General features: G+C 59.4%; 48 protein-coding genes and 4 pseudogenes (1 of these 52 running past the window's edge). 28 read left to right on the plus strand and 24 right to left on the minus strand.

All coding sequences use genetic code 11. The features are described from left to right. Positions 1-148: 148 nt before the first annotated feature. The 5 genes and pseudogenes from IVA87_RS35370 to IVA87_RS14285 form a co-directional block, all read left to right on the plus strand. A pseudogene (locus tag IVA87_RS35370) lies at positions 149-355 on the plus strand (transposase); the annotation flags it as partial. Between the two features lie 57 nt (positions 356-412). Further along, a complete protein-coding gene (locus tag IVA87_RS35375) occupies positions 413-559 on the plus strand; it encodes a hypothetical protein (RefSeq protein ID WP_247333993.1) in 147 nt (48 codons plus the stop codon). Continuing rightward, a complete protein-coding gene (tnpB, locus tag IVA87_RS14275) occupies positions 556-903 on the plus strand; it encodes an IS66 family insertion sequence element accessory protein TnpB (RefSeq protein WP_247333956.1) in 348 nt (115 codons plus the stop codon). Before IVA87_RS35375 ends, tnpB (IVA87_RS14275) begins: the two co-directional genes overlap by 4 nt. A 73-nt stretch (positions 904-976) precedes the next feature. Continuing rightward, positions 977-2,548 carry an IS66 family transposase gene (locus IVA87_RS14280; RefSeq protein WP_247333990.1) on the plus strand — a complete coding sequence of 524 codons (1,572 nt, stop codon included), beginning with the start codon at positions 977-979 and terminating at the stop codon, positions 2,546-2,548. Between the two features lie 223 nt (positions 2,549-2,771). Further along, positions 2,772-3,023 carry a hypothetical protein gene (locus IVA87_RS14285; protein ID WP_247333958.1) on the plus strand — a complete coding sequence of 84 codons (252 nt, stop codon included), beginning with the start codon at positions 2,772-2,774 and terminating at the stop codon, positions 3,021-3,023. 564 nt (positions 3,024-3,587) lie between these two features. On the opposite strand, the gene IVA87_RS14290 is transcribed toward IVA87_RS14285, so the two are convergent. Beyond that, complete coding sequence (locus IVA87_RS14290; RefSeq protein WP_247333959.1) at positions 3,588-3,935, minus strand: hypothetical protein; 348 nt, start codon at positions 3,933-3,935, stop codon at positions 3,588-3,590. Positions 3,936-4,359: 424 nt separating this feature from the next. On the opposite strand from IVA87_RS14290, the pseudogene IVA87_RS14295 reads away from it, so the two are divergent. From IVA87_RS14295 to IVA87_RS14315, 5 genes and pseudogenes are all read left to right on the plus strand, one after another. Further along, positions 4,360-4,485 (plus strand): annotated as a pseudogene (locus IVA87_RS14295) (transposase domain-containing protein); the annotation flags it as partial. A gap of 135 nt (positions 4,486-4,620) precedes the next feature. After that, positions 4,621-5,022, plus strand: coding sequence for a transposase (locus tag IVA87_RS14300; protein WP_028340772.1), 402 nt, complete (start codon positions 4,621-4,623; stop codon positions 5,020-5,022). Next, entirely contained in the window at positions 5,019-5,366 is a 348-nt protein-coding gene (tnpB, locus tag IVA87_RS14305) for an IS66 family insertion sequence element accessory protein TnpB (protein WP_247333960.1), read from the plus strand. The genes IVA87_RS14300 and tnpB (IVA87_RS14305) overlap by 4 nt, the downstream gene beginning before the upstream one ends. Positions 5,367-5,413: 47 nt before the next feature. After that, positions 5,414-6,257, plus strand: a pseudogene (locus IVA87_RS14310) (transposase); the annotation flags it as partial. A 4-nt stretch (positions 6,258-6,261) separates the two neighbouring features. Continuing rightward, positions 6,262-6,432 (plus strand): annotated as a pseudogene (locus IVA87_RS14315) (GDP-mannose 4,6-dehydratase); the annotation flags it as partial. Positions 6,433-6,647: 215 nt separating this feature from the next. On the opposite strand, the gene IVA87_RS14320 reads toward IVA87_RS14315, so the two are convergent. Together IVA87_RS14320 and IVA87_RS14325 are read right to left on the minus strand one after the other, a co-directional pair. Beyond that, the gene (locus IVA87_RS14320) at positions 6,648-7,589 is read right to left on the minus strand and encodes a GDP-L-fucose synthase (protein ID WP_276576810.1); all 942 of its coding nucleotides are present in this window, start codon (positions 7,587-7,589) and stop codon (positions 6,648-6,650) included. A gap of 805 nt (positions 7,590-8,394) precedes the next feature. After that, positions 8,395-11,379 (minus strand): Ig-like domain-containing protein, encoded by a 2,985-nt coding sequence (locus tag IVA87_RS14325; protein ID WP_247333961.1) that lies wholly within the window; start codon positions 11,377-11,379, stop codon positions 8,395-8,397. A 737-nt stretch (positions 11,380-12,116) separates the two neighbouring features. On the opposite strand from IVA87_RS14325, the gene IVA87_RS14330 reads away from it, so the two are divergent. Both IVA87_RS14330 and IVA87_RS14335 read left to right on the plus strand, forming a co-directional pair. After that, positions 12,117-13,502, plus strand: coding sequence for an O-antigen ligase family protein (locus IVA87_RS14330; RefSeq protein WP_247333962.1), 1,386 nt, complete (start codon positions 12,117-12,119; stop codon positions 13,500-13,502). A gap of 301 nt (positions 13,503-13,803) precedes the next feature. Continuing rightward, the gene (locus IVA87_RS14335; protein ID WP_247333963.1) at positions 13,804-15,165 is read left to right on the plus strand and encodes a cellulase family glycosylhydrolase; all 1,362 of its coding nucleotides are present in this window, start codon (positions 13,804-13,806) and stop codon (positions 15,163-15,165) included. A gap of 82 nt (positions 15,166-15,247) precedes the next feature. On the opposite strand, the gene IVA87_RS14340 is transcribed toward IVA87_RS14335, so the two are convergent. The 5 genes from IVA87_RS14340 to IVA87_RS14360 form a co-directional block, all read right to left on the minus strand. Continuing rightward, positions 15,248-16,789, minus strand: a complete 1,542-nt coding sequence (locus tag IVA87_RS14340; RefSeq protein WP_247333964.1) for a hypothetical protein — start codon at positions 16,787-16,789, stop codon at positions 15,248-15,250. A gap of 533 nt (positions 16,790-17,322) precedes the next feature. Next, positions 17,323-18,318: a glycosyltransferase gene (locus IVA87_RS14345; RefSeq protein WP_247333965.1), complete on the minus strand. Its 996-nt coding sequence runs from the start codon at positions 18,316-18,318 to the stop codon at positions 17,323-17,325. Then, complete coding sequence (locus IVA87_RS14350; protein WP_247333966.1) at positions 18,315-19,475, minus strand: glycosyltransferase family 4 protein; 1,161 nt, start codon at positions 19,473-19,475, stop codon at positions 18,315-18,317. The genes IVA87_RS14345 and IVA87_RS14350 overlap by 4 nt, the downstream gene beginning before the upstream one ends. A gap of 96 nt (positions 19,476-19,571) precedes the next feature. Next, the gene (locus tag IVA87_RS14355; protein ID WP_247333967.1) at positions 19,572-20,366 is read right to left on the minus strand and encodes a WecB/TagA/CpsF family glycosyltransferase; all 795 of its coding nucleotides are present in this window, start codon (positions 20,364-20,366) and stop codon (positions 19,572-19,574) included. 838 nt (positions 20,367-21,204) lie between these two features. Further along, positions 21,205-22,134 carry an ABC transporter substrate-binding protein gene (locus tag IVA87_RS14360; protein ID WP_247333969.1) on the minus strand — a complete coding sequence of 310 codons (930 nt, stop codon included), beginning with the start codon at positions 22,132-22,134 and terminating at the stop codon, positions 21,205-21,207. Between the two features lie 318 nt (positions 22,135-22,452). On the opposite strand from IVA87_RS14360, the gene IVA87_RS14365 reads away from it, so the two are divergent. Beyond that, a complete protein-coding gene (locus IVA87_RS14365; protein ID WP_247333971.1) occupies positions 22,453-23,958 on the plus strand; it encodes an undecaprenyl-phosphate glucose phosphotransferase in 1,506 nt (501 codons plus the stop codon). Between the two features lie 116 nt (positions 23,959-24,074). Here the strand turns inward: IVA87_RS14365 and IVA87_RS14370 are convergent, their stop codons facing one another. The 6 genes from IVA87_RS14370 to IVA87_RS14395 all read right to left on the minus strand — a co-directional run bounded on the left by IVA87_RS14370 (position 24,075) and on the right by IVA87_RS14395 (position 31,603). Continuing rightward, positions 24,075-24,800: a hypothetical protein gene (locus IVA87_RS14370; protein WP_247333973.1), complete on the minus strand. Its 726-nt coding sequence runs from the start codon at positions 24,798-24,800 to the stop codon at positions 24,075-24,077. A 28-nt stretch (positions 24,801-24,828) separates the two neighbouring features. Further along, positions 24,829-27,078 (minus strand): polysaccharide biosynthesis tyrosine autokinase, encoded by a 2,250-nt coding sequence (locus IVA87_RS14375; RefSeq protein WP_247333974.1) that lies wholly within the window; start codon positions 27,076-27,078, stop codon positions 24,829-24,831. A gap of 282 nt (positions 27,079-27,360) precedes the next feature. Then, the gene (locus IVA87_RS14380) at positions 27,361-27,987 is read right to left on the minus strand and encodes a hypothetical protein (protein ID WP_247333975.1); all 627 of its coding nucleotides are present in this window, start codon (positions 27,985-27,987) and stop codon (positions 27,361-27,363) included. Positions 27,988-28,158: 171 nt separating this feature from the next. Then, on the minus strand, positions 28,159-29,568 hold the full coding sequence (locus IVA87_RS14385) for an O-antigen ligase family protein (RefSeq protein ID WP_247333976.1): 1,410 nt from the start codon (positions 29,566-29,568) through the stop codon (positions 28,159-28,161). 81 nt (positions 29,569-29,649) lie between these two features. After that, complete coding sequence (locus tag IVA87_RS14390; protein WP_247333977.1) at positions 29,650-30,231, minus strand: hypothetical protein; 582 nt, start codon at positions 30,229-30,231, stop codon at positions 29,650-29,652. A gap of 169 nt (positions 30,232-30,400) precedes the next feature. Beyond that, on the minus strand, positions 30,401-31,603 hold the full coding sequence (locus IVA87_RS14395) for a polysaccharide biosynthesis/export family protein (protein WP_247305304.1): 1,203 nt from the start codon (positions 31,601-31,603) through the stop codon (positions 30,401-30,403). A gap of 689 nt (positions 31,604-32,292) precedes the next feature. Between IVA87_RS14395 and IVA87_RS14400 the strand changes: the two genes are divergently transcribed. Together IVA87_RS14400 and IVA87_RS14405 are read left to right on the plus strand one after the other, a co-directional pair. Then, positions 32,293-32,571: a hypothetical protein gene (locus tag IVA87_RS14400; protein WP_247305302.1), complete on the plus strand. Its 279-nt coding sequence runs from the start codon at positions 32,293-32,295 to the stop codon at positions 32,569-32,571. Between the two features lie 231 nt (positions 32,572-32,802). Further along, positions 32,803-33,984, plus strand: a complete 1,182-nt coding sequence (locus IVA87_RS14405) for a hypothetical protein (RefSeq protein ID WP_247305298.1) — start codon at positions 32,803-32,805, stop codon at positions 33,982-33,984. An 11-nt stretch (positions 33,985-33,995) separates the two neighbouring features. Here IVA87_RS14405 and IVA87_RS14410 read toward each other — a convergent pair whose 3' ends face one another. Next, entirely contained in the window at positions 33,996-34,622 is a 627-nt protein-coding gene (locus tag IVA87_RS14410) for a transglutaminase-like cysteine peptidase (RefSeq protein WP_247305295.1), read from the minus strand. Positions 34,623-34,816: 194 nt separating this feature from the next. Here IVA87_RS14410 and IVA87_RS14415 point away from each other — a divergent pair, with 194 nt between their 5' ends. Both IVA87_RS14415 and IVA87_RS14420 read left to right on the plus strand, forming a co-directional pair. Next, positions 34,817-35,554, plus strand: coding sequence for a metallophosphoesterase family protein (locus IVA87_RS14415; RefSeq protein WP_247305293.1), 738 nt, complete (start codon positions 34,817-34,819; stop codon positions 35,552-35,554). Positions 35,555-35,682: 128 nt separating this feature from the next. Next, complete coding sequence (locus tag IVA87_RS14420) at positions 35,683-36,276, plus strand: hypothetical protein (protein WP_247305290.1); 594 nt, start codon at positions 35,683-35,685, stop codon at positions 36,274-36,276. A gap of 52 nt (positions 36,277-36,328) precedes the next feature. Here the strand turns inward: IVA87_RS14420 and IVA87_RS14425 are convergent, their stop codons facing one another. Next, positions 36,329-36,658 (minus strand): hypothetical protein, encoded by a 330-nt coding sequence (locus IVA87_RS14425; RefSeq protein WP_247305288.1) that lies wholly within the window; start codon positions 36,656-36,658, stop codon positions 36,329-36,331. A 778-nt stretch (positions 36,659-37,436) separates the two neighbouring features. Next, complete coding sequence (locus IVA87_RS14430; protein ID WP_247333978.1) at positions 37,437-37,673, minus strand: hypothetical protein; 237 nt, start codon at positions 37,671-37,673, stop codon at positions 37,437-37,439. A 625-nt stretch (positions 37,674-38,298) separates the two neighbouring features. On the opposite strand from IVA87_RS14430, the gene IVA87_RS14435 reads away from it, so the two are divergent. After that, complete coding sequence (locus IVA87_RS14435; protein WP_247305285.1) at positions 38,299-39,387, plus strand: hypothetical protein; 1,089 nt, start codon at positions 38,299-38,301, stop codon at positions 39,385-39,387. Between the two features lie 10 nt (positions 39,388-39,397). Here IVA87_RS14435 and IVA87_RS14440 read toward each other — a convergent pair whose 3' ends face one another. The 3 genes from IVA87_RS14440 to IVA87_RS14450 all read right to left on the minus strand — a co-directional run bounded on the left by IVA87_RS14440 (position 39,398) and on the right by IVA87_RS14450 (position 40,574). Then, positions 39,398-39,676 (minus strand): hypothetical protein, encoded by a 279-nt coding sequence (locus tag IVA87_RS14440; RefSeq protein ID WP_247305282.1) that lies wholly within the window; start codon positions 39,674-39,676, stop codon positions 39,398-39,400. 303 nt (positions 39,677-39,979) lie between these two features. Next, positions 39,980-40,396 (minus strand): hypothetical protein, encoded by a 417-nt coding sequence (locus IVA87_RS14445; RefSeq protein WP_247305279.1) that lies wholly within the window; start codon positions 40,394-40,396, stop codon positions 39,980-39,982. A gap of 40 nt (positions 40,397-40,436) precedes the next feature. Then, entirely contained in the window at positions 40,437-40,574 is a 138-nt protein-coding gene (locus IVA87_RS14450) for a hypothetical protein (RefSeq protein ID WP_247305274.1), read from the minus strand. Between the two features lie 1,177 nt (positions 40,575-41,751). Here IVA87_RS14450 and IVA87_RS14455 point away from each other — a divergent pair. The 3 genes from IVA87_RS14455 (at position 41,752) to IVA87_RS14465 (ending at position 44,871) form a co-directional block, all read left to right on the plus strand. Continuing rightward, positions 41,752-41,925: a hypothetical protein gene (locus IVA87_RS14455; RefSeq protein ID WP_247305272.1), complete on the plus strand. Its 174-nt coding sequence runs from the start codon at positions 41,752-41,754 to the stop codon at positions 41,923-41,925. A 915-nt stretch (positions 41,926-42,840) separates the two neighbouring features. Then, entirely contained in the window at positions 42,841-44,433 is a 1,593-nt protein-coding gene (locus IVA87_RS14460) for an EAL domain-containing protein (protein ID WP_247305269.1), read from the plus strand. A gap of 72 nt (positions 44,434-44,505) precedes the next feature. Further along, on the plus strand, positions 44,506-44,871 hold the full coding sequence (locus IVA87_RS14465) for a VanZ family protein (RefSeq protein ID WP_247305267.1): 366 nt from the start codon (positions 44,506-44,508) through the stop codon (positions 44,869-44,871). A gap of 51 nt (positions 44,872-44,922) precedes the next feature. Here the strand turns inward: IVA87_RS14465 and IVA87_RS14470 are convergent, their stop codons facing one another. The 3 genes from IVA87_RS14470 to IVA87_RS14480 all read right to left on the minus strand — a co-directional run bounded on the left by IVA87_RS14470 (position 44,923) and on the right by IVA87_RS14480 (position 46,395). Further along, positions 44,923-45,369, minus strand: a complete 447-nt coding sequence (locus IVA87_RS14470) for a CHRD domain-containing protein (RefSeq protein ID WP_247305265.1) — start codon at positions 45,367-45,369, stop codon at positions 44,923-44,925. 134 nt (positions 45,370-45,503) lie between these two features. Further along, positions 45,504-45,788, minus strand: a complete 285-nt coding sequence (locus IVA87_RS14475; RefSeq protein ID WP_249817593.1) for a hypothetical protein — start codon at positions 45,786-45,788, stop codon at positions 45,504-45,506. A gap of 163 nt (positions 45,789-45,951) precedes the next feature. Next, positions 45,952-46,395, minus strand: a complete 444-nt coding sequence (locus IVA87_RS14480) for a hypothetical protein (RefSeq protein WP_247305262.1) — start codon at positions 46,393-46,395, stop codon at positions 45,952-45,954. 332 nt (positions 46,396-46,727) lie between these two features. On the opposite strand from IVA87_RS14480, the gene IVA87_RS14485 reads away from it, so the two are divergent. From IVA87_RS14485 to IVA87_RS14505, 5 genes are all read left to right on the plus strand, one after another. After that, entirely contained in the window at positions 46,728-47,396 is a 669-nt protein-coding gene (locus IVA87_RS14485) for a hypothetical protein (RefSeq protein ID WP_247305260.1), read from the plus strand. A 20-nt stretch (positions 47,397-47,416) separates the two neighbouring features. Then, positions 47,417-49,567: an adenylate/guanylate cyclase domain-containing protein gene (locus tag IVA87_RS14490; RefSeq protein WP_247305259.1), complete on the plus strand. Its 2,151-nt coding sequence runs from the start codon at positions 47,417-47,419 to the stop codon at positions 49,565-49,567. Positions 49,568-49,911: 344 nt separating this feature from the next. After that, the gene (locus tag IVA87_RS14495; protein WP_247305257.1) at positions 49,912-50,517 is read left to right on the plus strand and encodes an NYN domain-containing protein; all 606 of its coding nucleotides are present in this window, start codon (positions 49,912-49,914) and stop codon (positions 50,515-50,517) included. 278 nt (positions 50,518-50,795) lie between these two features. Beyond that, positions 50,796-52,100, plus strand: a complete 1,305-nt coding sequence (gene pncB, locus IVA87_RS14500) for a nicotinate phosphoribosyltransferase (protein ID WP_247305255.1) — start codon at positions 50,796-50,798, stop codon at positions 52,098-52,100. 244 nt (positions 52,101-52,344) lie between these two features. Further along, entirely contained in the window at positions 52,345-53,652 is a 1,308-nt protein-coding gene (locus IVA87_RS14505; protein WP_247333979.1) for a GGDEF domain-containing protein, read from the plus strand. Between the two features lie 14 nt (positions 53,653-53,666). Here the strand turns inward: IVA87_RS14505 and IVA87_RS14510 are convergent, their stop codons facing one another. Continuing rightward, a complete protein-coding gene (locus tag IVA87_RS14510) occupies positions 53,667-54,287 on the minus strand; it encodes a TetR/AcrR family transcriptional regulator (protein WP_247305250.1) in 621 nt (206 codons plus the stop codon). 51 nt (positions 54,288-54,338) lie between these two features. Here IVA87_RS14510 and IVA87_RS14515 point away from each other — a divergent pair, with 51 nt between their 5' ends. Together IVA87_RS14515 and IVA87_RS14520 are read left to right on the plus strand one after the other, a co-directional pair. Further along, on the plus strand, positions 54,339-54,605 hold the full coding sequence (locus IVA87_RS14515) for a hypothetical protein (protein ID WP_247305248.1): 267 nt from the start codon (positions 54,339-54,341) through the stop codon (positions 54,603-54,605). A gap of 357 nt (positions 54,606-54,962) precedes the next feature. Next, positions 54,963-57,671 carry the 5' portion of an acyl-[ACP]--phospholipid O-acyltransferase gene (locus tag IVA87_RS14520; RefSeq protein ID WP_247333981.1) on the plus strand. 696 nt of this gene lie beyond the right edge of the window, so the window shows 2,709 of its 3,405 coding nt (coding positions 1-2,709); the start codon lies at positions 54,963-54,965; the stop codon falls past the right edge of the window.

Below are 57,671 nucleotides of genomic sequence, written 5' to 3' on the forward strand. Positions count from 1 at the left end.
TGCGAATCGGTGCCAGACAAGGAATCACGGTCGATTCCTGCGATGCAATAGTTGGTGCGCTCCCTCAGCCCCCTCGGCTAAATGTGGGTAATTGAAAGCCGGTGAGGGCCGCCTTGCCGAATGAGGCGTATTGTTGAGAACTGTCCTTATGGACAGTGATAGGCGCAGTGCCCAAGTCGAACGGCTTGAGGTGGTGGACACGGGCCGGCGGCGACGCTGGTCCGAGGATGAGAAGCTCAAGATTGTCCTGGAGAGTTTACAGGCGCCTCGCCAGGTCGCTGCAACCGCGCGGCGGTACGGCGTTTCGCGCTCATTGCTGCTGAGATGGCGACGGTCGTTTCGGCCTGAGCCGAAGGATGCCGCCGATCAACCTGGCTTCGTACCGGCGGTAGTGGTCGCGGAACCAGGGCCGATGCCTTGTCCAGTCGCGCCGTCCAGCAGCGGCGGGTCGATCGAGATCGAGTTTGCGGCCGGGGCTCGGATGCGGATCACGGGCACGGTCGATGCGGCGACGCTGAAGGCCGCGGTGGCGGCACTGGCAGATGGACGGCCGCGGTGATCCCCATTGCGTCGGGCGTGCGGGTGTGGATTGCGACCGGCCACACCGATATGCGTCGCGGCATGAACTCGCTGGCCTTGCTGGTGCAGGAAGCGTTCACGCGAGACCCGCACGGCGGCGATCTCTACGTGTTCCGTGGCAAGAGTGGCAAGCTGATCAAGATCCTTTGGCACGATGGACTGGGCATGTCGCTTTATGCCAAGCGGCTGGAGCGCGGCCGCTTCTTGTGGCCGTCGTCGGCTGATGGCGTGGTGACAATCACCCCAGCCCAGCTTGGCTACTTGCTGGAGGGCATCGACTGGCGGATGCCACAACAGACCTGGCGACCGCAGGCGGCAGGCTGATCGCTGGGATTTGAATCGGTGGCACGATCAGCGGTCCGGACAGAGACCGCGCTTTGTGATTCTCTGGTCGGCGATGGGCGCCGATGATTCTCTCCCCGACGATGTGACCACGCCGCAGGCGATGCTGCGCGCCGAGCGAGCGGCCCGGTTGGCCGCGGAAGCCGAGGCCCAGGCGGGGACCTTGCTGATCGAGAAGCTCAAGCTCACGATCAAGAAGCTCCGGCACGAGCAGTTCGGACAGTCCTCCGAGCGAGGCGCATTGCTGGACCAGCTCGAGCTACAGCTCGCCGACCTGGAGGAGAATGCGGCTCAAGCTGAGACCGCGGCGCAGATGGCAGCCGAGAAGATAGCGGTGCCATCGTTCGAGCGCCGCAAGCCAGCCCGTCGGCCGCTGCCGGAGCATTTGCTGCGGGAGCGCATCGTCTATCCGGTGCCGACCACCTGCCCATGCTGCGGCGACAGCCGATTGCGCAAGATTGGCGAGGACCTAACGGAGACGCTGGAGCTCGTTCCGCGCCAGTGGAAGGTGATCCAGCACGTGCGTGAGAAGCTCGTCTGCCGGGCCTGCGAAGCGATCACCCAACCGCCGGCTCCTTCGCATCCGATTGCGCGCGGGCGTGCAGGGTCCAAGCTGCTGGCCCATGTCCTGTTCGCCAAGTACGGCCTGCACCTGCCGCTTCATCGTCAGAGCGATGTCTACCAGCGTGAAGGCATCGACCTCGACGTATCGACGCTCGCGGACTGGGTAGGTGCCTGCGCGGCAACACTGATGCCTCTGGTCGATGCGATCCGGAGCCACGTCTTCGCGGCCGAGCGCATCCACGCGGATGACACCACGGTGCCGGTCCTGGCCAAAGGCAAGACCCGGACTGGCCGGCTCTGGACCTATGTGCGCGACGACCGTCCGTTTGCCGGCCCAGATCCGCCGGCGGCCGTGTTCTTCTACTCGCCCGACCGTGGCGGTGCGCATCCGGAGCAGCATCTGGCGGGCTATGCCGGACTGATGCAGGCCGACGCCTACGCCGGCTTCGGCAGGCTCTACGAGGCCAATCGCAAGGGCGGCCCGATCATCGAGGCCGCGTGCTGGGCGCACGGCAGGCGCAAGTTCTTTGATCTCGCGCGGCTCAGCAAGGCGCCGATCGCGGCCGAGGCGGTCAAGCGCGTCGATGTCCTGTTCGCCATCGAACGCGAGATCAACGGTCTTACCGCGCATGAGCGTTTGCGTGTGCGCCAGGACCGTAGCCGCCCCCTGATCGTCGAGCTGGAGGCGTGGTTGCGCGAGCAGCGCGCCAAGCTATCCAGGAACAACGACACGACAAAAGCGATCAATTACTGCCTCAGCCGGTGGGATGCATTTAGCCGCTTCATTGATGACGGACGGCTTTGCATGTCGAACAATGCTGCTGAGCGTGAGCTACGAGCGGTCGCCGTGGGGCGAAAAAATTGGACCTTCGCCGGGTCCGATGAGGGCGGCCGGCGCGCGGCCGCCATCTACAGCCTCATCGCCACCGCCAAGCTTAATGACGTCGACCCGCAGGCTTGGCTCGCCGACGTGCTGGCGCGCCTACCGGATCATCCCGCCAAGCGCATCCACGAACTCATGCCCTGGAATTGGCGACGTCAGAACGTCGCTCAGGCCGCATAAGCGCGGTCAGCCATCCGTTCAAGATGACCTAACCAGGGCCGTCACCGGACGCGTACTCACCAATCCCTATACCGGTACGGCAACGAACGACTCTGGTGGACCAATCTACAAATTTCGCCCTTGCCGATCGCAAAGGATCTTTGGGACGCCAGCCCTGTCCATCTGACGAACGGAGCAAACACGCTGCATCGACATCATGCCCGCTACCGGAGGCGCGAAGTCAATGAACGGACCGGTCAACCTACCTCAAGCTCAGTCGGCGAGCGCTTTGCCGTCTCAACTCGAGGCGCTCTGTCCTCCTCTGCAACTTCTGCCCGGAGAGGACATTGATCACTATCACGCACTTCAGGGCGCAATCTTCGGCGAGCTCGCCCCTCAATCAGCGATCGAATGGCTGCTCGTCATCGACATCGCCGAACTCTTTTGGGAGATGCAACGCTATTTGGTACTGCGGCATAGGCTCTTGAACAACTAGCGCCAGAACGCCATCGAGACGACGCTTCGTCGCGGCGACGTGGCGGGCATCGCGCCAGACTTCCCGGATGTCGCCGAAATCTACACGTTCAATAACGCCCGGATCGGCAACTGGACGCTTCTGCTACCCTCGATATCGAAGCGCGCCTTCGATCGTATGGCCTCGATTAACATGCGACCAGCATGGGGGTGTATGTTCAGGCGCGCGAGATTCTCTCGCTGTTTGAATCACTCTTGAGCGGAGCACAATTCCAATTCCCTCAGGGGTTCCGGTTCACAGGCGATCGCGCTTCTCGGCCGCGTCACACATTCGACGGAAATGCCACTTATGGCGAAATGGGGCGCAGGTAGCAGGTCCGATGAAAATCTTCGTTGTCGCGATCGGTGTCTTGGTCACAGTATTTGTTGTGTGTGTGTTCGCAAGCAACATCTGGATCGAGTTGACGCAAAAGACGCGGCGGCAGAAGCGAATCGAGCAGAGTAGATCTAAGTGCGGCAATGCTGGTCAAAGCTGACTGGTCGTCTCCCTAACGGGTTATCTGCTGTCCAGTCTCCTGCGATCCCTTCAACGTACCGAGCCCGTCGCCTCGTTGTTTTGACCGATGCAGCCTCGGCAAATCGCTAGCTTCGAGGTTAGCTGTAGGTCGTTCTCGGCTTCAATCTCGTCGTGCACGACCCACCACGCATCGGAATAAGGACGAAGCGTCGCGAGTGTCTTTTCGCGTTCAACGTTAGGATCTGCACGTCTTGCGAGAGCCGTGTTCTGGCGAGCCTGTCCTTTCACCAGGAAGCGATTGGGATCGTGACCGAATCCATCCCAAGCAACCGAAGTCATCGGTGTGGAAGGCGGGCTGGCGCAGCCGCTTAGGATAAGCCCTGCGATCGCAAATGTTGTCGCAAGTTGCTTGTTCACCGTTTCGCGCCGACTAAAAGCGGCACGACCAACGAGGTTCCGCGACCGGAACTCTAGAAGAGGATAGTTAGCGGTTTGTTAACGCGGCGTCCAGGAGCGCCACTCCGCCTCAGGCTGCGGAAGTTCCTTCTTCCACTGCTCACCCGGCTCAGCCGCTCCCTCAGTAGGAGGATTTCCAAATAGTCCTTCTCGAACTCTGGATGGCTGCGTAGGGCTTCAATTTGTTGGTCATGCAGTTTGAGCAACGCGACAATGTGAGTGCTTTCCAGCAAAAGGTTTTGGAAATTAGCCCGCGCTAATGGCCCGAGCTTTTCCGCTCCAGAACGGGAACGATGTTGCCGTGTGTGGCGCAGAAACGCAACCCCAAATCGGCATACCTTTGCCGCGGCGGTGCGTTGGCTTCATAACGAGAGCGCCATTCAAAGACGTCGATCCGCTCACCTATCTTACTGACGTCCTGACCAGGATCGTCAACGGGCATACAAACCGCGACATCGACCAGCTGCTGCCCTGGGCCTACCGCGCTCAAGCCCTCAAGGCCGTGGCCTGAGAACGACGCTTATGATGCTGCAGTAGGACAAGCCGGACGATTTCGTGAGTACGCATCCGACGGGGGCCGTCTTGCATGACGGATGGTAATTCGCGAAACGTGTGACCTTAAGTCTAGCTATAAGGTCATCAGGCGATGCGGGTCGAGGTTTTGGGCGGGCTGGAGCGGCGGCGGCGCTGGTCGCAGGACGACAAGGCACGGATTGTCGAGGAGACGTTGGCGCCGGGCGCGAAGGTGACTGAGGTTGCGCGTCGCAACGGAGTAGCGGCCAGCCTGGTGTTTACCTGGCGTCGACAAGCGCGGACATCGGAACAAGTTGTACCATCTTTTACGCCGGTGCAGATCGCCGCGGTAGCGGCCTCGGCTGAGGAAACTCCGAAGCTTTTGCCTACGGTTGATGGCCGAGTTCGCTCCGTGGCAGCCGCGCGTACTGGATTGATAGAGATCGATCTCGGCAACCGACGGTGCATCCGGGTGGATGCGCACGTCGATCCGGAGGCGCTGGCGCGGGTCCTCGATGTGCTTGGACGCCGATGATTGCTATACCGGGGAATGTGCGAGTGTGGCTCGCGACAGGCTACACGGATATGCGCAGAGGCTTTCGGTCGCTGGCACTCCAAGTGCAGGAGGTGCTGCACAAAGACCCGCTCAGCGGTCATCTGTTCGTCTTCCGCGGTCGCCGCAGCGATCTTGTGAAGGCGATCTGGCACGATGGCCAGGGAGCCTGCTTGTTCACAAAAAGACTTGAGAGAGGAAAGTTCATCTGGCCATCGGTTGCCGGTGAATCGGTAACGATCTCGCCGGCGCAGTTGAGCTATCTGCTGTCCGGGATCGATTGGCGTAACCCTCAAAAAACCCATCGGCCGACGCGGGTCGGATAGCCGCTTTTACGGTTTGAATCTGCTGCTTGATCTGATTCAATGGCTTCATGATATCGAAGCCGGACGATCTTCCATCGGACCTTGCGAGTGCCCTGGCGGCGCTGCAGGCCGAGCGTGCGGCGCGGCGCGGGCCGAGGCGGTGGCTGCCAGTGCGCAGGCGGAGCTGTCGGACAACGAGGCGCTGATCGCGCATCTCGAGCTGCGGATCGAGAAGCTCAAACGCGAACTGTACGGGCAGCGCTCCGAGCACTCGGCACGGCTGCTCGAGCAGCTGGAATTGGAGCTCGAAGAACTCGTCACTACGGCGAGCGAGGATGAGCTTGCCGCGCAGGCCGCCGCGGCGAAGACGCAGAACGTCCGCCCTTTCATGCGCAAGCGGCCGGTGCGCAAGCCATGGCCGGACGACATCGAACGCGAGCGCGTTGTCATTGAGGTTCCAACGATCTGCGCCTGCTGCGGCGGATTGCGGCTGGCGAAGATCGGTGAGGATGTGACCAAGACGCTGGAGGAGATCCCGCGTCGCTTCAAGCTGATCGAGACGGTACGCGAGAAGTTCACCTGCCGCGATTGCGAGAAGATCAGCCAGCCGCCCGCGCCGTTCCACGCCACGCCGCGCGGCTTCATCGGCCCACAATTGCTGGCGACGATCCTGTTCGACAAGATCGGCATGCATATCCCGCTCAACCACCAGAGTGCGCGCTTCAAGGCCGAGGGGATCGACTGCCGTTGTCGACGCTGGCCGACCAGGTCGGCCACGGGACCTTCGCCGTCATGCCGCTCTTCCACTTGATCGAACGCCATGTGGTCGCGGCCGAGCGCCTTCATGGCGATGACACCACCATCCGTATCCTGGCCAAGGGCAAGTGCACGACCGGGCGGATCTGGACTTATGGGAGTCGCGACGCTTCTCGGTGATCCGTCAAAGGCCAAGCAGAAGCTCGGCTGGGAGCCCAAGACGTCGTTCGAAAGCCTCGTTCGAGAAATGATGAAGGAAGACCTCGAATCTGCCAAGCGGGACGAGATCATCAAGAAACACGGATTCCGCTACTTTGCCAGGCACGAATAGTCCGAGCCTCTCCAATGCATGGAGATGAATAAGGCGAGCATGTTAGTGCGCTCCGCGAGAGCTCCATCAACAACAATGATAAGAGCTCGAGCGAACTTGCTTGTCGGGCCAATATCCACTGCGGAATTCACGTGAGGTAACCCTCCGACTCCGGCCACCCCATGCGACATGGACGAAGCCTACGGCCGCTTCTGCAATTGAGCTTTCGGTAGGAGTTACCCCGCCGACAAATACGCCTGATAGGCGAGTTCAATCCCATCCTTAAGTGAAGTCCGAGCACGCCAGCCAAGCTTCTCCAGTCGGGTAACATCGAGCAACTTACGCGGCGTACCGTCAGGGCGCGAGTGATCGAACGTCACCTCTCCGCGATATCCGACGATGGCGGCAACGATGCGCGCGAATTCGGCGATTGTGATGTCCTTACCCACGCCAATATTGACAAGCTCGGGACCTGAAAAAGTCTTCACCAGGTGCACGCAGGCATCTGCCACGTCATCTACATAAAGGAATTCGCGGCGCGGCGAGCCCGTGCCCCAGATAGTGACGTTGGTTGCACCCGTTGACTTCGCTTCGTGGAAGCGGCGAATCAAGGCAGCAACGACGTGACTATATTCCAGATGATAGTTGTCGCCCGGACCATAAAGGTTTGTCGGCATTACACTGATAAAGTCAGAACCGTACTGGCTGCGATAAGCTTCCACCATCTTAATCCCAGCGATCTTCGCAATTGCATAAGGCTCGTTGGTTGGCTCAAGAGGCCCCGTCAGTACCGAATCTTCACGCAAGGGTTGCACAGCGAGTTTTGGATATATGCAGGACGAACCCAGGAACATCAATTTTTCCGCGCCATTAAGATGCGCCGCGTGGATTACGTTAGCCGCGATAGCAATGTTATCGTAGATGTACTCAGCGCGCAGAGTATCGTTGGCGATGATGCCACCTACCTTAGCTGCGGCAAGAAAGATCACCTGCGGCCGTACCTGAGCGAACCAGCGGAACACCATGGATTGGTCGCGTAAATCGACCTCGCTACGATCCACCGTAACGAGACGAACATCCTCCCGCGCAAGTCGGCGCGTCAATGCCGCTCCCACCATGCCGTTATGGCCAGCGACGTAGACGCTCTTACCCTTCAGTTCAAATGGAGCAGCGGCCATCGTGACCTCCCAAGTTCGCCGTGAGATCCCTGGCCTCGTTTCCCCTGCAAACTGGTCTTCGAACGAATGTTCCACATGGGACGTGGTTGGCATGGAACAGTGAGATCAGGTATTCAGCAAGATCGGCGCCGTCCTGTCCCGCTAGGCGCGAGATTAAAGCGACCTGCTTTTGCATGCCATTCCTTATCCAAACAATAGCGACTGCAGCATGAAATATCGAGCTGAGTGCGCCGCGCCGAGCTAAGATATACCCCTTTTTGGGTACGTCGGATGCTTAGGTCAACCCCGGACCGCTGAAAAGGTAAACTCGAACCGTATCTGTCCTAGAATCCGTTCCCGCTATTCGTCGTCCAGACCTGTCAATTGCCAGTGATATGCACAGACAGCTCATCCATGCGGCTTGTGTTCTCCCAGCGTGCGATCGAAGAACCGGCGAAGTTTGGCTTGGCCGCGCGTTAGTTGGAGGGCAGCCCCCGAAGCCATCGACAAGATCATCCATGCATGCCGGCACAAATTAGGGAGCTTCCTGTTACATAGCCGGCAATCGACGAGGCGGCCCGCAAGGCTCAACCATTTCCATTCGCTTACAACCAAACACCGCGTCTACAGCAATTTTGCTCTTTCAATGAGATCATCTAACTCGCCATAGCCAAGGTGCCAAGACGACGTTCACGAGAAATATCCGGCCGGATGGATTCAAGGGCAAAAAACCGGCGACCTGAGTTGTCAGCCAGGTTCTGGTTTAAGCTGGCAGTTTGTCGACGTGCATCTCGTTTCGATCATTCACGCCATTCAAACGCTCGTCCTAAACCAGGTGAAAGTCGTAGCGGTGTAAGTCCGCGAGTTGCATTCCCTCGAGAATGATGGAGCCCTCGTGCGCTGTGATAACCACGTGTTCGCCGCTTTGCACAGAGTTCGCCATTATTGCGCTGAAATCACCAAAAGTTGATTGGTCGATTTGGATGACATCATGGCTAGCACCAAGAGCTTGGAAGTTTCTGATCACGTTGTTTCCAAACTCGCCGTGAAAGACAAAGAAATCATTCTCCGCAGTGCCACTCATCACAGTGAGATGCGATTGTCCGGCGGCCGATCTAATCGGCGTCTGATGCCAATTTCCATCAAAAGATGTAGCCGCATCTGGCGTCGACACCACTGCACCCGTCATTTTCCAGTTTGTATCGAAATGCATGAAAGTAGTGGCACTTCCATCAACAGTAGCAATTTGTGCCCCGGTCATGACCCATTTGTCGTCGAAATAGACGGTCTGCCTCGTAGAGCCATTGATCGTCGATATTTCCGCTCCAATTTGCTGCCACGCGGCGTTGAACTGAATAGTCGTGGCACTATTCGCATTCACTGTAGTCAGCTCCGCGCCAACGACGTGCCAGTCGGCATCCAAATATACGGTTTGAGATTGATTGCCACTCACAGTAGTGACATCGGCTTTTGTTCGGTCCCAAGCATCGCCGAAATACGTTGTTGTGGTACTTGCTCCATCAGAGGTCCAAACCTCAGCGCCGATCATGGATCCCTTCGAATCTAGACGTTTGGCGGTATTTCCCTCGAAAGTAACAAGTTCAGTCGACATCGCTTCGACACGACCGACCGAAGTGGCTGAACCGGACCAAGTTGAGTTGACCGTCAAGTCGAACTCCGCAGACATAGCGCTGTGGTTGCCGGCGGCATCAATCGCTTTGCCGGTAAACGCGTGAACCCCGTCGGCCAGGGTACCAGTAGCAAAACTCCAGGCACCGTTCGCATTCGCGATCGAAGTCCCGATTTGTTTTGCCCCGTCGAACACCTGGACTGTGGCTCCGGCCGCCGCCATTCCCGTCAGCGTGACGTGGTTGGCATTGGTGATACCGTCGCCCGCCACTCCGCTGTTTGGCGAGAACGACGCCACCGTCGGAGCGGAGGGCGCCACCGTGTCCACCGTCACGGTTAGCGCCGTGGACGCTGCGCTGACGTTGCCCGCCGCGTCCACCGCCTTGCTCGTGAAAGCATGGTTGCCATCAACCAGCGTGCTGGTAGCAAAACTCCAGGCGCCCTTCGCATTCGCCGTCGAAGTCCCGATTTGATTCGCCCCGTCGAACACCTGGACTGTGGCTCCGGCCGCCGCCGTTCCCTTCAGCGTGACGTGGTTGACATTGGTGATACCGTCACCCGCTACTCCGCTATCCGCGGAGAACGAGGCCACCGTCGGAGCTGAGGGCGCCACGGTGTCCACCGTCACGGTGAGCGCCTTGGACGCTGCACTGACGTTGCCTGCCGCGTCCACCGCCTTGCTCGTGAAGGCATGATTGCCATCAGCCAGCGTGCTGGTGACAAAACTCCAGGCGCCGTTCGCATTCGCGGTCGAAGTCCCGATTTGCTTTGCGCCATCGAACACCTGGACCGTGGCTCCGGCCGCCGCCGTACCCGTTAGCGTGACGTGGTTGACATTGGTAATGCCATCGCCCGCCACTCCGCTGTCTGGCGAGAACGAAGCCACCGTTGGAGCCGAGGGCGCCACGGTATCCACGGTCACGGTCAACGCCGCGGACGCCGCGCTGACGTTGCCCGCCGCGTTCACCGCTTTGCTCGTGAAAGCATGGCTGCCATCGGCCAGCGTGCCGGTGGCGAAACTCCAATCGCCGTTCGCATTCGCGATCGAAGTCCCCATCTGCTTCGCCCCGTCGAACACCTGGACTGTGGCGCCGGCGGCCGCCGTTCCTGTCAGCGTGACGTGGTTGACATTGGTGATGCCATCGCCCGCCACTGCACTGTCCGGCGAGAATGAGGCCACCGTCGGAGCCGAATGCGCGAAAATGGCTTCCATCGTCGCCGCCCCCCATCCCTCCTTCGGATTAATGCTCATGGGGTCTGCGACCGGCCACCACGGATTTTTCCCAGAGGGGTCTGCGTAGACGTAGTTCCACACAGTGCTGGATACGCCGGCAGCCTGCAACTGAGTGAGGGCGTTGTTTAGGAGTGCAGTCCAGTTTGAATCATTACTCGGAACGCCGAGCTCCCCCACAAATCCCTGGTAGTTATTTGCTGCCAGCCAATCCAAAAACGGTTGAAGTTTTTCTGCCCCTAAACTCGAGGTCGCCCCTTGCTGCGCGTATGATTGCGCATATTGCCCACTCCCGTTGGCATCGAAATACTGATGCGCCTCGTAGATTATCTTGTTGGCAGGATCACTGATGCGGAGGTTTGCGTTGTAGACCAGCCAGTTCTCCGCACTCGCCCATTGGTAACCCTCAACATAAATGGGCGTCTTCATGTCTGCTGCCCGGATAGCATCGACTGCCGCTTGGGCCGCTTCGGGCCAGATCGTCGAGCTCCCCATGTTGTAGGGCTCGTTCATGATATCGTAGCCGGCCAGGCCGGCATGTCCGCTTAATTGGCCAGCCAACAAGCTCCAGAAATCGGCAAATGCTGACACCGGAACCGCGGACGATCCGATCACCGAAGCCCCTGCATCGTTAGGAGCAACAATGCCGTAGTTCGCAGCGGCATCTGCTGCATAGTTAAGGTTGTATTTACCATAATTGTGAAGGTCGATAATGACCTTGATGTCGCGAGCCGCAGCTTCGCTCAAGACGGTCTCCAGGCCTGACAGGTAAGTGGGATCGAGGGGACCGTTCAATGTGGGCTGCATCCTCTCCCAGCTAATCGGCAAACGAATGAGCGAGACGCCTTGGCTCGCAAGATAATCGAGATCCCCAGCCCCCACGAAGGGCATCCATGAGTACTCCGCGCCGCTAACATTCACGCCGACGGTCGCTGCTGAGGTAGTCGTCATATTCATCCCCCGAGAATCTGCACTAAACAAAGCGGCCTAGAAACGTCGGGACTGATAGCTCACCGCACCATAAGAACTGACATTCGGAAGTGCTCGGATTTTAATGAGTTCGCTAACCTATCGAACGGCGCAGCCTGAATGCTCCGCCCCGGGGGCCGCGCGCGAGTGCAGCGCGATCGTCGAACGATCCGGCAAGCCGCCATGAACGTCTGCAGTTTCCGCAAAGACCTACGTTCGCCTGGAGAGCAGAGGCAAAGTCATTAAAGGACATATCGATTCCGAAGGGCTGACGCAAAAGCGGCTTCCGTCTCGACGATGGGCGCGCCAAGCACGGACTAACCGTCATTCACTAACTCCCCCGCCAAACTCGCACATCAACGGTGCGTCGATCGTGCACTCTCCGACCAAGTCCGTCGATCTATCGTTGCTCCACCTGCGCAATACAGATTCTTCGTGGCTTAAATCGCTGCCGGGAAAAACCTTAGCGGGTTAAGCGTATCCCGATCGTTGCCCCCCGGTGCGCCCCCGGGCACACAGATTTCCGTGGCCGATTGGAGTCCAATGGGCTATCAACAAGCACTGTTGGCAATGCCGCCTCAATATAGTGTCCTGCTCATCCCGACGACTACGCTTCTCACCCCCCATTACTTAGGTAGGTGCCTCAGCTGGGCAGGCAGTGTCTGCTTTCAATCGTTCGGTGCCAATGCGCTGGTCCAGGCAATTTGGAGTGACAATACTTGCAGCAATCTCGGCACAAGCAGGAACTATTTTTCGGTGCCAGCGGACCGTTCAGAGGTTCATTTTCCCTGAGGTTCGCGAACGCTCCCGAGATTGGGCGCGCTGCTTTCTTTTTGGCCGGCTTCGTCGTTCTTACGGGCGCATTTACCCTACAAATTGCAGGCGTCGATCCCAGCCTTCCCAGACCATTCAGCGACGGTTCGACGCTGTCGCAGATCATCACGGCGACTATCTACCTCGTGTCGTTAATGCTATTCGCGCGGACTCCGCAACCCTTCGTCACCGTTGTTCGTGCATGGCCGGTCTTTCTGCTCCCAACAATGGCGTTCATGTCCGCCCTATGGGCCCCAGATGCGGAGCTGACCATTAGGCGTTCGTTCGCACTTCTTGGAACAATTCTCTTTGCTTTAGCTCTTGGCTCATCATACACGCTGAAGGACGCGATAAGGCTTGCCCTAAGAGCACTTATCCTTGTGATGCTACTGAGCATCATGTGGGCTACTGCGTTTCCAGAAACTGGCGTACATCAGGCCTCCGACGCACTTGAGCCCATTCATGCCGGGCGGTGGCGCGGGGTGTTCTCGCACAAGAACAGCCTCGGAGCAGTTGCCGGATTTACCCTCGGCATGTTGGCTCTCTACGGGCGACTAGTCACCAAGTCTCCATTCCTTCGCGCGGCAGCCGTTGGTGCCGCAACAATATGCCTTACGTTCGCCGGGTCGGGCACCGGATTTGTCACTGCTCTCAATCTGATCCTAATTGGCATATTAGTGCAGTTGGTTATTAGAGCGCCACTGGACTTAAGATTAGCCGTGCTTCTGCTGTTCACAGCGATTGTCACGCTTTTCTTTTCTTTTGCAGATAGCGCCGTAACGCTGGCCCTGGAAGCGTTAGGAAAATCTCCAGACCTTACAGGGCGGACTCTTTATTGGAGCTACGTTCTCTCGTTCATGGGCCAGCATTGGCTTCTGGGTTATGGTTACTTCTCCGGCTTTTTGTCGATTGGGGCAACAATCGCATCTATCACAAGCTTGGATCTAGGAAGCACCCACAATGGTTACCTCGACATCGTAGTTTCGTTTGGACTTGTGGGGCTGGTGGTCCTTATTTTCTATTTAGCCTGGCTTATTTTCCAAGGAACGCGATTATTGTTGGCGTCGAACGCCCCCAGTCTGGAAAGCACCTTCCCCATATGTGTTGTGTTCCACGCCATCCAGCTCAATGTGGTAGAAAGTGGATTCCTCGCCGCAAACTCGCTCTGGCCTCTTCTGATGGCTTTGGCCGCCACCATGTTGGTTCGAGTGAACAACTCTACTTCAGGCAACGCCCCTCAGTACGGCCGACGTCGCAGCCCCAATCCGGTTCGTGTAAAGGCTGAGGCCTAAGCAGGATAAGCCGCTAAAGAACCCACCCAACACGTTGGCTAATTGTCGGAGCTCCACTGCTCGGCACAGCCGATCATCCCATCGATCGAATCACACTCTCGACGACAACCTTTGACACGTATTTCGTGATGGTAGCTGCTGCTGAAAAAACACTAGCATTTAAGTTTTATAAGCAAGTAGAACTTGGAGACCACGACACAACTACCCAAATGCTACAAGCGACTCTGAATCACCTATTAAGGATGTATGGTCGCATACTCTTGCGTCAGTTGTTGAACACGCTCGGCTTACGGCTTCAGAAATGCCCCCCAACGACACTTCTAAGCGGCTTTCCTCAACTACCGTTGTCGGAGTTGGTATCTACCTCTGGATTTCCGGAACGCTGGCAGCGGCAGGACTACAAAACGAATTCCTAGCCTTCTCCGACAGCGGAAGAACTCTTGTCTGCCTGAACGCTTTTCAGCCCTTTGGCTACGGAAAGTCAATTGGCCCGCCTGGATCAGCGGCCTACTCCGTTAGTCCGTTCGAAAATGGCGGCTCTGACACGCAAGTATTGCCGAACTCAAGATTGGAGTTAGCGAAGTCACTGGGCTTCGACTGTCTGCGGATGGTTGTGGACGTCGGAGCGTTAATGTCCGCGGGGACCGAGCTTCAGCTTGATGCACTCGTTGAGCAAATACGAAACGGCATCTCACGAAGGATAAGAAGTGGGTTACGGGTAATAGTCGACGTACATCCATTTCCTCTTGGTACTCATCCAGTCCCCGGCCATGCGGACGTTGATCTGATTGATGGGCCAGATGGCCCGCACTTTCAACGCTTGATCTATGTTGTCCGCAGACTAGCACAGGCAGTGCACGATCATTTTTCGGCCGCTGAAGTTGCGGTTGAGCTCTTCAACGAACCTCCTTCTCCTGAGTCTTTCCGTACCCGACGGCCATGGAATGAGCAGATCGAATACTATTGGAGGCAGATCCGCGTCGTTTTACCAAACCACACTTTGATCGTCGCCGGCACGGGATTCGCTGGGCTGGACGGACTGGTCAGTGGCGACTCCTCGGCCGGAGTTGTCAATCTAAGGCCCGAACATTTTGACGCCAACACGGGCTTTGCAATTCACCCATACGACTCCCCAACGTTCACGCACCAAGGCTACCCTGGCTTTTTTTCCCATATTCGCGCACTACCCTTTCCGGCCGGTGACGAGCCAGCGATGAGACGCGCTAAAGAGACGTTTCGAAACACTGTCATCGATGATCCAAACCTCTCGCTGTTGGAAAAGTTCAATCTGGTGTTCAGCTTCCTTTATCGAGGTTCCAACAGCATCAGTTTCGATAAATATTCAACCGCCTTTGGAAATGCGGAACTGCTATCGAAGCGACTCAACGTGGTGACAGCTTGGGCAGATAAACATCATCTATCTCGAAGGCAGATAATGAATACAGAGTTTGGCGTGAATCATGATCAGGATGGGTGCTCCGGCAAGGCATCTGCCATCAGCGCCTTCAATTTCATTCGAGCAATACGCGACATATCTGACGCGAGCAAACTGGGCTTGATAACCATCCATCAACTGCAAGGCGACTGCTTCGGGATAGCCTCATCCAGACCGCCGTACGACTTTGATCCCGACATTATCGAAGCGCTGCGCCTTAAAAAATAGACGCCCAGACCATCGCCACAGGCTCGCCGATCAATTCTTGTTCGCGCAGCTTGATTATTCTATCGACTGAACGGCGGCATCTTTACCTCGCCAAACGAGCTATGGACCCAATCAGGACTCGCAGGGACGACGGAACGGCGAGCGCAAGGCATTCCAACTCCTCCTTGCGAAATGGGCGAGCGACAAAGAGTGAGCTGAAAAAAACAAGCAAACCGCCCATTGCCAAGGCAATTTGAAACTCTGGAAACGCGTCGCGAACCAGCAGAGCTATCATAATCACCACGCTCGCAGATAGAAAGACTTGCAGTGAACGAACCGGATCGATTGCCCGCCAGCCCACCGAACGTCGGTTGTAATGCATAACAATCGCAATACGCACTATACTCTCCAGAATAGGAATCAACAGAATTGCGACCATCCCCCAATTTTCAACTGTGAAATAGAGGGAAGCGGTGCCCAAAATGGATACGGGCCAAAGGACAAGAAACACAACATGCGTGAGCTGAAGACTCGCGACAAGCTCGCCGACGCGGTAGATCGTTTGGAGCAAAAGCACGAACATGATCGCGGGAAACAAATAATAGTATTGCCCGTACTCAGGTCGTGAGATGATTGCTATGAGTTGCTCTCCAGCAAGTGCTGTTACGATTGAGAATGACGCGAAGCATATCAACTCGAACTTGAAGATTATAGACACCAACCCGGACATGAGATTGGGAGAAGTTGCAAACCTTGCGAATATCGGTTCAAGGCTTGGCAGAACCATCGGGCCTGGAAATGACCGCTGAATCGACACACACAGAGCTTGCGCGAAGGCAAAAGCAGAGAACGCGACTACATCAAGCCCTCCCTTTGCGAGTATTCTTATAACGAATGGGCTTGTCATCAACCAACCAAGGTTCGATGCATAGACTGAAAGCGCGAAAATGGGAGCGCCCCGCACCGCAAGATGAGAAGGCTTTTTGTCCCGCTCGATCACGAGATGAGAAATCTGCGATCTGAGCCAAACCATTCTCGCTAATACGAAGACCAACGCCAAAGACGTGGTGATGGCCGATACAACAATAATCGTCACACCAGAGATCTTGTATTCGAAGCCGACCAAGCAAAGAACTGATGCACTTCGGGCGATGACATCGAGTGTTCCTGCGACTGCTGTCGTGGCGTGCAGGACCCAACTCTGCGCAAGCATTTCAAGGTCAGTCATAACAGCATAGCCAATGTACCAAATGCAAAAGCTATACAGCGTAAGAGCACTTTCGTCCGGCAGCACACGGCCACCTCCGTATGCGGCCATCAAACAAACTAGTGAGACCACTACAGCTATTGAGGCCACTCTCGCTATTGCCGCCTTCCAAAGTAGGCTTCTCAGGCTCTCGAAATTTCCATCGGCCGAATATGCCGGAACGTACCGCAGCAGGGTGCGATCGATGCCAAACGAAAAAACCCGCTCCATCGTCAATAGCAATGCGAGGAAGAACGCGTAAGTTGCGTAGTCGCTTGGGCTCAAGGTCTTGACGACCAAGATCTGAAACGCGAAGCCCAGCACCAGGTTAGTGAACTTGAATGAGTAGTGGATCTGAAGTGCGCGACGGAAGTTTGGTACCGGGCGGGCAATATTCACGATGGCTTTTCCGAAGCTGATCGACGACGCTGGGCGCCACGCGAGCGCCATAATTGTCGGAAGAGGGATGAACTCACGATAGTCTTCTGGTCGCTGTCGTAAGGGAGAGAGCCCGGACCTTTGTACCGTCGGGAATCCGCACGTCCCCAATTACTGTCGCGTAGCAGCCGAATTCAACATCATCTCCTACCGACGGCACAGTATTGGAGTCCTCGCCTGCATTGCCGAGTGTGACGCCGTGCCGAAGGATACAACGCGAACCAATTTTTACATCCGGGTGAATGCAAATGCAAAAGGGGTGGAATATCCGCAATCCCCACCCAATTTCGGTTCGCGCCAAGATGTCGATCTTGAATAGGAAACACGTCAGCTTGTAGAAGAGATTGAAACCGAAATAGAGAACCTTGGTTCTATCGAAGTGAAAGGAATAACTGGTCAAGCGGAAGATCAAAATGAAGATCTTCACCCGCAAGGAATTATTCGCCCCGATCTCCTTTCTCAAGCTGACCCAAAACATTTCTCCGCGCGCCCCGTCAGGTGAATTTCAGAACCTCAATCCGCAACGGTTGGCGCGGAGGAACCCTCTTCCGGAGGAGACCAAAAAGCATGCCGAGCGCAAAGACCTGCCAGCCCAAAAGCATATAGATGCTATTCGACAGTGACCGCTTGCGCATCGTTAAGATGGTTATGATGAGGCCAAGAAGCGCCAACGCACCGAGCACAACCAACTTGCTCGAGAAACAGAATGACATTCCACCAAACACAAGCCAGCAGGTCAGCACGGCGATCCAGAGACGGAACTCACGAAGTGTCCTAGCGACTTGACCGAGATAATTTCCATCGAATGAAGCGCGCAGAAGCTCGCCGGTTGCGAGGACATATCCCATTCTCACCCGATGCCAAAGCAGCCGATAGGTGCTCATCGAGTGACCGTAGTGTTCGGCGGCGGTCGCATCGAGCCTGACAAGCTTCCATCCCTGCAATCGAAGGCGAACGCCTAAATCAAACTCCTCATACCCATGAAGATTCCGGTCCGTCAAATAGCCCAGTTCGTCAATGGCCTTTCGCCGATAAAGCCCTCCTCCCGCTAGGCGATCGACGTCTCCCAAGGGGCTCAACTGGGCAAGCTTTTGCGCCCTATTTTTAAACTCCAGGTTCATCGTTGACATCTCGCTGATGCGTCCTCCCACTCCGGCGACGCCGCTATGCGTGGCGAGATAGTCAAGTGCCTTTCGCAAAAAGGTCGGATCGAGAACCATGTCTCCGTCCATGAGATAAAGGAACTCGCCTTTTGCATATAGGTAGCCAGCTTGCGCGCCTGCCCCACAGCGGCGCTCTTCTGCGTCCCTGATCTCGAGGATTGATATCGGATATTTCGAGGCAATCTTGACTGTATCGTCGACCGAAGCACTGTCCACGAGCAGCACTTCCCCCTCCAGCCCGTTCAAGCCTGCGAAGGCGCTTTCGATTGCAGCCGCGATATGAGCTTCCTCGTTGTAAGCCTTGATGATCACGCTAACGCTAGTCATGAATGGACTTCACCCAATCCCATAGAGCGACGCGAAATGACCCTCTGAGTCGCCGCTAGATCCAGCCAGATCCTGGCGAGCACGGCTACGTAAGTTGTAATTTCATAATTTGTTGAATGATCTCTTCGTGCCGCTTCCCCGAACGATGCGCGCATCGTGGGACTTCCAATCAATTGGTCGATCGCGGCAACGAGCGCTTCAACATCTCCGACCGGAACGAGAATGCCATTCCTTCCCGATTGAACAACTTCTGGAATGGCCCCAACTGGGGTCGAAATAACCGGAACTCCGTAGGCAAAGGCCTCGAGGATGACCATCGGCAGATTCTCTGCAAATGTCGGAAGAACAAGAACATCGGTTTTTGAGAGTAACTCGGCGGTATCCTCCGGCCCGAGCCAACCGGGCACGGCGACTCGATCTTTGAGGCCAATTTCAGCAATCCGAGAACGTGCTTCGTTGACGCTTCCATCTCCCGCGATTGTGGCAACCCAGCCCGGCTTCGAGGAAAGCTGGCCAAGGGCTTCGATCAACTGTGGTGTCCCCTTGCGTTCGCCGAGTTGACCTAACGAAGTTATTCGTACGCCCGAGTCCGTCGCTGGAATTCGAGCCCGCGATGCAGCCCTTGTCGCATTAGGCAGAATGACAATTCTGTCGGCAGCGTCAGGAATTCTGCTCCTGACCGTTTCCGCCCAGTAATTCCCCAGGACAATTATCTTTCGGCTGTGCCGAAACAAGCCGTCGATCGCGGCCGCTAGTCTTGGAGGAGCAGCGCCCCAGAATTCATCAAACACTGCCCCGTGCAGATGCACAACATAGGGGATTCCCAGCAAGCGAGCAGCCGCGCCTAGCGTTGCCTTGCGATAGCTGCTTCCCCAATCCGACAAATGAATGTGCAGCAGATCTATTTTCCCGATGACACGACGCAAGATAAGTTTCATCAGTGCAAGGAAGAATACGAACTGGGCTGCGAAAAGTCCCCGTTGACCGCGAGTTACCAGCCGCTCCACAACGATTTTCGTTTCCGACGTTGTACCGAGAGCCTCGAAGATCGCATCGTTCAATCGATCAATACCACCGCGACCGTCGAGTCCGAGAGGGGTCGCAACAAGGACGCGAACTTCGCTTGAGCGCGATCTCTTTTCATCAGAGAGGTTCATTATCATCGCCTCTTGGTATCGAACTCGGACATCACACTAGTTGTGCGCGCATGGAGCTGACGACACGCCTGCTCTTCTATGCTCGCTGGTGAAAAGCTATCCAGCTCGCTGTTTGCCAGCCAAAAGCAATTCTCCGAGGGCCTTAACGACAAACAGCGGCGCAAGTACAAGGTACCTTCGCCAGAGACGACGCGGGTCGCTCATGAGTCTGTACAGCCATTCAAGTCCGTTATTCCTCATCCAGGCCGGAGCTCTTTTGACGGCCCCAGAATGGAAGTCGAAAGCGGCTCCGACACCGATAAACACTCCACGGTCTATCGTCGCCGCAGCTTTCGCGATCCAGTACTCCTGCTTAGGACTGGAGATGCCTACCCAAATTACGTCCGGATTGCTTGCCCGAATTTCCTCTATGTCTTCTCGGCACGCCTTGAGCAGGTCAAAATCCGGACCAATATCCAGCATCGGAGGAGAACTGATGCCCGCGACCCTCAGCCCCGGATATCTCCGAGTAAGGTTGTCAGCCATTCTTTGGGCGACGCCGGGTTTTCCGCCATAGAAGAAGTGACTTTGTCCTGATGACAATGAGAACTTACAGACTTCCTCTACAAGGTCGGCGCCAGGCACGCGACCGATCTCGTCTCCATGGCCTTTCATTTGCGCGACCCAGACCAGAGGCGTCCCGTCAGCGACTACAAGATCGGCGGTTTGATGCAGATCGCAGAGCTCCGATTGTCTCAGCGCCAACATAAGACTGGGGACGTCGCGCACGAACACCGAGTAAGCTTTACTGCCATCGAGCGCCCAAGCTGAAATTTGCTTAGCAGCTTGCACCAAATTTACGAGGCTTACAGGAATGCCAAGTACGTTCGTTCGAATGATGTGGTTTTCCATAATAAAAGGGGAATGAACCTAGGTTGAAATGCAGCCCGGATGACTACCCATTTACGAGAATGGATATCCGAAGCGCTCCTGCGAGCGGCATCAAGGCTCTGGGATGAAAAATACGACGGGCAAACGTGCGAAGGCTCGCACCCGGCGAGCTCGTTTCCTTAGATCGCAAGAGCGAACAAATTCATTTCCGTGCCCCTCGCAAATAAATTGTCTATGTGAACGTGCAAGAATTCATTGCCATAATATTGCCCGGCGGACGAGCCGTGTCACATGCTAATGTTGTTAATAGTGAACGCGCTCGGACGTGGACGGCGCAAGGCCCGAGAGAAAGTCAAACTGCTCCAGCACCTAGTTCGCCGAACTTGCAATCTTGATTGGGTCAGTAGGCGCGGCGCAGAATAGGCTCTCTGGGGGTAGCGCAGACGCGATCCCAGTACCAACCATACGGAGTTTCAACGCGAACCAGAGGGCAATGGCGCGAAGGCACATAGCGATAAGGATAAGGCTGGGCCCAAAAGGTAATTGGTGCCGTCTGGCTCTCACTCATCAGCAAGGCGCGGCTGGTTGGCACTTGCATGGCGCTCGCGGTGCTGGCGGCAAAGCCGAATGCGGCCAACGCCGAAAGCCCTAACCGCGCAAAGGTCCTCAACATTCGGAAAAGCTCCCTGCCCCTCAGTTAATCTGACGTCAATCGCCATCTCTAGCCGGCGACGCGGGTTAGCGATCAACAAAACCGGCACCCCAAAAACTTGCGAGACGCTATCAATTCATTGCGCGCCAAGCAACTGATGCAGCTACTGGAACTGGGGTTTGAGGCGATACAGATCGGACCTGTGACTTATTTGACCGCCTGCACCCCGCTCCAGGCCCCCGAGCCTGCAAAGTTGGGCGATTGGCGGTAGACATCTCGCAGGACTTGGTAGGTAACTGCCTGGGAAATTGGCACGGTCTCCTCCCCCAATTTCGCGAAGATGAGGGCGTCACGCAGCATTTTCCAGCGACTTTCGTCGTACTCGGCTACCCGGCCGGCCGTTGGCACGACCAATGGTCGCTGCTGCTGGAGCTCAAGCCTTACACGGTCAGAGCTAAGCCCTCCCGGATCATAGCTGACGAGAGCGGTTACGCTGCGGGAATAGTCGTCGTAAACGAACTTCCAGCCCTTGATCAGGCTCTCAAGGACCTGCCCCATGGTTGATGGGCAATCTTGAAGCAAATCCGAGCTGGCAAAATACACCAATCCGGGCGCGTGAATTCCGTAATCCTGAGGTTTGATGACCTTAAGGCGCCCATAATCCGGAGCAGACGGCGTAAACTCCTGACCGACCTCGGCAATGACAGCGTCCACCGCGCCGGAGCGCAACGCATCGAAGCCGTCCTGGTAAGGTACTTTCACGATCTGACTGCGCGGGAGACCGAGCTGAGCCATCATAACATCGAAGAGCACCTCGCCTTCGCTGCCCCTGCGGTAGCCGATGCGCTTGCCGACCAGATCGGCCGGGCTCCGCAGGCCGGAGCTCTCCCAGGTGAAGATCGCAGAGGACGTGTCGAGTAGACTTGCCGCGAAAGCGGTCACCGGGATGCCACGCCAGACGCCCAGCAAGAACTTCTGGCCGCTGGTTACCCCGATCGCATGTTCGCGCGCGACAGTCGCGACAAAGTCGGGGTCATCCGGATTGGCACGGACCACCACGTTCGGAGGAAAGAATCCTTCCTTGTCTGCGATCATCTCGCCGGCGAAGCGAGCTCCGAACAAGCCGTCCAGCAGCATCGCCGTTTGCGGAACCGGTTCGCGCAGCGCAGCGACAGGCCATTCGGGTCGACGCGCTCGCACAAATATTCCGAAGATTGCTAGCGCGGCGAAAGCAGCTAGCCCGATCCCCAGGTACCGGTTCCGGTGCCCGAACCTTCGCCGCGATCGTATTAGAACCACAGAAATCCCCAGGAAAATGCGCCAATTATTCTGAACGTGCGGCGCGATGGCGACGATGGTAGGATTACATTCTGCTAATCGTTGTTTTAGTTACAACTTTGCTTAAATTGCGTGTCAATTGCATACTGTATTTTCTAAGCTGTGGATTTCATAGCAATGTCAGTCACTTCCTTCCGCTCAAAGATTGCGGGCTCGACCGCGGACAGCAGCGCAGAAACTCGAATTTCAGAACGCTCCGCAGCAACTTCGAGCTGGTCGGGTCCAACCTGGCTGCGTCCGGAGATTATCGAGCGACTCATGACTGCAGCCGATGGCTTTCTGATCGTCACCTGCGGGATTACCTGTGCGGTAATATACCACCTTCTCACATGGTCAGCGATCAGCAAGGCCGATGTCTACGCCGCGGCAAGCTTATTGGTTGCGATCCATTTTAGCCTCATGGTCACAATCCAGCAGGGCTATCGTCTAACCAGCATAACAAACCTGCGACGGCAATGCCGAATCGTCTCGACGACCTGGACTGGGGTGTTTGCAGCTCTGCTTGCGATCGCTTTCACTATGAAGGTGAGCGACGAGTTTTCCCGAGGCGCCATTCTATCGTTTTACTTCATTGGCCTTACAGCGTTGCTCGTCTGGAAGACCATCGCCTCACGCTGGATCACGCGCGCGTTGCGACAAGGCGCGTTTGCCAACAGCCGAAGCGTCGTCATTGCCGAGATGGGTCTTCCGGACTCCTCCGCCGCAATGATGGAACTCTGCCAACACTACCGTGTGATGCGAATGTTTGAGGTTCGCGCCAACCTGCTTACCTCACCGCTTTTGATGTCGCGGTTGGGCCCTTGCGTCGAAGAGTTGATCGTCTACGCGCGGAAGAATCAGGTGGAGTACGTATTCCTGCTGTTGAGCTGGGGTCACCAGCACGCAATCCACAGCATCTTGGACGCGCTCAAGATACTACCTATTCCTGTGCATCTGGTCCCAGATGCCAACGTCTCGCGGTTCCTAAGCTCCCCTCTGATCAGCACAGGCAGCACGTGGACGGCCGAGCTCAGACGCGCGCCCCTGAGCTGGAAAGAGCGGGCCATGAAACGCACATTTGATCTCGTAGGCGCCTCGCTTGCCCTGATCATCTTCGCCCCCGTAATGTTGCTCGTGGCTATCATGGTCAAGGCGAGTTCGCGCGGGCCAGTGCTCTTCCGCCAAACGCGCAACGGCTTCAACGGAAGCGCTTTTCGGATCTTTAAATTTCGTACCATGCGCGTTCAAGAGGATGGCCCGACGATCGTGCAGGCCAGCAAGAATGACCCACGAGTGACCAGCATCGGCAAATGGCTGCGCAAGACCTCGATCGACGAACTACCTCAGATCTTCAACGTATTTCTCGGCGACATGTCGCTGGTCGGTCCCCGCCCCCACGCCGCCGCTCACAATTTTGAGTACGAGCAGATCATCAGCCAATACGCCTTTCGCCATCACGTGAAGCCGGGTATCACAGGTTGGGCGCAAGTGAATGGTTACCGTGGAGAGACAAGCGCGCTTGAATTGATGGAAAAGCGGGTGGAGCATGATCTTTGGTACATCAATAACTGGAGCTTTCTGCTGGACCTCATCATCCTGTTACGGACCATCGTTGTCACGTTCGGACGGCCTTCGGCCTACTGAGGCTGACGTCACAACGTTCGGACTGGTGCAGGTACGATCTTAGCGCGTGCAGGAGCTGAACTATCATTGGTCGCTCGTTTGGCGAAGACTGCAAAATGCCCCACGGATGTCCACGATCATTGCCATGGCCGAGCATCGATCTCCACGCCAGGCACGCTTGCCTTCAGTCCATTGCGACTTAATTTTTTGGCGAAGCTTTCACGCGAAACCTTGTTTACCCGTTCCAGAGAGCTCAGAAGACGTTCCCGCTCGGCCCAATTCACGCTCTCGAAATTTATCACGGCATCTTCGACGAAATTGCTGTCGATCAATGCAGCAAACTCGGAAACAACTCTCTTCCTGGTTGTCTCCGCCAAAATCTGAAAAACTGCAAGCCCCACTCTGTTGCGTCTCAGCGCGATCCAGCCCTCGAAAGGCGCGATGATATAGGATTGATCAAGATATCTTATCTTATGGGAATCAAGACCGTCGCGACTAATCGTCGTTGAGTAAAGCATCAACCAAAGAAAAGCATCTGTTGGGTTTACGGAAAGCGAAGATTTGATCTTCTCTTCAGCGATTTTCGCCTGTCGGTCCACTTCGTCCGGGGGCCTTTTCCCTGTGGCCTCCTCAGCCGCACGCAGAAGGATAAGGGCCTCTCCGCGCACGGACTCACTTGGTTCAACCTTCAACTTTGCCTGATCCGCAATCTGTGCTGCCACCCTGCTGATGGCGCCCGGCTTTAATCGATCATCCGACAGTATGCGCGCGGTTACGTCGCGGACTGCCGCAGCTGACCGTATTGATGGTAGGGCAAGGTAGAACCAAAGAACGCTGGAAAAACCGAGCAACAGCAGAGGCACGCGCGCCAGTCTCGCTGCATGATTGCTCCTACTCCGTACATCCATAACGGGCGTAGTACTTGTCATAGCGGCCATAGTGAGATTCGTACCGCGCGAGCACATTGATATCCGCCTTGTTCAGCACAACCCCAAGCAGCTTCTCTTGAATCACGGGTGCACCGCGCAGATTGTGCATAATGACGTCGACGTTAGTCTTGGCCCACTCAATAACGAATACGTAGGAATCGACATACGATGCAGTGACGCGCACATCAACCACAGGCGCCATCGGCGGCATGTCCAGCACGACATAGTCAAACTTCGAGCGCAACATCGCGACGAGGTCGCGCATTGCCCTGGAAGCAAGGATCTCGTTGGTGTGCAGAAGGTTTGAAGTAACGCCGGCGGGGAGAATGGAAAGCTGCGTTTCGGGATCGACTATCAATACATCCTCTAGCCGCATTTTTTGTGCCACGACGTCTACGAGACCGCATTTCGCGTCCGGCACGAGCGAGCGAGACAGCGAAGGGTTGCGCAGGTCGGAATCGACCAAAATCACGCGCGAGCCACCATGCGCCATCAACTGCGCCAAGTTGGTCGATAGCGTGCTCTTGCCCTCGTCCGGCAGTGTAGACGTGATCGCCAGCACACGATTTTCGCGCACAATCGAGTTTAGGTCCACGGCCACTTTGAGAGACCGCACGGCTTCCGCGAAACGCGAGAGCGGATTTTCGACAACATAGCGCAACAGATTTGGCTGCAGAACTTCGGCCTTTTTGCTGAACTTGCCAGAGAGCATTGACTGCCCAGCTTCATCGCCCAATGCAGGCAATATAGCGATGCAATTTGCGCCGAGCGAGGCCTCCACTTGGGCTGCAGTTCGGAACACCTTATCCGTAAGCTCGCGCGCTATCGCGGCGCCAAGACTCAGGATCAGGCCTCCAAGCAGTGCCGCGGCCAGGACAATCAGCCCTTTGGGCGAGCTCTTCACCAGCGGGGTCGTTGCTGCGCTGATGACGCGCGCCTCGGTGATCGGGAATGACTGCTGCTGCACGCTCTCCATGTAACGCTGCAGGAAATTGTCGTACATCGCCTGGTACGACTGAGCATTGCTTTCCAGTTCGCGCAATTGAATCTGCGCTTGGTTGGTAAGCTGCGATTCCGACACGAGACTATTAAGGCTAGATTTGATGGCTTCCTCACGGGTCAGCGCGATATCGTAGTCGCTCTTGTAGGATTCCTGGATGCGCTTGAGCTCGTCTGTGATGTTCCTTTTGATCTCCGCCATTTGCTTGCGGAGATTGACCGCGGCAAGGTGATCCGCACCATATTTAGCAGACCAGATTGCCTCCTTCGAAGCCATGTCGACATACTGCCCCCTGAGCTTGACAATGGTCTCATTCCTCAGCGCGTCGGCCACGGAAGCGTCCGGGATCTCTTGCTTCAGCATGTCGTTCATGCGATCGAGCCGCGCCTTGGCTTCGGCGGTTGACGTATGTGCAGAGATGAGCTGGGTGTTGACCTCCGTCAGCTGCTGCTGATTCATCAAGCCCTTGCCCGTATCGACGATGTTGTTAGCCGTCTTGAAGTCAACCACGGCCCTCTGAGCGGTCGAGGCTTGGGTGCGCAGCTCCCTGATGCGGTCCTGTAACCAGACGCTGGCACGACGCGTTGCCTGATATTTTGCCTCCAGCTGGTCGACGATATAGGCATCGGCGATTGCGTTAGCGATCCGCGCCGCCTTCTGCGGATCGTGCGAAGTGAAACCGATCTCCATCACGTAGGACAGACCAACGCGCCTGACGGTGCGGTTGCTCGCAAAGCGCTGTAACGCTCCACGCGTCAATTCATACTCCGATGCAACCTGGCTACCGGAAAAGAACCCAGATATCGACCCGACGACCGCGCCAAGGAGTCCACCACTGCCGCCGGCGAACTCGGGATCGTCAATCAGATGCAGATCGCGAATGACGGTGAGGCTGATATTTTCAGACTTAAGGATCTCGACCTGTGTCTCGACCGTAGCAGAGTCGACTGCGACATCTCCGAACGCCGACTGCGACTGAAACAGCTGCACCTTACGGGTATCGATTACTATCGATGCGGTGGAGCTGTACTGCGGAGCAGCGGTGAACAGATAGAGCAGCGCGACGATCAGGCAGCCCAGGACAATTGTCAGTATAGTCGGGAGCTGACGCCTCACCATACCGACCAATGTGCTAAGCGCCTGGGGCGAGGGATCCTCGACGTCACCAATCGCACGGTTGATCTCGGAAGAAGGCTTATTTAGCTGCAGCATGGGTCAATTTCCAAAGCCAATCCTTGCCGACCCTGGATCGTCCGTCGGCAAAAGTCTTGCTGTAAAGGCAGGGCACGAGATCAAACGCATTGGCTCTAACATGCCGCCACCTACGAAATGAACCCGGTGGATCACGGGATGCCGCAAGACAAGGAAAAGAAACGAAGCTTAACGACCAAAAACAAAACAGCGCCGATTGAGCGCTGTTTTGCTTTTCAGACATCGCCAGCAGAGCTCCGTTGTCTACATCGATGTAGAGACGGTGGCTCGAGGCGTCATTGATCAAGGACTTACTGACTGGCCAACGGTCGAGGCGCTGGTCGAGCCAGTATAGCTTGTTGTCGTATTCGGGTAATGTAGGCCGCCAAACGGGGAAGCAGTCCCACTCGATCCGCCCGACACAAAGCCGTTGTTACCGGTCGGCCCGCCTGCGCCGGTGCCGCCGCCGCCACCGCCACCGCCACCGCCACCGGTCGCCGCGATCTCGACGTCGCCGGTTGCGGCCTGGAAGGCAGCGATTACGTCCGGATTTCCCGTCCCTGCGATCGCGGCCTGGATTTCGCCGGCAAACGCCTGGTCCTGCTGTGCCGCCATGCGTGCAAGCTGCGCGAGCCCAGCCACAATCGCCCGCATCTGATCCTTCGTCGTCGCGGGATCTTTTAGGAGAGCGATCAAGGCAGGTACGGTGCTCGGATCGGAAGCCCCGAGATCGCGTACGCGCGAGATCATCTGAGCACCGCCCGCGGTAAACTGCTGCAGAAGGCTCGCAGGTGATGCTTTGAAGTCAGAGATTGTCTGAGCTGCAAGCTGCCGGCTCGGCGGGTAAACCGCTGCGTTCGCTGCGGTGGTAATCGTGATGGCAAATAGCGCGGCAAAAACCATCCGAAGCGCGAATTTGTAGACGCTCATGGATACCCCCTGAAATGAGCCGTTCCAAAACATAGTTAACCAACCATTGTTAAACTGACCGAGCGAAGCTATCGAAAAAACCGTTAGCTGTCCACCAAGTCTGATATCTTCGTTAAAGCCCTAAGTGCTCAAAGGCGGACAGTTTTGTGGATTGTTGGAGCACGCGTTCAGTCAATCGGGCAACCTCGTACCGGGTTGATCTAACTCGACCATTGGCGACCTGCTTTCTTCCCCTTTTGTCAGCCGGCTACGGAAAGATTGCGCCAAACCCACGCCAAATAGAGCAAAAAATGGGATAGAATAACCGGGGATCTGCAGTGTGAAGTCCAGTGACGAATGCAGCAGTGACAGGCTGGCGGTAGCAGCTGCCGCAAGCGGAATGATGACGTCTCTCCGCCGAGTGAACATCCCTCGGGCCATGACGATGAACATGACACTCCAAGCGAGCCCGATAAGGAGCGTCAGCGGAATTCCAACTTCGGAGGTGAGTTCGAGTGGCGTCGAATGCGCACGATCCCAGACCCCATATATCGAAATATTAGGACTCCGAAGGGGCGGAAAAGCCCATCGGAAGGTGCCCAATCCGGTCCCGAACCACGGGTTATCGCCGATGAGCTTCAGGGTGGATTTCCAGGCTTCCACTCGTCCCTCGTCAGCGAGCCCCTGCAAATCGAAGCGATTGCTTACCCGCCCACCAAGCAAGAAAATCAGACCAAGCGCCATCGCCGTACTCGCCCCAAGAGAACTCAAGATGCCCGTGCGGCGCGGTAGGTCTCTCCGTAAGAACAATGTAACGGCGACGATGATGGCAAGCAGCGAGAGGCCTATGCCCGCTCGCGAACCGGTCATAAACATCGCAAGCAGGCAGACCATTAGCGCAGAAACGTTTGGCAGTATCTCACGCATAGGAATGTAAGAAACGTCGCGCGAGACGCGCCTCCAGATGAGCCTGCGCTCCGGCAAGCGGCGGCGGACATCTTCCAGGATCAGCAGCATCCAGATCACCGCGCAGGAGCCGAAATAGGCCGCCGCCGTGTTGCGGTTGATGAAGGTGCCGGTGACGCTGCCGAGATAGGCCGTCTTGTCCCGCCACAGGATCAGGGTGGGCTCGATCAGAAACGAGAGCACGCCGTACAGCGCGTAAGCCGCGCCCGAGATCGCGATCACCCACAGCAATCTTCGCGCGCGCTCGCGGTCGGCGCCGACGGTGATGCCGAGCACGATGGCGAGGATGTTGGCGAGCGGGGCGCCGAGCGCGAAGAACGCCTCGTTCTTCACGATGGACGCGGACGGGGCGATCGGCACGCCCAGAAGATCCGCGGCCTGCTTCCAGATCGGCTGGAAAGGCGCGAGGAAGGGATGATCGGACAGCTGCTCATGCAGCACGAAGGCGTAAGCCGCGACGATCACGGTGATGCCGGCGAGCAGCCACAGATGCGGCGCCCGCAGCTCACGCGTCGGCGCGAAGATCACCGCGATGCCGAGACACAGGCACCAGAATGCGATCGACAGATCGTTGGTCGAGCCGAAGGGAAACGGCGCGCTAGCAGCCACGAAGAACAGGATGAACGTGGCGGGCACGCTCCACGACCAGCGGATATGGGGAAGCCGAAGGCGCATCGTCGTTTGGGTGGGCTTTTCTTTGGCTTGTCGCGTTGGCGTTCAGAGGACGCAATCGATCGGATAGATCTTCAGATCCACGTTCAGGCGGCTGTTCCGGGTCTGCGCCCGGAAGGCGTAGAATATCCCAAGGCTATCACTCCCCGGCTCGAGTTTTATTCCAGGAGTTAATTCATCCGGTGGGACCAATAGACCGATGTGCCGGTTGATGCCGGAGATCTCGATCCGCCCCTCCCCCTCGCCGAACCGACCCTCAAGCCGGGTGACGGTGACCTTGGGCAGGCCCCGCCGCTGATGGCAGACCTCCTCCTCCCATAGCTTCGTCTGCTGGACCAACGGCCTGTCCGCTCCGTTAGGGACGATGATGCTCGCAAAGGACGGGCGCAACATTCCGAAGAACCGGCTCTCTTTGGAGTTCGCCGACAGCCGGACTGTGAACGAGAGCTCGCCCTTTTCCCCGCGAAGGCGCGACAAGATCGGCGCATCAGGTTCGGCGGAGACCACAACGTCGATGCGATGGCGAACGCCCAGCTCCCCTGCAGCAGCAAGGGCCTTACCGAGCGGAGCAGGTCCGATGGCAGCAGGAACGAGAGCCAGAAGACGCCAGAATGCTCGAAAGCGCATGAAGCCCCTTGCGACGCTAAGGGTGACCGATCACCGCCGCGCCGTGCGCAGTAGCGCCTTGATCCAAATCCCGAACTCGTAGCAGCAGCAGAACCGCTTCGATTGCTAAACGAAAATGGCACCGGGACAAGGCCCCGGTGCCATCGCTTTGGTCGATCAAGTCGGCGTCTTACGGCGCCAGTTTGACGTTGTTGCGGAAGATCAGCGCATTGTTCGAGAGATTCACGGCATCATTGCCGGTCGCCATGATCACGCGCAGGTAGTTCAGGAACTTGGCAACTTCGACGTTGCGCGAGTTCGAGACGTAAATGATGTCCTGGTTCTTCATCATGACCTTGGTGGCGAGGAAGAAGCCACCCGGATCGCGGAAATTGACCGCGAAGATGACCGGGATCGTCTCTGACGTGTACTTGCTCACGTCGATGCCGAGCTGGGCGGCGACCTCACGCGGCTCGCGGCGATAAAGATATACCGCAGCCGGATCAGCCTGAGCGTCGAGAAGGCCACCCGCTTTGCCGACGGCTTCGCCAAGGTTGATGCGCCAGGCATCGAAGTTGAACTCCCCGCTCTGGCCGCTGGCACCGAACGCCAGGAACTTCTGCTGCTCGCGATAGACATAGATGCTGTCGTCGGGCCGAACATAGATATTGTTCTCAGGCGCCATCACGAGATTCTCGAACGGCACGGTCGCCCGGCGTCCGCCGCGCTCCAGCATGACCCAGGTCTCGAAGCCCTGACCCCTGATGCCGCCGGCGCGGGTGATCGCGTCAAGCACGCGATCCTTCGCACCCGCCGCGCTCGCCGGAAAACGGACGGGCGTGTTGACTTCGCCCAGCACGCTGATGAGCTGGGTACGCTGCGACGACATCGCAACGACAACCTGCGGCTCGATCGCGCGATTGGAGATCTTCTCGACGATAGCCCTCTGGATTTGCACCGCCGTAAGGCCGGCCGCCTTGACCTGGCCGGCATAAGGCACGGTAATGAACCCGTCATTGTCGACGGATTGATCAGGAATCGTTACGAAGTTACCCGGACGGACGCCGGCTTCCGCCGGGATGAACAGACCGCCTGCGGCGGCTTCGAAGATGGTAACGCTGACGATGTCGCCGATCCCGAACACGATGCTGGCCGGCGGCCGCTTGTCCGTGAACGCACCGGCGAGTCCCTTGGGCTCGTGGGTGTGCAGGATCTTTACGGTAGCCGGATTGAGCGGCACCAGTTCGTAGGCCGGCGCATTTTCAGTCTGAATCTTGTTGTTGACGTCATCCGTCAGCGGACCGGAGCCGGGATTGGTCGAACACGCCCCGAGCGCTAGAGCGGCCACCAGAAACGCCGGCTTCAATAAATAAGATTTGGCAAAGCAATACATCAATCGCGCCCCTGGAGACCCCAATTAGCTTCGATTGGTACGGCGGAGCGGGCGGTGCGACAAGGGTTCCCGAGTGGTTAACGGTGCGATCGGTCGACTAGTGTTGCGTGCGGGACACTTTTTGGGGCTTGGTTTAACCCTTTGTGACTATTTGTTGTATTTCGCGTGCCCTGTCGGCGAGCAAACCGCCGAACTCGAGGGCTCAATGTGTCGAGCGCAAGGCTGCTTGACCTCGCGGCCGTCTGCTAAGGCTGGGCCATTAAGAGTAGGAATCCCCGGGTCTGGCCTCCTTCTGATTCCGCTGCCGGTGGGTTCCCTCCTTGGCGCCGCCGATCGCCCATAGGGCACTGCCGCGCCATGTCCTGGCCGCGTGGGGCTCTCCTGCCACGGCGCACCGGTTGTTGCGGTGGCCGCCCCTGCCTCTGCTTCCGTCTGGAAATTCACCCGGACACAAGGAGCGAAGGACGGCGAGAGCTTCGCTGCGATCATGAAGACCGCGGACACGATCCAGTCGGATCCGGACTTCGCCGGCTTGATCGTCTGATGTGCGCCGAAGGGCAAGATCGACGTGCTGGTGGCCTTGATCCGGCCCTTCCCGCCCCGGCAGCCAATAGACCAAATTTAGCCATACAACTTAAGGGTCTTTTTAGGGGGAAAACCTAGGGTCCGGAGCACGGAGAGTGTTTCGGATGACCGCGTTTTTGATTTTCAGCTTTCTCGTAGGTGCCGTGCTGGGCCAGCGCTTTCGCGTCCTGGTAGTCCTGCCGTTGACCTTCGTCATGGTGCTCGCCGCCATTCCGGTCGGCTTGATGGTCGATCTCACCGTGGTTGAGAGCCTGAAAGACGTGGTGTTCGCCGTCATCGCCCTCCAGGGCGGCTACCTCTTTGGATCAGGAGCGCGCTTTGGCCTTGCTGCGGCGCGGGCCGGCCGCGTGTTCGCCCGCCCGTCAACACTGCCCGCTGATTAAGCCGACTCACACTGCGCTGGACCTTCGCGGGGCACGAAAGGCCGAAGGTCAAGCTGTTCTCCCGGCAGACCTCCGTTTGAAAACGCACCGCCGGCTTGTATGGTGATCTGACCGTTTCAGGATTCCCTTCGAGCGCGCCGTTTGTCCTTCGCTTATTTTGCCCTCATCGTTTCAATCGTCTCAGCTTCCGCTCTCGAAATTGCCGGCGCCAGGATCGGTGCGCAACTCGGGATGATGGCCGCAGCGCTGAGCTTGCTGGCGGCCGCCTTAAGCACGCGAAAGGCCGACTACGAGCACTATGTTCGCGCGACCGCCTGGGGCCGGTGGATCCTGCTTGCCATTCCGCTGTACATCGCCGCCCAACTCGTCCCTCTTCCGCTGAGCTGGGCGCATCCGATCTGGGCCAGCGCTCACGATGTCCTCGGCGGCCTGTCGCTCGGGCCGATCACGGCCGATACCGGCTTGACGGTGAACGCGCTGCTGCTGGCACTCGCGGCGGTCTCGTTGCTCGGCGTCACCATCCCGGTGGTCCGCAACCGCGGCCGTGCCGAACTGGTTCTCTTCGTGCTGAGCGGAGTGACCGCGGTGTCCGCCTTGACCTTGGACTTGCATCGGCTGTCGCCGAGCGTTGCGGCAGCCGCGCCCGCTGGCTTCACGACAACTTTGGCCGGCCTCGGTCTCATGCTCAATTTAGCCGTCATGCAGCTTGCTGCTGAACGGGCCGAAACGCGGCACTCGGTCCTTCGCTCGGTCGCGATCGGCCTTTGCGGCCTTGTCGGGGCCCTGGTCAGCGCAGCCGCGATCTTTGGGTTTTCCGGAACGAACAGCGCGATCGCAGCGGCCTTTGGGGTTGTACTGATGCTGCTGATCCTCATCATCCGCAGGCTCGATCTCTCGCCATTGGCCGCCGGCGCATTGTCGGCAGCAGCTCTGATCGGCGCGACCATCGTATTGAGCTTCCTCTTCGAGAAGAGCTCTGGACCTATCCTCATGCGGCTCGTCCCAGCCGCAGGCGGCGAGACGAAGGCCGCCCTCGAGAGGATGTTGGCCGACACACGCTGGTTCGGCGCGGGCGCAGGGACGTTTTCGGCCGTCGCCAGAATCTATCAGAGCGAGACTGGCACGACTTTGACCGCACCCTCGGCGGCCATCGCCGTCTTTGCGGTTACGGGAGGGATAGGTTTGACCGCCATCATGGCAGTAAGCCTGATCGCTCTGGTGCGCCTGTTCTTCGGCGCGCTCCAGCGCGGGCGCGACTCGTTCTTCCCAGCGGCGAGCGCGGCCTGCGTTCTCTTTGCACTCGTCCAGAGCTTCGCCGGTCCGGGACTGCTGCGCCCGGCAGCAATCCTGTGTCTTTCGGTGATCGTGGGACTGGGGCTGTCGCAGAGCGTCAGCCAATCCTCATCACGATAGAGCGCCGGTCATCAGACAGCGCGATCCCCGAGTGACGCCCAGTAGTTCGGGTTCTTGGGCGATTGAATGCGGACCCAACGATAAGGCTTCTTCGACCACGGCAGGATGTGGCCGGAGAGATTGTCCAGCACGAGATCGCCGGAGAAGGTGCGCACCACGACCACGAGATGATGCTCGCCCCAGGTGGTCACGACCTCGCTGAGCAGCACCGAGCGCGCCGGAAAGCCTTTGGCGATCAAATCGTGGCGCTTTGTCACCGCGTAATCGTTGCAGTCGCCGCTCGCCGGATGCAGTAGCCATTTCTCGGCCCGCAGCCCTTCCAGATTGGCCTCGGGACGGATGGCGGTATTGACCCGCTGGTTGACCTCTTGCATCTGCGCCAGCCGCTCCGGCGTGAGCTTCAGACGGCCGCCGCGGAATACGATCTGCTGCGGCCGCGGCCTGCACTCATCCTTGTACTTCAGGCAAAAGATGGTGAACGCCATCGGCGCCAGCGTCGGCTGGTCGAATTTGATGTATTGGATGGCACCTCGCAGCCCCAACGGCGCGCCCACGAAGGCGGCTTCCGCGCTCTGCTGCACCCCGCCAGCAACGACGACGGCGGCCACGGCCGCCAGGAACTTTACAACTTTGCGCATATCGCGCTCCCCCTTCTTGTAGGAAAGGACGCTACGCGAGACCTCTTGAAATACGGCTCAAAGGCCAAGCGATCCTTTAATCAAAATGCGGGCGCGTTGGTTGCAAACAATTAAGAATATCGATGTGTGACTGGTTCTGCTAAGAGCGGTCACGACGTTCCGCTCGTGGCGCTGGATGCGATTCGACCGACCTGATGGACCTTTCCTCACGCTTTCGAAAGAAGACCAAGCCTCGGCTTCCCGATGGTATTCGCGTCTATGCGATCGGCGATGTGCACGGCCGCGCCGATTTGCTTCAATCGCTGTTAACCGTCATCGATGCCGACCTTGCCCGCTCGGCCCCCCAACGCGCCATTCAGGTCTTTCTCGGCGACTATGTCGACCGTGGCCCGGACTCACAGCGCGTTCTTGATCTGTTGATCGCGCGCTCGAAATCTCACGAGACGGTTTGTCTGAAGGGCAATCACGAAGTCTTCCTGCTCGAGGTGCTCAAGGATCCCGCCCGCTTGCAGGAGTGGCGCCACTATGGCGGCCTCTTGACGCTGGTTTCCTACGGCATCACGCCGACCATGAATCCGTCCGCGGAGCAACAGGTCGAGCTGATCGAGCGACTGAAACGCGCGCTCCCGCCGGAGCACTTGTCCTTCCTCCAGCAATTGCCCTCGTCCTTCACCTGCGGCGACTTCTTTTTCGTCCATGCCGGGGTCAAGCCGGGCGTCGCGCTCGATCGTCAGAAGGACGAGGACCTGCTCTGGATCCGCGAGGAATTCCTGAACTGCGAAGACCGCTTCGGCAAATATATCGTCCACGGTCATACGCCGGTCGGCGCGCCCGATATCCGTCCTAACCGCATCAACATCGACACCGGCGCCTACGCGACCGGAAACTTGACGCTGCTAACGATCCAAGGCGATAGTCTGCTCGCAATTTAGGCTCTGGCTGGATCTCGGTCCCGTCGTTCGCTCGCCCTCACCGGCTCGTCAATTCCATCATGAACCGCATCATCCTGCTTCGCGTCGTCGGCATCTGCACCGCAACCGCGCTGGCGCTTCACGCCGGCATGGCGTTCTACGGCGATCTGATACGGCCGAACTTTCGCGCCAGCGATTTGTTCTCGGGCGAGATCTCGCCCGACAAGGCCAAGCTGGCGGCCGCCGGCGGCCTGGCATCTTTTTCATGGGATGGCGATCTGCTGGCGAATTATGCGGCAGCGATCGCCGCTCACGTTCTTCACCGTCCGTCAACCGAAGCGGGCGGACGGGCCAGCGAAAACAAGGCAGCTCAAGGCGCGGTCGTAGCCGCCTTGAAAGTCTCACCGATCAGGCCTGCGCTATGGCTCACGCTCGGCACGCTGCAGGCACAGGCTGGCGAGGCACTAACACCTGCAGTGAAAATGTCCTACTTGACTGGGTCGGTGCCGATCGACGTTGCCCTCTCTCGCGTCCAGATTGTCACGTCGAGCGCGGCCGCGACCGATGAAGAGATCAAGCTGCTGGCGCAATCCGACATCCGGTCGGCTCTGGCCAATCGCTCTCGTTACGAGCCACTGCTGATCGCGGCCTATGTGCAGGCAACGCCGCAAGGCAAGTCGCTGCTGCTGGAGACCACGAAAGTGACCGATCCCAAATTCAACGAAATTATGCGGCGATACTGAGCCTGTATGAGCTTCGTTGCCATCGCTTCTTGGGCTGCAGCGAGTTCTCAGCTCACCGATTTCGGGTTGACCGGCACAAAATCCTGATCGCGGCGCGGTTGGTCGGATCGGCCCTGTAGACGAACATGCCCTTCTTGGTCGCGACGATGTCGCCGCGTTGCAGGCTCTCGTCGCGCAAGAGACGTTCGGTCGCGACAAGGTCCGGATCTTCGGGAATCGGCTTGTAGAGCTCAGGATGCTCCCGCCGCTCGCGCGAGACCTCCTTTGCCCGGCGCCGTGCGTCCTCGATCCGCTGATGCCATTCATCGCGCGTGACTTCCGGCTCGCTTGGCGGAAGATAATCGTTGAGCGAGAGCTCCGGTTCGCTCTGGGCGACACACAACGAGGGGCTGGCGAAACCAAGACCGAGCGCACCGGCAACAATTATGACCGCCCGAGACGGCGCCCCAAACCATTTTCCCTCGTGATCACGCCGACCTGTTCGCAATTTGATGACTCCAGGCAGAACGATAAGGACGACCATTGGCCATTTCGCTATCTTCAGCTCTTCAGTCTGTACCTTCGCAGGTAGCAAGAAAGCCAGTTCGCGGGCAGACTTTCCACTTTAGTTCGCAGGGATTTCAGCACGTGGTTCGGGACGCCGGGCGGCAGGCCAGATCGAATACCCGCAACTCATCCATACTAGTATGAAGCGGACAGGTCGGAGAGATATCGCTTCGAGCGAGAGTCTCTTCTGTGGACTGCCTCAGACCGCATCGAGTGGCAAGAAACTCGAACTGGCAACACTCAACGCCTGCGCGAACTGCTTGAAGAGGTGACATTCTGCTCAAACAGCTCCGCAGCCGCGCATAGATCGAAGGAATCTATCATTTGATCGGCGGGCGCTCACCGGAACGTGCAAGAGCTGAGAACGAGACCGGAACTGGCCAATGCGTCGCTATGCCCGTCAATGCCGGTATCGCTGATTGGGCTTTAATGCCGCCTTTGTCTGCATTCGGCTTCTCGCTTCCCAACGGCCCCTGACTGCCGACGAGGACAACCTCTTACCCGGTCCGAGCGCCTGTGAGGCTTCCTCTTGGCCTTTTGGAAAGAGCTAAGGCTCTCTCCAACTGGATAACACAGCGCGAGCTTTCGGCTCGCCAGCCGAGCCGCCAACACAATTACCGCCTGCTCGACTCGCTGCCCCGAGTTCTGTTCCCGTAATAGGGCCGGGCAGAGCCGCTCGTCACGGGGGGCTCGATTCGGCTCGGAATATTTCGCGTCGCCGTGGAGGGCGACGGCTGCGGTGGGTTGACGATGATCACATTGCGATTGGGCGTCGAGGGATCGTTGACGCCCTGGGCCCAGGCGGCGGCCGGCACGACAAGCGCGAATATGATCAAGACTAAGCGTTTCATGTGCGACATCTCCCGAGCAGGAACGTCAGGGAGGCGAACACCGTTCCTTCACGGTTGCTTGCGTTGCCTTCACCGAGGCACGGCAATCAGCTTGCCATCCCTCCAGACGCCTTGGGCCGCCCTTCCGGCAGGAAGGCTCCCCGTCACATTTCGGACCGCGGTAGGCCGGGACGCGGCCGGGCTGGTTTGCGCCTTTTTGGTCGGCGTTGTGATGATGCTGGAACTGGTGGTGTTGGCCTGATCCTTCACGCCTTGCGCCAAAGCGGGCTGAACCAGAAGGGCTAAGAAACTGATTGCGGTCAAAATGCTGCGCATCATCAAACACCGGAAAGAGGAGCTGGGCGACATGTCACAGGTTTCTGCCCAAAAGCAAGCTATTCGAGATGGTCGCGACGGACCTTTGCAGGTCGGATCCATCGGAGCGAGCCACCGTAGCCGAAGAATCCGCGGTGAAAAGGCCTAGCGAAACAGCTGTATCCGGGTTAGTTGATCGGCCTTAATGACCGAGCCCGGTGACACTGCAGCCAACGCGCACGAGATCAAGGCTGGACTTGTCCGCCTGTTATCAGGGCGGATCCGCGAAATCTCCGACGACCCTCGGCAGATGCGGGATGTCGTTTACGAATTGGCCCGCATCAAGCTGCTGGAACAATTCACCCAGGCCGATGCGCGGGAAGCACGAGCGCTCCAACAGGTCCTCGAACGCGCCATCCGGGAGGTCGAACGGTCCTTTGACCAAAGCGAGCCGTCCTCACCGGCAAAGACTGCCGCCACCGTCGTGGCGAATTGTCCGTCGGCCAATGCCCCTGTTCCCCCGCCCATTCCGGCGCGGCCTGCTTTGGCTTCACCGGCCGCTCCGAAGGCCGCGGAAACGCCACGCGGACCTGCGGCACTGCCAAGATCGCTGGACCAACTCAAACGAAGCGGCGCCTTTAAATCTCTCGTTCGATTGACCGCCATCCTCCTGCTCATTGCCGGCGCTGGTGCCGGTGCCGCCTATTGGCTGCGTCTGAGGACACAAGTGACCGAATTGTCGCAGATGGCGCTGCCGTCCGTGCGCTCACCGAAAAGCTCGGAGCCTCAGCCGACCGCCATCCCGACTCCCGCGGTGGGCGAGACCGGTGAACGCCGGCCGGAAAGCCCAAAGGAGCCGGCGCAAGCTGCACAACCGTCGATGCCTTTGCCGACGACCTTCGGCGTCTACGCCTTGAGCGAGGGCCAGCTCCATGAGCTCAAGCCGGTGCCCGGAAAGATTCCGGACCGGCGCGTCGCGATCTCGGCAGCCATCAACACGCCGAGCGCGACCACATTGACGGACGGCGATGTCAAATTCATCGTGTTCAGGCCCGACGGGGGTGTCGATCCAAGCGGGACCGAAGTTCGGGTGGTCGCGAAAGTCTCCCGGGCGATGGGCGTCGATGCCACCGGGAAAGCCGCCATGATCAGCGCCGGCGATTCCTGGGTCATTCGTAGCATGTCCTACCCCTACAAGGTAGGCCCGGTCGAAGACCAGTCGAGAATGCTGTTGCTCCAACCAGAGCAGGACGGGTTTACGCTCGCCCCCGGCCGCTACGTCGTGGTGGTCAAGGGCATGGGCTACGACTTCACGGTGGCCGGAACGGTCACTGATCCCAATCAATGCGTCGAACGTATCAATGCAACGAACGGCGCGTTCTACTCGCCCTGTCCGCCGCCCCGACGCCAGCAGCCGTAGCCATCTGTTGTTATTTGGCCGGCTTGTTGTCCTTTGGCGCGTCCGGCGGCATGTCGTCGACCTTGCCGTTGTTGGCGACGCATTTTTGGAAGTATTCGCGCTTCTCCTTGGCCGTTCCCTTGGTGCTCCCCGCCGCGGGGTTGCCGATTTGTCTGGGCGGAAAGGCCTTGGCCAGCGCCGCATCGCATGCGCGCGCCACCTCGGCAGTGATGGCCGAAGCCGTCGCCGGCGCGGCCAGTGTCAAAGCACCTGCCAATCCAATCAACGTCCGCAAATTCTTGACCGGCACCTCTTCGCTCCTTCAATTCGTGGATGCTTGCCGGGACCATAGCAAAAAGGATCGCAGCACCAAACGGCAAAGCGGTGCCGAATTGTCACGCGGCCGTAGCCACGCGGCGCAGGGCTATGCATTTGAGAGTGTTTCCTGCGGCCATCCTTCGAGACGCCCGCTTTGGGCGGGCTTCTCAGGATGAGGAGGGAGCGCGCGGAAGCAGTTTCAAACGGGCGCCGACGCCGATTATCTGGTTCACCTCTGCCTACGGGAGAGGTGCCCTCCTCGGCTCGCACCGATCCAACCAAAGCTCATCTCGCTTTAGCTGTTGAGCTGCGGCGGTTTGAAATCCGGAAAGCGCGTGAGCATTGCGGCCTTGACGAACTTCAAGTGAGCAATGCTGCTTGCCAATTCCTTGAGCCGTCGCTGGCCATTCGAGATGTCGGCCGCGAAGAGATCCTGATGATAATTGTCGAGCGGCTCTCGCTCGAGATATTCATCGGTGCCATTTCCGAAGGTGACGGACGCACGCGCGAGGGCATCATCAACACGCCGGTTGAGGCCGGCCTGCTCCCGCTCCGCATCCTGCAATGCTGTTTCAATCGCCGCCAGGACGGCACCGATCCGCACGCGGTCGGTCTCGGCATCACGCTCGACAGAGCGCGCCTTAAAACCCTTGTCCTCGCGGCGGGAGCCGAGAAGATTGTGTGCGCGCGCTCTCAGGAACAGCTGAAACATTTGGGCCATCCCACATTCGAGATCAGGCGGCTACCATCGGTCAGACATAGTTAACAAAGCCTAAATCCTGCGCCCGCTCCGCCCGGCTTTGTTCGATCCATGCCCGCCAGGCTCGTTCGTGCCTGGAATAGAGATCAAGCCAGCGAAGTTCGGCCGCGGCGGCGGCTGCTTCGCTCACGTAAATCTCAGACGCAAATTGCAACGTATCGTTCGGTGAAAGATCAGCGCTTCGAACTCCGCAGTTTCCTGCAGCGAAAGGCCGATCAGGACACGACGCCCTTGTGCGTCGACGAAATACCTACGGGGCGCATTGCGCCTTTGATCAATCATCTCGAATGGCCCTCATTCATGATCCAAGGCCCTGGAAGATCTTTCAGCCGGCGATCAAAGCTACGAACAAACGCGACCAAAATGAGGACGCAAGTCGCGCCCAGCAACACAATCAAATACGCCATCTACGCCTACCCTGCGAGCCGCAAAAATCGAGATGACTAAACTCTCGCCACAAACTGATCCGCCTTAAGTTGCCTTTCCGAAGCGCTCAAGGATCGCGCCGCGTTAACCTAACTGCACATGGTTATTTGACGTTGCCACAACATCAACTCCAACCGAAACGTCGCGCCATGTTTTTGCCATCACGACGGACGCTCGCTTTGCCTGACTCTCATCGAGGCCGGCGTGTAGGGCGCATAGAGACGATATCGCGCTGATCGCTTGCGCGAGCGCCACGCCCGCACACCATAGCCGCAGCAAAAGCCAGCTGCAAAAATCGAAATCAAAGCCAGAACTGCAAGCATTTGGAATGTTCCCAGTTTTCGGAACGCTCCTCCCGGTCCATTTCAACGTGATGTCGTGACGACTTCAAGATCATCGGCGCTGAAACTTTTGTCAGACGAACATGAAGTTTGTGCAACGTGGTGCTTGGATTTTGGTCGTCGGCGAGAAAACCTAGGGCCGGGAGGATGACGAAATCTCTCATTGTTCAAGAGCGGATCCCGCCGGCGATGCTAACCCTGTTCACCTCGGCAAGCAGCCTGAGCCACGCGCACCGGTGGTCGAGCGTGTCTGTACTCTGCGTGATGACGTCGCTTCCGACAATTTTTTCGCACGCGGCTGCTGGCGATTGCAGACACTGACGAAACTTCCGTGGTTATACGGAGCGTCATGCACCAACTTCATCCCGGTAAGGTTGAGCAGTTAGCTTAATCCGCGTTGTTTGTTGCGAAGTCTCGCATTTGGCTTATCCATCTTCGCACCGGGCTCCCCCAAGCCCGGCCCCACCCAAGCAAAGCCGTCGAGCGAACGTGGGTCGCTTGGCGGCTTTGTCTTGTGTCGACGAGAGGATCATTTCGGTTATGGCGCGCAAGCCCTGGTCGTTCAAGGAAGACCGCCGGCTCATGGAGCTGGCCAAGTCGTCGGCTTCGCTGGAAGAGGCCGCGAAAGTTCTCGGGCGCTCGCCTGATGCGATCAAGCGCATGGCATTGCGCCTCGGTCTTTCATTGAAGTCGAAGGGGGGCAAGAAGTCCTAGCCGCGGAAGCGCGGCAGCGCTCGCCTTGCGCCTCGCAGCCGACCTCCCCGCGCTGCGGTGCGCGCGAACGACGTCGCGGGCGAGCCGAACAGGTGATCCCATCCTCGACAGCGCCGCAACACGCCTTCGACGTGGCCACAGCTTCATCCCGGCGGGCGGAACCAAACCAACGCTTGGGTGTTGATGCCACACTTCACAGCGAGGCCTGGCGGTGCTCAACTTGGCCATTTCCGCGATGTTGATTTGGCTGGCGATCAATATCGCCTTCGTGGTGCTTCGGCTCCGGACCCCCCGCCATTCGGCCACGTCCCCCATCCACAGGCCCAGTTCACCCTATCCCGACGTGATTCCTCTGCGCCATCGCCTCGGGCGGTGATCGGCGATAGAAGATCTCGCCCCAGGGGTCCGTTCGGCTCGTTCAACCTAAAGCGCGATGAGATCAGGACCAATCGTCATCGCGCTTAGGTTATCGTTTGAGCATGATCTTTTCGGAAAACCGCTTCGCACTTTTCCGGATCACGCCTTAGTTGTTGGTCTTCTTCTGGGAGCCCATCCCGGAGCTGGTCCCGTAATTGGGCGTCCCCGTTCCTTTGAACGCGCCACCCATGCTGTCCGAACCGGAATTCGTTCCAGTGCCGCTGCGGGTCGCCGAAGTGGGCTGCGTGCCCGCTGGCCGGTCTTTGGTTCCCTGTGCCGAAGCCGCAGAGCTCCCGACAATTAGCGCCAGGAGAAGGATGCTTAACGTCCTGATCATACTGCTCAACTTTCCATGCTCGTTTCTAGTGCTTGCGCCGCGAGACCATCGGCCAACCATCACCCGGGTAGGCCCCGCGCCGGTCCGCCCGTTAAACTCTATCTTAGCCCGCGCTGGCTAGGATCAATTCTCCAAGCCTCGCCTCATTTCGCCTGACCCTGATGAAACGACTGCGACCGAACCTTCCGTTTGCGGCGCTCGTGCTTGCGAGCACGATGGCGTTCGCCTTGTCCGGCCATTTCGCCGCGGACGCCGTCATTCGCCACCAGCAGGCGCATCAGCTGAACGAGTTGACCGAGGTCGTTCTGCGGCGCTCCGAATTGGCCGTCGATTTTGCTGCGGCCAGCCTAGACGAACTCCCAAAACGCAATCTCGCCAGCTGCGAGCCCGCGGCGTTGCAAGCCATCCGCCTCCACGTCTACCAGCGCTCGGCGATCAAGGACGTCCGCCTCGTCAAACCGGATGGCTCGGTGATCTGCTCGGCCTATTCCGAGACGCTCGAGTTCGACAAGGGATGGGCGGGTCGCCATGACATGCTGCCCTCGCGCGACAAGGCGCTGTCGCTGTTCCGCGTGGAGCAGTTCGGCGGCGACGCCTTGGGCGTGCTCAGGGACATCAATGACAGCTCCGCCCTTGTCGCCATTGTCGGCATCAATGCCAGCCTGTTCGACATCATGCCCGCCGAGCTGCGCGCGCACAGCGAGGTGACCCTCACCTTGAGCAATGGCGAGAAGCTCGGCGAATTCCTGCTCGATGCCGACAGGCCGCTGGTGAGACCAATCAGCTTCGAGAGGCATTCCACGCGCTTGCCGCTTGATGCCACGATCCGGCTCGAGCACGCGGTGCTCTCGAGCTGGAACAGCGAGGCTTATTGGCCGGCGCTCGCAGTCGCCCTTGGCCTTGGCACACTCTTCGGCATCCTGCTGGCACGCAGCCGCCGGATGGAAGGGCCGGTCGCCGATCTCGATCGCGGATTGGCGGCTGGCGAATTCAAGCCATACTACCAACCCATCTTCGAGCTCAGGGCGGGCCGGATCACAGGCTGCGAGGTTTTGGCGCGCTGGGTGCGCCGAGACGGCTCGGTCGTCCCGCCGATGAACTTCATTCCGCTCGCCGAATCCAGTGGACGCATCCAGGCGATGACTTGGCAGATCCTGAGATCGGCGCTGTCCGACCTGCAGCCAATGCTGAGGGCGGACAAGACCTTCAAGCTGTCCCTGAATGTCGTGCCCAAGCAGCTGCTGAGTGCCGGCTTCGTCGAAACGCTGCGTCGCACGGTCCTGACGGCCAGGGTCTCCGCGCGCCAAATCGTGGTCGAAGTCACCGAGCGCGACGAGCTCGACGATCTTGCGCGCGCCGCGGCGGTTGTCGCCGACCTGCGAGACCATGGCTTCCGCGTTGCCATCGACGACGTCTGCGTCGGCCATAGCGGACTGTCCCGATTGAAAGGCCTCGGCGCCGACACGATCAAGATCGACAAGTTCTTCGTGGACACGATCACCGTGGACGCGTCGACGACGACGATCGTGGAAATGCTGGTGGCGCTCGCGAGGGACCTCCATATGACCGTGGTCGCGGAAGGCATTGAGACGGAGGAGCAGCTCCGCGCGCTGGTCGCATCCGGCGTGGAAGAGGGCCAGGGCTATCTGGTGGCGCCTCCGCTTCCGTTCGCCAAGTTTAGTGAGCTCGTCGAGTGCCGGCGCGCGGCGCAATCAGGCGCGGCGGTGTCAGATGATACGGCTTTGGTGGCGTAACGGCGGCGCGAGCTTTTAACGATATTTTCTGCTTTCGAGCCAGACCGGCAACCGACCGGCTATGCTGGTGCCATGCGCAGAAACCATCTCATTGCAGCCGCGAGCATCTGCCTTGCCCTCATCGTCTACGCCACGCTGGCGAAGCTGGCAGGAAGACCCGCGCTCCTGGGGCATCACGAGGCGTACTGGGTCGTCGTGATCGAGCGCTTCAGTGCCTATGGGCTGCTCGGCTTCCTTCTTTCCTTCTTGCTGCCAGGACGGCTCGGTTTGGCTTGCTCGCTCGTCATCGCGGTCGCGATGGGGCTGGAGCTGATGCAAGCGTTGATACCCGATCGGGATCCGGGCTTTCTCGACGTGCTCCAGAAGGCGGCAGGAGGCACCGTCGGCGTCATGCTCGCCCAAATGATCCTGGCGTTCTTGCCCAGACCGCCGTCCTGAAGCAACCGGTATCGCTTCAGCAAGATCACCGTTCGGACGCACAACCGGTCCTTACTTCATCATCTGGCCGCGCAATTCACCGCCCGGGTTCGCGGCCGTATGGATGTTTGCGTACCATTTTCCGGCCAGTAGATCTGCCGCCTGCGCGTCGGTGAGCGTGGCACTGCCTTGGATTGGGCTTTGCACTGTCTTGAACGGCAAGACGATGCCGGCGTTCTTGCCGGCTTCGCCGGGGCCATGGAAATGCGCGCCCATTGCCGGTCCCGTAAGCCCGGCATAGGTGACGGTGTAAGTCAGAACTTTCGTTTCACTGTCGTAGCTGGCTTCTGCCTTGCCCGATCCGGTCGAGCTGTTCGGAGGCACTTCATTGCTTCCCTTGAGCTCGGCTTGCAGCTTCACGACTTCCGCGTTTGCCGTCCCGCTCGTCGCAATGACGCTTCCAATGAGCGCGAGCGTTCCCAACAGTGCCACCGACGCCCGACACCCGGCTTTGCTCATGCATCCCTCCTGCGGACTTCGCGACCCATCGGCAGTGAACACCGACGACAGCCGGAAATTCCGCCACAGAGCTTATGCTGATTCGGGACGAACGCGGGAATTAGCCTTCGGCGTAGGCCGGAACACGCGGAGGCTCAGGCCGCTCCACGCCTGTTGTGGAGCTGGGTGGGAGCCAGGAGTTCGGCCATCTGCCGATGGGTGTTGTGCAGCGCCTCAATGGCGCAATCCAGATCGAAATCCGCCTCACGAACGGCTGCAAAGAACTTGGCCGTCAGCGCCAGATCGAGTTTGACGCGCGTCGTCCCGTCGCGACTCTTGCGGCGATCGAGCGACAAATGGATGGCACGCTCCCTGGCCTCCATTGCGCCGCAGCCGCAAAGCGCACCGAGTTCGTCGTATGTCATCCAGATTTGAGGCATCTTCTTCCACCACACTTGATCGGCCGCGAGGCTAGTTCTCGCGTCTAAAGGCAGGGGTGCTGCAGCGCGGCCGCGGTGTGATTTCGAAACAATAGTGTCAATGCAATGCTAATGATCGCGGCGGGCACCCGTGGAGCTGCGCGGATGATGGTCGATTTGGCTTTCACCTAGGCGGGCCCGCCGTGAACGGATGCCGCGGCCGGGAACGGCTGTCGGGCCCCTTGGGCAGCTTGTCGGCATTGAGCTTCACGACCGCGCTCCTGACATCGGCAGCCGGGGCATCTTCCTGACTGTAGATCAGCGTAGCCTCGAATTTCACGTCAGGCGCTTGTTTCGCCGTTCCGGAGCAGGTCGCCATAGCGCCGCTGAAGACGCCGGAGAGATAGACTTCGACCTCGTCACGCCCGAACACGGTCGGCGGGCCGTCGGCATGCCGGCGCGTGGTCAGAACGGCCGTGAAACGCTGGTCGTCATCGAATTGATAGGAGCCGCCATAGGTGAAGAAGCTGTCACTGCCCGAAATCCGGCCCTGGGCCAGATGCACGATACCGGTGCCTTGCGCTTGTGCGGTTCTGAACCACGCCGCGTATTTGCCTTCTTTCAGCATGGGAACATCCGTCGTGATTTTCACCCGTATTTGCAACGAACCTGTGGGGCGCGACAATGGCTGGCGCGGCGCGCATTCCGCCACGGTTAACACGCTGCGAAGTCAATCATCAAAATTCTGCCGGCCGCGAGGCGAAGCCGGCAGCGACGTCAAAACAGTTCTATGCCGTCGTGCCCCTGCCTTGATACCCCGTCGCCGATTTGAACCTCTTCCTGATAAAGTGCACCAATATCAAAGAGTGATTCTGGTCACACTTGCCTGGGCGCCCCGCTGCTACGCATCGGACCGGGACGGGGACCGGTAGAGCATCGTCGAATTGGATGAGAATTCCCATGAAAAGCCTGATCGGCGCCCTTGTCGGCGCGTTCTGTATTGCGGCCCCCGCCCTGGCGGAGACACCCGCCGCGATTGTCGAGGATGTGCAAGGCAAGGTCGACGGCGTCGAGTTCATGGACTATGTGGCGCCGGGCAAGATCATCAAGCTCGGGCCCAAGACCAGCGTTACCCTCAGCTATCTGAAATCCTGCTTGCGCGAAACAATCAGCGAAGGCGTCGTCCTGGTCGGCACTGAACAGAGCACCGTACAGCTCGGCGACGTTCAGCGCGCCAAGGTGCCCTGCGATACCAAGGCGGCGCAGCTCTCCGAACGCGAGGCCAACCAGAGTGCCGCGACCACCTTCCGGACCGTGCGGTCCGATGCCAAGGGGGCTCCGTCCAAGCTGCCGACGATCTATGGCGTCGCGCCGCTGGTCCAGGCCAAGAGCGGCAGCACGCTCGTGATCGAGCGCACCGACGGCAAGGAACCCACGATCAGCGTGCCGCTCAAGAACGACGTCATGATCCGCGGCAAATTCTATGACTTTGCCAGGGCCGGAAAGTCACTGACCCCGGGCGGCAGCTATCTCGCCATTCTCGGCGCCAAGCGTTACGCCTTCCAAGTCGACGCCGGCGCGACGGCATCGCCTACCCCGGTTATCGGCCGCCTGCTGCGGCTCGAATAGACGGACCTAGCGAGGCCGCGATGCGGCGGATCGGCAGGCGGGACATCGTTGCGGCGATCCTGATTGCGCTCCTCGCGGGCGCGATCGTCATGTCTCCGCCGCTTCAGATGCTGCAAGGCCTGTCGCTCGACATCCTCACCGCGCTGCGCGGCAAGCTGATGGGTGAGCGCCGCGATCCTGCAATGTCGCCGGTCGTTGTAGTCGCGATCGATGCGGAAACCTACGACACGCCGCCCTTCAAGGGATCGCCGACGCAAACCTGGACGCGTGAGATTGGACGGGTGCTCGGCAGCATCACCGAGGGCGGCGCAAAGGTCATTGGCTTCGACGTCATCTTTCCGAGCTCGATCGAGCAGTCCGAGATTCCCTTCGGCGACGCGCCGCTCGGCACCCGCATGAGGGGTTTCGATCGGGATTATCTGATCGCCCTGCGGCAAATCTCCGACAGCGGCAAACTGGTGCTCGGCGAAATCCTGAACAACGAACACCCGGAAGTGCCCTATCGCGCACAGCAAGTGGCCGTGCGCAATACCATCCGCGCGCTCAACGTACACACTGATCCCGACGACGTGATCCGGCGCATGCCATTGAGCTTTGCCATCGAGGGCAAGCCTGTCCCCGCGATGGCGGTCGAGCTGGCTGCGCGTGCGCTTGGCGCAAAGCCTGAGATTGCGCCGTCCGGCGCGACCGAGTTGTCCGGCTATGCGATCCCGAGCGCGATGCCGAATACAATCACACTCAACTTTCGCGGGCTGGGACGCGACGTCCCGACCTTCTCCTTCGCCGACCTGCGCGCCTGCGTCGAGAAGGGCGATCGCGATTTCTTTCGCCGCGCCTTCGACGGCAAGGTCGTGCTGCTCGGCACGGTCCTGAATTTCGAGGACCGTAAGCTCACCTCGCTGCGCCTGTCTGGCGGATATGACGGCACGCCGGCGGCGCGATGCGCCCTGCCCGCGCCGGAGCGTGGCGCGCAACGCCCCCGCAGCGATGTCGCCGGCGTCTTCGTGCACGCCACCGTCGTTCGCAACTTGATCGAACGCGACGCCGTGACCGAGCTCGGCTTTCCCGCGCGGAGCATTCTCACGATCCTGTTCGCGCTCGTCATCGCTTGCGCCGCCTGTGTGCTTGCACCGAGCGGCGCCCTGATCGCCTGGCTCGCCCTCACCGCCGCTTACTCCGCCGTGGCCGTCGGTGCGTTCGTTCACGCCCTGGCACTGCCGCTGACCGAGCCTGCGCTCGCAAGCCTTGCCGCGCTCGCGATGATGATCGGCTACCGCTTCGTGCTGGCCGATCGCGACGAGCGCTTCCTGCGCAAGAGCTTTGCGTTCTATCTCGCGCCTGAAGTGATCGACACCATGGTTACATCCGGCAAGATGCCGGCGCTCGGCGGCGAGATGCGCAACGTCACCATGTTCTTCTCCGACCTCAGCGGCTTCTCCTCGATCGCGGAGACGATGACACCTGGCGAGCTTGTGACCCTGATGAACGAATATCTGTCCGCCATGACCGACATCATCGAGGCCCATCGCGGGTACGTCGACAAATATATCGGCGATTCCATCGTCGCCATGTTCGGCGCCCCGGCCGACGACGTTGCACATGCGCGCAATGCGGTGCGTGCCGCGCTGAAATGCCACCAGAAGCTCGCAGAGCTCAACGCCAACAATGCCGCCTTTGCGGGCCACGGCCTGTCGCATCGTATCGGCCTCAACAGCGGCGAAGCCGTGGTCGGCAACATCGGCTCGCGCCGCCGCTTCAACTACACCGTGATGAGCGACACGGTGAACGTTGCCTCGCGGCTCGAGGGCGCCAACAAATATTACGGCACCGCGATCATGGCCTCCGAAACCACGATGGCGCAGACCGGTGACACCTTCGCCTGGCGCGAGCTCGATGCGATCAGGGTGTTGGGACGCGGCGAGGCGGTCAGGGTGTTCGAGCCGCTGGCGGAGAGAGGCGCGGCGAGCGCCGAGCAGGCGAAGGTGGCCGCAGCGTATGCGGAAGGCTTGGCCTGCTGGCGGGCCAGGGATTTTGTGAAGGCGGCCGAAGCGTTCGAGAGCGCGGCGAAGATCGATCCCTCGTCGGCGCTATTCGCCAAACGCGCCAGAATGCTGATCGCGAATCCGCCCGCGTCTGATTGGACACCGGTCAACATGCTCGAGGGGAAGTAGCAGTTGATCGCTCCCCTCCAGGGCAGGGTAAACGCGTGCCACCCTAAACCGGCAGCTCCGGCAGGCGCGCATCGGGAGGAAGTCTGACGACCTCGGCCTTTGTTGGCCGGCACGCCACTTACCTTCGTATATGGTGTCCTATCCTTTGGATAGAGGCCGTTTACCTCAGTACAATTGAGCACGGAATGCGCGCGCTCTAGCGTGACTGCATTCGGCGCCCTGGCGCTGGTGGCATGAAACCTCCCTGACCTTCGCGCAAGACGGCCACCCCTGTCCGGTCGTCTGCGCCGCTTTTTTCAGCAAGCCATCGCCAGCTTTTTTTCGAAACTGGAGATTTGTGCACAATGTCTTCCCTTGAGAAGATCGCACTCTTTATCGATGGCTCCAATCTCTATGCCACCTCCAAAGCGCTCGGCTTCGACATCGATTTCAGGCGGTTGCTCAGCGAGTTTCGAAGCCGAGGTGCACTGTTGCGCGCCTTCTACTACACGACCGTCATCGAGGATCAGGAGTTTTCCTCAATCCGCCCGTTGATCGATTGGCTCGATTATAACGGATACACCGTCATCACCAAGCTCGCCAAGGAGTTCGTCGACGCCACCACCGGCCGCCGCAAGGTGAAGGGCTGCATGGATGTCGATCTCGCCGTGAGTGCGATGGAGCTCGCCGAACACGTCGATCAGATCGTGTTGTTCTCGGGCGATGGGGACTTTCGTTCGCTCGTGCAAGCCCTGCAACGCGGCGGTGTCCGCGTGACGGTGGTCTCCACGCTCTCCACTCAGCCGCCCATGATCGCCGACGACCTGCGCCGACAGGCGGACGTATTCCTCGATTTGGCAGACCTGAAACCAAAAGTGGGGCGCGATCCCGCCGACCGGCCCCGCGAGCTTCGGCAGCCACCGCAATTCCTCGCACGCGGATCGATCGATCGGGGCGACCGGGTGGAATGATCCTGGGACGGCCGCCGGCACCGTCGAGCACCCTGCTTTCCAGCGTCGTGCGTTCGCCCTTGGTGCTCGGCGTCACCAGGACCTCCGAAAAGTTCTCCTGAAGATGTCGAAGCCGGCCATCGCGCGCGCGCGAAGGTTGGCCGAGCTGCCGATGTTCATGGCGAGCCAGCGCGAGACTGTCGCGGCGAGGGCTGCCGCTTGAGCCGGCCCCCCTTACGAAAACCTGATTCCCGCCAAACCCACTGGTTGCGCGAGGGGAGCCACGCTAAAATCGCCCCATGACAGTGACCGACATTGCGAGCCGAACCTACAATCACAGCTGGCGGCTGGATCCCATCATCCGCAGCCTGCTCGATACCGATTTCTACAAGCTGTTGATGTTACAGATGATTCGGGAGGATTACCCGAATCAGCAAGTGACCTTCTCGGTCATCAACCGCTCGCGCCATGTGCGTCTCGCCGAGATCATCGACGTGGGCGAGCTGCGCGCCCAGCTCGACCATGCCCGCACAATCCGCTTCACCAAGAAGGAGCTGATCTGGCTTGCCGGTAACACCTTCTACGGCAAGACCCACATGTTCTCGGCGGACTTCATCCGCTGGCTGGCCGAATTCCGCCTGCCCGAATACGAGCTGCGCAAGGTCGAGGGCCAGTACGAGCTGCATTTCCACGGGCCCTGGACCCACACAACGATGTGGGAGATTCCGGCACTCGCCATCCTCAACGAGCTGCGCTCGCGCGCAGCGATGAAGGGCCGCGGCCGCTTCGAGCTCGACGTGCTCTACGCCCGCGCCAAGGCCAAGCTGTGGACCAAGGTGGAGCGGCTGCGCAAGCTGGAAAACCTCCGCCTGTCCGACTTCGGCACCCGCCGCCGTCACGGCTTTCTCTGGCAGCGCTGGTGTGTAGAGGCGGTGAAGGAAGGCCTCGGCTCGTCCTTCATCGGCACCTCCAACGTGCTACTCGCGATGGACAACGATCTCGAAGCCATCGGCACCAACGCGCATGAGCTGCCGATGGTCGCGGCCGCGCTCGCCAGGGACGACGAGGAATTGCGCTGGGCGCCCTATCGCATCCTCGACCAGTGGCGCCAGACCTATGGCGGCAACCTTCTGATCGCGCTGCCCGACGCCTTCGGCACGAAAGCTTTCCTGCGCGATGCGCCGGAATGGGTCGCCGACTGGACCGGCTTCCGCCCCGACAGCGCGCCGCCGATCCAGGCCGGCGAGGAGATCATCGCCTGGTGGAAGAAGATGGGCCGCAATCCCAAGGACAAGCTGCTCGTCTTCTCCGACGCGATGGATGTCGGCTCGATCGAGGAGACCTATCACCACTTCGCTGGCCGTGTGCGGCTCTCGTTCGGCTGGGGCACTAACCTCACCAACGACTTCGTCGGCTGCACGCCGGACGGCTCGTTCAATCTCGATCCGATCTCGCTGGTCTGCAAGGTTTCGTCCGTCGACGGACATCCGGCCGTCAAGCTCTCCGACAATCCGGAGAAAGCGACCGGCCTGCCCTCGGAGATCGAGCGTTACCTGCGCGTGTTCGGCGATGCCGGACGCGTGCGCAAGCCGGTGCTGGTCTAGCAGCGGGCCAGGTTTCTTTCGATCCGGTAAACCGCGCACGATGAATACGAGGCTTTGGTTCGCCGATGCCGCGCCAGTTCCGATTGACCAGTATTTGACGCGATCTGCGCGCATCCACTTCACAGCACCTTCACCCTGGGTGCAGTCGCTCGCGTTTTCAGGTCGAGTTAAGCAACATTCTGCTCTAGTTCGCGTTGCAGGCCAACGCTCCGCTGGGATCGTTGATCGATTTGGGGAACGCAGGGTGTTTCGTAGAACAGCGACGTCGAGGAAGGGACACAATCTCCTTCACGTCATCAAGCTCGTCTCGCCTTTCGTTATGGTCGTCGTGCTCCAGGCGGCAATCGCAGGATTCAGCCTCGAGGTGATGTCCTCGGTCCGCGCCTATGTCGCCGGCGAAGCGTTGTGGTCGCGCTCGCAGAAGAACGCTGTTTACTTCCTCAATCGCTATCTGCATTCGGGCGAGGCCAGCCAGTTCGCGCAATATCGGGCCGCGCTCGCCGTTCCCATTGGCGACCAATTCGCGCGCTGGGCGGTCGAACGCGACCCGGTCGACGTCGAGGTCGCCCGCATCGGCTTCCTGCAAGGCGGCAATCATCCCGATGACGTTCCGGGACTGATCTGGCTGTATCGCTACTTCAACCGTGTCAGTTTCCTCCAGGAAGCGATCCGGGAGTGGGCTGCCACCGATCCCATGCTGCTGGAGCTCAGCGTGTTCGGCGAGGTCATCCGGTCCGAGTTGGAGAACGGCCCCATTCACAACGACGGTCGCCTGCAATTCCTGTCGTCGCGGCTCTCGGAGCTCAATACCCAATTCACGCTGCATGCCAAGCGGTTCTCCACTGTCCTCGGTGAAGGCTCTCGTGCCATCAAGGTGACGCTGACGTGCATCAACATCGTCACCGCCGCGACGCTGATCCTGCTCCTGATCTGGCATACGCGGCGGCTGGTGCTGCAACGACAGGCGTTCGAGGAGGCCTTGCACGCCGAGAAAGAGCGCCTGGCCTGGCAGGCGTCGCACGACTGGCTGACCGGCCTGTCCAACCGCCGCGCCTTCGAGGCGAGCCTGCAGAGCGAGTTGGACAATGCCGCCGCGGGTCCGCTGGGACTGATTCTGCTCGACCTCGACCAGTTCAAGAGTGTCAACGATACCTGCGGCCACCTCGCCGGCGACCGCCTGCTCTGCCAGGTCTCGCGCCTCCTGCAACAGGACCGGCATGCGCGTGATCTGGTGGCCCGGCTCGGCGGTGACGAATTCGGCCTGATCCTGCCGCGGTGCCCGCCCCCGAATGCCGTCGATATCGCCGAACGGCTGCGCCGATTGTTCGAGCTGTTCAATTTCGCCTGGGACGACCGTTGCTTTGCGGTGACCGCCAGCATCGGCGTCGCCTGCATCACCGACCGCAACACTACGCTCGAGGATGCGATGCGGCGCGCGGATGCCGCCTGCTACCGTGCCAAAGAGAAGGGACGCAACCGGGTTCAGGTCGACGGCGTAAGGCCGGATGTCCTCGCCGCGGCAGCCCGGCCGCGCGAAGCGGCGCGCGCTTGACGCTGCCCGCGCCGTCACCGCCGCGGCAAGATTCCTAGGCCGGCGAGATGGGCGTCGAGGAACTGCTCGATCTGCTGACGCAGCATCTGCGGCGGCACGGCCACCATCCGCTCCTCGAGGCCGAGCGAGATGATTCCATGCACGGCCGAAAACAACGTACGCGACAAGAGCGCGATCTCCACGTCATTCGCGTCCGGCAATAGCCGCACCAAGGGTGGATGCATCAGTGCGAAGGCGTCCATGACCATCTGAAGGATGTCGTCCGGATAAGGGCGATCGTCCTCCATCCGATGCTCGAACAACGAGCGCAGCAAATTGGCGTGCTCAGCAAAGAAGTCGAGATAGGTCGCGGCGAGGCCATAGAGCTGACGAACGGGATCCTCGGCAGGAACTCCGCGGAGCCGCGTCGTGAGCGCCTGAACCGTCTCCCGATTGACGGTCAGGATCACCCCATCGAAGTCGCCGAACTCGTTATAGACGCTGCCGACCGAGCAACCGGCGGTCTCCGCGACATCGCGAACCTTCAATGATCTCAGCCCCTTAGCTGAAATGATGCTGCGGGCAATCTCCACGATCTGGAGCCGGCGCCGACTTTTTTTCTGCTCGCGCAGCGATTCTTCTTGAACATTGTTCATTTTCAAGCTACTCATTTTGAACATTGTTCAAATAACCCGGAGACCTGCAAAATGCAAACCCTCGCTGTTGATATCGCCGCCACCTTCGTCAATGACGCCGCAGCTCTCGTGACCGGCTTTGGCCGCGCCCTGCTGCGGTTCGCCATGACCCCGATCGATCGCGTCGCAAATGCCTGCGACATCGCCGGCGTGCTTACTGAGCGGCGCGCGACCTTCCGGATGTGGCGCGCCAACCGTGCCCGTGCGCGTCTCGAGGGCCGCCGGTTCAGCCTGCTCGGCCGCCTCTCGCCCTTTCGCCACCTTTCCCATCTCACCTGAGACAGGCACAGCCGGCACGTTCCGATCGGCTCGAATGCAAGATCCGGTTGCAACGAAGGACTCACCATCTCCGGACATTGACGGTCGATCTGGCGGACTTCGGCGATGCGGTTCAGCTTTTCCTCAGAACCGGCGCGATACTCGGCAAGCGCGGCCATCTCGCCCGAACTGCGGTCGCGCTCAGATATTTGCGAACCTAACGAGACCACTTGGAGACCAACAGGATCGGAAGGATCGAGGCGACAAGGCAGGCCGGCAACCGTCGTCACCCTGCAATCGTTCATCCCATACCCTTCCGGTCATGACGCTTCACCGACAACGTAAATCTCAGGCGGCCTTTCTAAAACAGGACTAGTCATGATCAGGGAATTGATGTCGTCACGCCGCTTCGCGCCGCTGTTCTGGGCGCAATTCTTCTCGGCGCTCAATGACAACGTGCTCAAGAACGCGCTCGTCATCATCCTGCTTTACAGTGCCGCGACCGGCCACGGCGATGCCCTGGTGACGATCGCAGGCGCCGTCTTCATCTTCCCCTATTTCATCCTGTCCGGGCTCGGTGGCCAGCTCGCCGACAAATACGTCAAATCCGTCGTCGCAAGGCGGCTCAAATTCGCCGAGATCTTCGCCGCGTGCTTTGCGGCCGCCGGCTTCTTCCTGCACTCAGTGCCACTGCTGTTCGCAGCGCTCGCGCTGTTCGGCATCATCGCCGCCATGTTCGGCCCGGTGAAGTATGCCATGTTGCCGGACCAGCTCGAGCTCGGCGAGCTCGCGACCGGCAACGCACTGGTCGAAGGCGCAACCTTCATGGCGATCCTGCTCGGCACCGTCGCCGGCGGCCAGTTCGTGGCCGGCTCCGCGCATATGGGCTGGGTCGCATCGGCCGTGGTCGTGCTGGCCCTGTTGTCCTGGGCCTTCGCCTCCCGCATTCCGGCGACCACGCCGTCTGCGCCCGATCTGCCCGTCACCGCCAATCCGTGGACCTCGACGCTCAGCCTGCTTAGGAGCCTGCACGCAGACCATCGGCTGTGGGACGGCACCGTGATCGTCTCCTGGTTCTGGCTCGTCGGCGCCATCGTGCTGTCGCTGCTGCCGGCGCTGGTCAAGGACGTCGTGGGCGGCACCGAGGGCGTGGTGACGCTGTGTCTTGCGATCTTCGCGATCGGCATCGCCGTCGGCTCGCTGTTCGCCGCCAGCCTCAGCCACGTTCGCCCGAACCTCGCTCTCGTGCCGATCGGCGCCATCATCATGGGATGTTCTGGCCTCGATCTCGCCTGGGCCATCAGCGTGACCACCAGGGGTCAGGACATCACCGCGGCCGGTTTCGCAACCTCGTTCGCGGGCTTGCGCATGATGATCGACTTCGTCGCCTTTGCATTCGGCGGTGGCTTGTTTGTCGTTCCCTCATTTGCGGCTGTTCAGGCCTGGTCGGCGCCGTCCGAGCGCGCCCGCATCATCGCCGCCGGCAACGTGCTGCAGGCGGCCTTCATGGTGGTCGGCTCGCTGTTCGTCGCGCTGCTGCAGGCGGCCGGCTTCCATGTCGGCTGGATCTTCTTCGGCCTCGGAGTCGCGAGCTTCGGCGCGGTGTGGTTCGTGCTGACCAAGTGGGGCAAGGAAGGCGTGCGCGACTTCGGCGGACTGCTGTTCCGCGCGCTGTTCCGCACCGAAATTCGCGGGCTCGAAAACCTGCCGCCATCAGGCACGCGCATGCTGATCGCGCCCAACCATGTCAGCCTGATCGACGGTCCGCTGCTGCACGCCGTGCTGCCGATCGACGCCAGTTTCGCGGTGGATACCGGCATCTCGAAGGCCTGGTGGGCCAAGCCGTTCCTGCGCGTGGTCAAGCACTACACCATGGATCCGACCAAGCCACTGGCTGCACGCGACCTGATCAAGCTCGTCGCCGCCGGTGAGCCGGTCGTGATCTTCCCGGAAGGACGCATCACCGTCTCGGGCTCGCTGATGAAGGTCTATGACGGCACCGCGATGATCGCCGACAAGGCCGACGCGGTGGTCGTGCCCGTCCGCATCGAGGGCGCGCAACGCTCGCATCTTAGCTATCTCAATAGCAGCCAGATCAAGCGCTCCTGGTTTCCGCGGGTGACGGTCACCATCCTGCCGCCGGTCAAGCTTCCAGTCGACCCGTCGCTGAAGGGCAAGGCGCGCCGCAACGCCGCCGGCAGCGCGCTCCAGGACGTGATGATCGATGCTCTCGTGAAGAACGCTATGCTCGATCAGACGCTGTTCGAGGCGCTCGGACACGCCTATCGCGACCGCGACACCGGCAAGGTCATCGTCGAAGACGCGCTCGGCACCAAGCTGACCTATCGCAAGCTGATTCTTGGCGCGCAGGTCTTGAGCCGCAAGCTCGAGGCAGGCACCGCCGCCGGCGAGAATGTCGGCGTGCTGCTGCCGAACTCGGCGGGCGTCGCCGTTGTCTTCATGGCGCTGCAAAGCATCGGCCGGGTGCCTGCCATGCTCAACTTCTCCGCCGGCCCCGTCAATGTGCTCGCCGCCATGAAGGCGGCGCAGGTCAAGACCGTGCTGACCTCGAAAGCCTTCATCGATAAGGGCAAGCTCGACAAGCTGATGGCGGCGATCTCCGCAGAGGCGCGAATCGTCTATCTCGAGGATGTCCGCGCCTCGATTGGCGTGACCGACAAGATCAAGGGCCTGCTCGCAAGCACCGCGCCGCGCGTCAGTCGCCAGGCCAACGATCCGGCCGTGGTGCTGTTCACGTCGGGCTCGGAAGGAACGCCCAAGGGCGTGGTGCTGTCCCATCGCAACATCCTCGCCAACGCGGCGCAGGCGCTGGCGCGGGTCGACGCCAACGCCAACGACAAGGTGTTCAACGTGCTGCCGGTGTTCCACTCGTTCGGGTTAACTGGTGGAATGATGATGCCGTTGCTGGCGGGCATTCCGATCTACATGTATCCCTCGCCGCTGCATTACCGGATCGTGCCCGAGCTGATCTACCAGACCGGCGCCACCATCCTGTTCGGCACCGACACGTTCCTCACCGGCTATGCACGCTCGGCGCACGCCTACGACTTCCGCACCCTGCGCCTC

The organism is Bradyrhizobium sp. 147 (genome assembly GCF_023073935.1).
Lineage (GTDB): Bacteria > Pseudomonadota > Alphaproteobacteria > Rhizobiales > Xanthobacteraceae > Bradyrhizobium.

Coding starts and splice junctions, on each gene's coding strand:
- IVA87_RS14515 (WP_247305248.1), top strand. CDS start 54,339: ATGCAAACCCTCGCTGTTGATATCGCCGCCACCTTCGTCAATGACGCC.
- IVA87_RS14490 (WP_247305259.1), top strand. CDS start 47,417: ATGCGGCGGATCGGCAGGCGGGACATCGTTGCGGCGATCCTGATTGCG.
- IVA87_RS14400 (WP_247305302.1), top strand. CDS start 32,293: ATGACCGCGTTTTTGATTTTCAGCTTTCTCGTAGGTGCCGTGCTGGGC.
- IVA87_RS14410 (WP_247305295.1), bottom strand. CDS start 34,622: ATGCGCAAAGTTGTAAAGTTCCTGGCGGCCGTGGCCGCCGTCGTCGTT.
- IVA87_RS14480 (WP_247305262.1), bottom strand. CDS start 46,395: ATGCTGAAAGAAGGCAAATACGCGGCGTGGTTCAGAACCGCACAAGCG.
- IVA87_RS14345 (WP_247333965.1), bottom strand. CDS start 18,318: ATGACTAGCGTTAGCGTGATCATCAAGGCTTACAACGAGGAAGCTCAT.
- IVA87_RS14285 (WP_247333958.1), top strand. CDS start 2,772: ATGAACGGACCGGTCAACCTACCTCAAGCTCAGTCGGCGAGCGCTTTG.
- IVA87_RS14475 (WP_249817593.1), bottom strand. CDS start 45,788: ATGCCTCAAATCTGGATGACATACGACGAACTCGGTGCGCTTTGCGGC.
- IVA87_RS14325 (WP_247333961.1), bottom strand. CDS start 11,379: ATGACGACTACCTCAGCAGCGACCGTCGGCGTGAATGTTAGCGGCGCG.
- IVA87_RS14355 (WP_247333967.1), bottom strand. CDS start 20,366: ATGGAAAACCACATCATTCGAACGAACGTACTTGGCATTCCTGTAAGC.
- IVA87_RS35375 (WP_247333993.1), top strand. CDS start 413: ATGCCTTGTCCAGTCGCGCCGTCCAGCAGCGGCGGGTCGATCGAGATC.
- IVA87_RS14420 (WP_247305290.1), top strand. CDS start 35,683: ATGGCGTTCTACGGCGATCTGATACGGCCGAACTTTCGCGCCAGCGAT.
- IVA87_RS14415 (WP_247305293.1), top strand. CDS start 34,817: ATGGACCTTTCCTCACGCTTTCGAAAGAAGACCAAGCCTCGGCTTCCC.
- IVA87_RS14460 (WP_247305269.1), top strand. CDS start 42,841: ATGAAACGACTGCGACCGAACCTTCCGTTTGCGGCGCTCGTGCTTGCG.
- IVA87_RS14300 (WP_028340772.1), top strand. CDS start 4,621: ATGCGGGTCGAGGTTTTGGGCGGGCTGGAGCGGCGGCGGCGCTGGTCG.
- IVA87_RS14280 (WP_247333990.1), top strand. CDS start 977: ATGGGCGCCGATGATTCTCTCCCCGACGATGTGACCACGCCGCAGGCG.
- IVA87_RS14455 (WP_247305272.1), top strand. CDS start 41,752: ATGGCGCGCAAGCCCTGGTCGTTCAAGGAAGACCGCCGGCTCATGGAG.
- IVA87_RS14390 (WP_247333977.1), bottom strand. CDS start 30,231: ATGCGCTTTCGAGCATTCTGGCGTCTTCTGGCTCTCGTTCCTGCTGCC.
- IVA87_RS14380 (WP_247333975.1), bottom strand. CDS start 27,987: ATGAGCGTCTACAAATTCGCGCTTCGGATGGTTTTTGCCGCGCTATTT.
- IVA87_RS14495 (WP_247305257.1), top strand. CDS start 49,912: ATGTCTTCCCTTGAGAAGATCGCACTCTTTATCGATGGCTCCAATCTC.
- IVA87_RS14470 (WP_247305265.1), bottom strand. CDS start 45,369: ATGAGCAAAGCCGGGTGTCGGGCGTCGGTGGCACTGTTGGGAACGCTC.
- IVA87_RS14335 (WP_247333963.1), top strand. CDS start 13,804: ATGCCCCCCAACGACACTTCTAAGCGGCTTTCCTCAACTACCGTTGTC.
- IVA87_RS14445 (WP_247305279.1), bottom strand. CDS start 40,396: ATGTTTCAGCTGTTCCTGAGAGCGCGCGCACACAATCTTCTCGGCTCC.
- pncB (WP_247305255.1), top strand. CDS start 50,796: ATGACAGTGACCGACATTGCGAGCCGAACCTACAATCACAGCTGGCGG.
- IVA87_RS14360 (WP_247333969.1), bottom strand. CDS start 22,134: ATGCTGCTGGACGGCTTGTTCGGAGCTCGCTTCGCCGGCGAGATGATC.
- IVA87_RS14430 (WP_247333978.1), bottom strand. CDS start 37,673: ATGAAACGCTTAGTCTTGATCATATTCGCGCTTGTCGTGCCGGCCGCC.
- IVA87_RS14395 (WP_247305304.1), bottom strand. CDS start 31,603: ATGTATTGCTTTGCCAAATCTTATTTATTGAAGCCGGCGTTTCTGGTG.
- IVA87_RS14510 (WP_247305250.1), bottom strand. CDS start 54,287: ATGAACAATGTTCAAGAAGAATCGCTGCGCGAGCAGAAAAAAAGTCGG.
- IVA87_RS14375 (WP_247333974.1), bottom strand. CDS start 27,078: ATGCTGCAGCTAAATAAGCCTTCTTCCGAGATCAACCGTGCGATTGGT.
- IVA87_RS14320 (WP_276576810.1), bottom strand. CDS start 7,589: ATGGCCGCTGCTCCATTTGAACTGAAGGGTAAGAGCGTCTACGTCGCT.
- IVA87_RS14350 (WP_247333966.1), bottom strand. CDS start 19,475: ATGAACCTCTCTGATGAAAAGAGATCGCGCTCAAGCGAAGTTCGCGTC.
- IVA87_RS14365 (WP_247333971.1), top strand. CDS start 22,453: ATGTCAGTCACTTCCTTCCGCTCAAAGATTGCGGGCTCGACCGCGGAC.
- IVA87_RS14465 (WP_247305267.1), top strand. CDS start 44,506: ATGCGCAGAAACCATCTCATTGCAGCCGCGAGCATCTGCCTTGCCCTC.
- IVA87_RS14405 (WP_247305298.1), top strand. CDS start 32,803: ATGATGGCCGCAGCGCTGAGCTTGCTGGCGGCCGCCTTAAGCACGCGA.
- IVA87_RS14485 (WP_247305260.1), top strand. CDS start 46,728: ATGAAAAGCCTGATCGGCGCCCTTGTCGGCGCGTTCTGTATTGCGGCC.
- tnpB (WP_247333960.1), top strand. CDS start 5,019: ATGATTGCTATACCGGGGAATGTGCGAGTGTGGCTCGCGACAGGCTAC.